Genomic DNA, 57,671 nt, shown 5'->3' with positions numbered 1-57,671 from the left:
CAAAGTCAGTAACAGCGTCGCAGTTATTGATGATTGAAGTACTTAGATCAGTAGTATGCGCATTAGCAGTGGTAATACCGATAAGTACAGATACCGATAGCAATACTGCTTTTTTGAATGAACCGTGAATTTTCATATAAAACCTCTTTTGTAAGTTATTAGGCGTTTAAATTGATTACCTGTGAAAATAATTCGTAGTAGCTAGATATTAGGAACGAGCAACTATGTTTCATTCATATAGATTAGCAAATGAAGACTGACAATCTGATTACGAGTACATGACATTTTTGTCAGTTACAAAACGTTTTTGTCATCTATATTGATTAGGATGTCAAATAATCATAATCGTATTGAGGGGTTACTATGAAAATACTACTGGTAGAAGATGAGTTGAAACTAGGCGAGTATATAAAAAAAGGTTTAACGGAAGCTGGTTTTATTGTTGATCATCACCTAACAGGCCTAGATGGCTATCATGCATTGATGACAGAAAAGTTTAGCGTGATCCTAATGGATGTGATGCTGCCTGATGTTAGTGGATTTGAGCTGGTGCGCAATTACCGAGCAGCGGGTAAGCAAACACCTGTGCTCTTTCTAACGGCAAAAGATGACTTAAGCGATAAGATAAAAGGGATTGAGATTGGAGGCGATGATTATTTGACTAAACCTTTTGCGTTTGCAGAATTGATCGTCAGAATAAAGAGTCTGTTACGACGCGCCAATCAAGCCGATTATCAAAGTACGATCCTGCAAATAGCAGATCTCAAGATGGATATTGCCAAGCGCACGGTACATAGAGGCGGCAAGCCTATTAAGCTCACGGCAAAAGAGTTTTCCTTACTACAGTTTTTATTAGAGCGCCGAGGTGAAGTGCTACCACGTACCGTGATCGCCTCCCAAGTATGGGATGTGAATTTTGATAACGATACCAATGTGATTGATGTGGCGATCAGACGTCTTCGTATAAAAATAGACGATGGTCATGAGGCAAAGCTCATTCATACTGTGCGCGGCATGGGCTATCGCTTAGAGGCGCTGGCTACTGAGGTCCAAATTGATGCGGACGGAGACGATTCTAAATAGCATGAACCATACACTCAGAAACCGGCGCTGGTCACTGCTATGGCGAACGATTTCCTTATTGACAGTCTTCGTTATTATCTCTCAGGTCATCATCTATGCATGGGTGCAGCGCTCTGTGAGTGGACACTTTGAGCAAATGGACTCAGAGATTATCACCCATGCGGCTTTTAACCTGCGCAAACGCATGATTGATGTTAACGATCACATAGAACCATTCACAGTGTCAAAGTCCCAATCACTCATTAATGACAATCACTTGCATTCCTCTTGGCTAGATTATGATTTAAAAACCTTAGTAGCAGATAAAAAAGGCAAATTATTATCCAGTGACCCTAGTAATTTCATTCATAATTTACCGCCCGATTTTAGCTTGTTATCACTATGGCAGGATCATCACGAGCAGCAGTTTATGATCAAGATAAATAATAGGCATTACCGAGCAATTATTATTCCAAATCAAGAGGTTTTGGCGTTTATTGCATTACCTATCGATGTGCATCATCAATATCTTATCCAGTTTAATCGCCAGCTGAGCTTGATACTCACAGCCATCACCTTGTTGTTGGTTTCAGTAGCGGCATTAAGTGTGTATTGGGGGTTTGCGCCTTTGTCCACTATCGTACAAAAAATGAAAGGCATAAACATCCAAAGGTTAGACGAAAGAGTTGCGGTTGACGATATGCCGTTAGAACTGAGGCCACTAGCAGAATCTTACAATTCAATGATGGTCAAGCTTGAAAGTAACTTTGAGTCTTTGTCTCGGTTTTCAGACAATATTGCCCATGAGCTACGTACGCCAATAGCGACGCTGAGTACACAAACGCAGGTCATGTTAACTAAGCCAAGAGAAGGCGACGAATATATCGAGCAGCTACATCATCAGCATGATACGTTAGAGCAGTTATCCGCCATGATTAACAATATGCTGCTACTGGCAAAAACCCAAAAAGGATTAAGTGACTCGCAAATCAGTCACGTGGATACAGACAGCTTAATCACAAAGCTCGTTGATTACTATGAAATGATTGCAGAAGATCGAGGGATAACTTTTGAGAAATCAGGTAAGTTCGAAAGAGTATTAGGTGATGAAGGCTTATTGCAACGGCTGTTTGCCAACCTGATGTCAAATGCGATTTATTATGCAGCTAGTGATAGTACTATCATGATATCCGCTACCGTCTTCACCTCAACCACCTCACTTAATGTAGCAGAAGACGAGGTTCGACCCTCAAAGCAGCCATGGTTGAGACTAACGATAACCAATCGTTTAGACAAACCGTTAGATCAGAGTCAAGCCGATAAATTATTCGAGCGATTTTATCGTCATGATAAAACTAGCCATAAGTATGCAGGTACAGGGTTGGGATTATCTATCGTGCAGGCTATCGCTAATGCACATAAAGGTACGGTTGGTATCACTATCAAAGATGAGTATTTTTTTGAGGTTACTGTAAGATTATTGATGGCTTAACAAGGTAAATCAAAAGAAGATAAACTCAAAACGTTGTTGTCAAAAACTCAATATCGGAGTATTTGCAAGTGTAGTCCAGAACCGTTTCTTCAATGCATTCGAAAAATCGTTAAGATCTAAACTACGGCTGAAATGCCTGACTGTTTTTTCGAAATTATAGCACCCCATTTCTACAGTAATTTATTCCGATATTACTTTGATGAGTTAATAATTCGCTTAATCAGTAATTTCTGAAAAATTTAAGTATAAAATACGTACATTAAAACCATAAAAAATGATTGAATTCTATACTTAACTAGTGACCAAAATTGATATTCATGTTGCTATAAACTCCTTTAAAAGACGCTAAACGTCACACCGATAAATCCTTTACACCCCTTTATTTGTATAGTATGGTAGGTTGTTATACATTAATATAACTTAATGAAATATGGTGGTTCTAGCCTCCGAAGCCGAGGGTCGTGGGTTCGATTCCCGCCGAGCGCACCAATCACCGTATTTACCCATTTCCTAGTATTACCCCAATGACTCACTTATACCCAAATCTATTTGTGTATTTTGCCGTGTTTCTATCATTCTAAACTTCCGTTAATATTGATCTATTTCATATCTTGCAAATTGGCCGTCAGTTGTGCGCGACTAGGTACACGGTGATAATTAATCACAGGTACGCTGCCAAGACGTCGCTGGCCTATGGCAACCTTCTTATCCATCGTAATCATCGCAACTTTCTGATCTTGCTGGCTGAGCAATAAATGATTTGCCTTGCGAGTGACTCGATAATTAGGGAAATACTGTTTTAACAAAGCTGACGTCTTTTGTAGACCATCATTAGCAGTGGTTTTAGTCTGTTTTGATTGCCCGCTACAAGATGTCTCGCCTGCTTTGACGCTACGCGACTTTGCCAATAACCACAAGGCTGCGATCACAACGAACAATATGACAAGCCACCAAATTCCGTCTATCATGAGAAAAAATATCCATTATTAGCAAGGGTTGGCTCATGTTAGCAGAATTATCACCAGCGTTAATAGCAGAAGTACAGGATGCAGCCAAACTATTGGTATCAAAACAGCGCATTTGTATTTTGACGGGTGCTGGCATCTCAGCAGAAAGCGGCATTCCTACTTTTCGGGATAAGCAAACTGGCTTATGGGAAAACTATAAGGCAGAAGATTTAGCCACACCAGAGGCATTCTCTCGTGACCCAGCACTGGTCTGGTCATGGTATCAATGGCGCCGAAAATTGGTCGCGGATAAAAAACCCAATCCCGCACACAAGGCCTTGGCACATTGGCAACGACTCGCAAGAGCCAACCATCAGCAACTAACCCTCATCACTCAAAATGTGGATGATTTGCATGAGCAAGCTGGTAGTATTGTGACTCATCTGCATGGCAATCTGGCACTTAATCGTTGCAATCAGTGCCAGACACCTTATAAAAGCACATCAGACAATTTACATAGTAGTGAAGTTTTACATAGCAGTGACGTTGATGCGATTGAGGCTGAGGCATTAATCACTTGTTCGCACTGTGATGGTTATATCAGACCAGATATTGTTTGGTTTGGAGAATCGTTGCCAGCACAAGCATGGCAGACCGCAGAAGAGGCTGCTGCTGATTGTGAGGTGTTTATCAGTATTGGTACATCCAGCCTCGTTTATCCTGCTGCTGGACTGTCACAGTTGGCCAAGCAAAATGGCGCTAAGGTTATCGAGATAAATCCAAATCCAACGCCGAACACCATCATCGATATCATCATAAAAGAAAAAGCAGGGTTGATAATGCCCTTGTTAGTAAAGCAAATCACTAGCTCATAAGTAGAAAGGTATTTGTAGAAGATGACGCTAGATAAGCGATGGGCAGTTTAAAACAGTAGCACTAAAAAAGGCTTAACGGTTTATATCAGCCATTAAGCCTTTTTTATGTTTACTCAATTAAATGCGACTAAGTCAGAAATCAAACGAAGTTCATTGTAGAGCAAGATCAACTTTTGCTAAATAGACTTCTTTTAACTCGTCACTGATAAATGCTGACTTAAACGAGTTTTTTACCAAGGTCACAATATCATCTTCTGACAGTTCAAGATTTTCGTGTAAGTTGATAAAGTTTTGATTCATATAGCCTTTGAAATACGCTGGATCATCAGAGTTGACACTGACATTTAAGCCATAATCCAAAAGCTCTTTGATATTGTGCTCTTTATAAGTTTCGAAAACCTTGAGTTCAATGTTCGAATTCGGACAAACGGTGAGCGGCATTTGCTCGTCTTTTAGACGCTGCATTAACGCGGCACTTTTTATAGATTGCACACCATGATCAATTCTGTGAATACTCAATAGATCCAATGCTTCATAGATGTACGAAAAATCGGCTTCTTCGCCTGCATGAGCGACCAATTTAAAGCCTGCTTCTTTTGCCTTCTTGAACACTTCTTTAAATTTTGAAGGTGGATTGCCAAGCTCTGAAGAGTCCAGACCTACACCGATAATATCGTCTTGATATTTGAGTGCCGCATCCAACGTTTCAAATGCATCTTCTTGTGATAAGTGTCTTAAAAAACACATGATAATACAAGACGTGATGCCATATTTGGCTTTGGCATCCTGTAACGCTTCTTTAATGCCTGTAATGACTGCATCAAAAGGAACGCCTCTGGCGGTATGCGTTTGTGGATCAAAAAATATCTCAGTATGGATGATATTGTTTTCGACACACTTCAAGATATATTCCCACGTTAAGTCATAAAAATCGTCTTTTGTGAGAAGGACATTAGCACCCGCATAGTAGATATCTAAAAAGGTCTGTAGATTGGTAAAATTATAGGCGTTGCGTACATCTTCTATATCTTTATAAGGAATGTCTACTTGGTTCTTTTTGGCCAACCTAAACATCAGCTCAGGCTCTAGAGAACCTTCTATATGTAAATGCAGCTCAGCTTTTGGTAGTTTCTTTATTAAATCAATCATAGTGTTCCAGTACTGGTTTTGTATTAAGGCCTATTGATAGAAAAATTAGATACGCGCAATTTGCATATCCACTTCATCTATCAATAGAAGCGCCATTATATTTGAATTTACGTCAAAACCCTATAAACTAAAATCAACCATACCAATCTATATATCTCATCAATGAGAGAATGGACTAAGTTGACAGACAGTACCGTCACCTTTAACACCAATTACTTCAAAAACACCACTGTGTTGGACAACTCATTGCCTGATGGATTGTCTTCTAATTGATAATACTGACGAAGCACCTGCCCCACCTCATCTAGCAATTCGGCCACGCTCTCTTCTGTTTTTTTGTTGGCAATACCTGATACTGCCTTTTCGCACATCGCATGCCAAACGGTGGGACTGACGTGAGCACTAATACCGCGATCCGCCACGATTTCTAACTGGTGCTCGCAAATATTGACATAGACCAAAACACCTGTGTTTTCTTCGGTATCCCAAACCCGATACTCACTGAATAAATCAATCGCTCGTTCACGACAATTTATATAATACGCATCTTGAATGGGTAGATGATTTTCTACAATTAGAAAAACCTCACCACGATGCCCTTGTTCAGCGCTTTCTACTCTTTTTGTCAGACGTGCTCTTGCGTCCGCTGTCAGCCATTTACTATGTAATAAAGGGACAAACAATACCTGACGCCACCAGCGAGCCAAACTGGAAGTTGAAGCGTTGCTTTCTACCATTATATTATTTCCTCAAATACGTCATTACTGACGGTTGTTTAGTGAATCAATTACCAAGAACCGCCAGCACCGCCGCCGCCAAAGCCACCGCCACCACCGCCGAAGCCGCCGCCACCGAAACCACCACCGCCAAAGCCGCCACCACTGCCACCGCCCATACCAGGTAGGAAAATCATGCCGCCGCCTCTGCGCCCCCCTTTACCACCGCCGCCTTTACCGCCACCGCCTCGCGAAATCAAAAACATCCATATAAATATCGCCATGATTAACGTCATGAAAAAGCCGCCACCTAGCGCTAACGAGCCTGCAAAAAAGCCACCTGCGGTCAAGATAGAGCCAAACACACGACCCAATATTTTGGTAATAAAGCTACCAAATATCATCGCCATGATAAATAGGAAAATCGGTGCTGGTACCTCATCTGAGCTTTGTTGTGTGCTTCGTTCAGCGGCTTGAGTGTCAGCACGAGCTAATACTTCAGGATCAGCAGTCAGGCGTGTTTTGAGTGCATCTATACCTGCCAAAATACCGCCGCCATAGTTGTTTTGCTTAAACAACGGGGTGATGTCTTCACGAATGATACGATTGACGGCCGCATCCGGTAGCACACCCTCTAATCCATAACCTGTTAAAACATACATATCACGGTCATTAACAGCCACGACCATCAATAAACCATCGTCTATATCTTTATCACCCAATTGCCATTTTTCGGCTACTTGAAGCGCATAATCAAAAATGGGTGTGCCGTTGGTGGTAGGTACAATGACCACAGCAGCCTGAGCCAAACCTTGCTGATAGATACCGCGAAGCTGCGCTTCTAGGCGCTGTTTTTCTTGTGGGTTTAGGATATTGGCCTGATCGACGACCGGCTCGTTTAGTATTAGCTTATCTGAATCGATACTGGGTGCACTTGATGTTACATCCGGTCGGCTGGGGCCTGATGTAGATACCTCACTGTCAGCCGCATCATTGTTACTTGCATTAGGGTTAATGGCATCATTACCCAGCACTGCATCGTTAATGGCCTCATTGGACTCACCTGCCTTGGCAATAGCAACCAAATCCTCGACACTACGATCTTGCATCGTTGAGGGGTTATCGGTAGCGGCCACACTGGTTCCAACATCGGCATTAGGCGCAGCATAAAGTACTGACGCACCAGTCATGCTGAGTGTAAACAATAATGTTGATAAGATTGCTTTTGAATTATTCATCTAATCTATACCACCTCAAGTGACATCTATACTAAATTAATAGGCATCCACGTCCATCAACACCTTTAAAACACATTTGACCTGTCATTAAACAAATAGAGCGGCAACGACCGCTCTACTGTTGTATTGCTTTGGTTGACCCTAATCCTACTCTGCTGTCGCAGCATCGTCGCCACCAAAATCGACACTTGGCGCGGTTGAAATCGCCTCTTCGTTAGCGACACTAAAGTTTGGCTTAGGTTGCATGCCAAAGACTTTTGCGGTCACGTTGGTTGGGAATTGGCGAACCGTTGTATTGTAGCCCTGCACTTCTTGAATATAGCGATTGCGTGCGACGGCGATACGGTTTTCGGTGCCCTCTAGCTGGGCTTGTAAATCTTGAAACAAAGCATCTGATTTTAGTTCAGGATAACGCTCAGATACAGCCATCAAACGCGATAATGCTCCTGTCATCTGCTCTTGCGCAGCAGCATAACGCTCCATTGCTTCTGGATCGTTGAGTACTTCAGGCGTTACGGTAATACCGCCAGCCCGTGAGCGAGCTTCTGCCACTTGCGTGAAGACCTCTTGCTCTTGTGTCGCATATTGCTGTACAACTTTTACCAAGTTTGGTACCAAATCAGAGCGACGTTGATATTGGTTGACCACCTCTGACCATGACGCTGTCACTTGCTCGTCTTGCGCTTGAAGATTGTTATACCCACAGCCGCTCAAACCGACAGTAGAAGTTGTCAATAGTGCTGCTAACAATACTGGTTTCATAATAGATTTACGCGTCATCGTTGTTTCTCCTAATAATCATAAATAACAAATAGCTGGTAACACGTTTTCTAATAGTTCTTTCATTTTTTTAATGCCAGTCTAGTGAACCATATATATACTATATATGTCATAGGCTGGCACTTTCTTGTAGACAAACTATCGATAGGTAGATAGGTACAACCTAATCAATATGTGTCATTTGTACCTGTAAGTCTCACTGCCTATCGAATATCACATTAATAATGGCGTTATCGTGATGGTTTTACAATTGACCGTTACCAAAACACAACCCCAATTGTAAGCTGTTATGGCTTTTATATAACTTTTTTTACAAGTCAAGTATCAGAAACCGTTATATGAGGATATACAGTCACTAATCGGCAATGCTAAGCGTACAGACACTTCCCATATTTTATGACCAAATTCAACTCACTAAATTCAAATATATCTATCTCTCCATAAAGAAAATTCTAGTAATTAGGATAAAAATATGGCAAATTGCAGTTACGTAGCCGTACGGTTTGAATACATTTGGTAGTGGACTTATATTTTGATACGTATTAGAGAGTTGGTAATTGAGGTATAAAATCCTTATTGAGCCATGAAATATCTTTTAGTACGTTCAATACGCCCTATCAGTAATGTATCCAGCTGACACGGCTCATAGCAAATTGAACACCATCATGATGATGAGTGTTCAATTATATAAACGCCTATTTTATCCGCTGCTCTACTTATCACGAATCTTATTCATCACGTCATAATAAGATACAAGAGTAATTAATGTAGCAAAAGCGTTTTACATGCAGCTGGTACTAATATTACGAATGATAAGTGCTATGCAAATAGGTATTGTTGCTAGCAAGCCAAGTGGATAAATACGGACAACTACAGTCCATTCTTATTGGCTAAACACGTATGAGACTTAACTATATATAAGTCAATGTAGCTAATTTAACTGCTTAACTTAAATAAGTAAGTTAACCAGTTAGCTTACTCCTAGAGCATACAGAGCCACTTTGAGACAGTACTAGGGATATAAATATGGAAGGTTTAGTTAACTTAGTAAACGGAATTATCTGGAGCCCCGCGCTGATCTATCTGTGTTTAGGCGCAGGCTTGTTTTATTCCATTATGACGCGCTTCGTACAAGTACGTCTATTCGGTGAAATGATCAAGCTACTATTTACTGGTAAATCCAGTACTGATGGTATTTCATCATTTCAGGCACTTGCCGTCTCTCTTGCAGGGCGTGTGGGTATGGGTAACATCGCTGGGGTAGCAGCTGCTATCGGCTTCGGTGGTCCAGGTGCGGTATTTTGGATGTGGGTTGTTGCCTTCTTAGGGGCATCTACTGCTTATGTTGAATCAACACTCGCACAGATTTATAAAGAAAAAGACGTTGTCACTGGCGAGTATCGCGGTGGCCCTGCTTACTACTTTGAGCGTGCTCTTGGTCAAAAGTGGTACGGCATCCTCTTCGCAATCGCTTCTATTCTATCCTGTGGTATGTTCTTACCTGGTGTACAGGCAAACGGTGTTATCAGCGCATTCGCACAGGTAATGGGCGAAGGTACTGTCATGAACGTGGCAGGCTTAGAAGTCGGCTCTATGCGTTTGGTAGGCTTAGCCATCATCCTAGTCATCCTAGGTGTCATCATCTTCGGTGGTATTAAGCGTATTGCAACCTTCACTGAATTTGCTGTTCCATTTATGGCAATCGGTTATATTGCCTTAGCTTTAATCATCATGTTCAGCAACTTCAGCTTGATTCCAGATGTATTTGGTTTGATCATCAGCGATGCATTCACGGCACAAGCAGGTTTTGGTGCTGCAATCGGTTGGGGTGTCAAACGTGGTATTTACTCTAACGAAGCAGGTCAAGGTACAGGTCCTCATGCTGCAGCCGCTGCTGAAGTTCAGCATCCATCACAGCAGGGTCTAGTACAAGCATTCTCAGTATATGTTGATACATTACTGGTTTGTTCTGCGACTGCATTCATGATTTTGTCTACTGGCATGTACAACATTCAAGGTACATTACCAGATGGTCAATTCATCGTACAGAACGTTGCTGCTACTACTGAAATCAACGCCCCTGCCTTTACGCAAATGGCAATGGAATCTGTATACGGTTCGTTTGGTAATGTCTTTATCGCCATCGCTGTATTCTTCTTTGCCTTTACGACAATTTTGGCTTACTACTACATTGCTGAAGTCAACGTGGCTTACTTGACACGCTTTCTTGGGCGCGGCGCTCATAAAACTGGTGTATTCTTAGTTAAAGTGCTTATCATGGTCATGGTGGCTTACGGTGGCCTAAACTCAGCTGGTTACATCTGGGCGATTGGTGATATCGGTGTTGGCCTCATGGCTTGGCTAAACATTGTGGGTATTTTGGTCATCTTCTTTGTGGCTCGCCCGACCCTAACTATGCTTAAAGACTACGAAGCACAACTTAAAGCTGGTGTTGAGGACTATACTTTTGATCCAGCCAAGTTCGGTATCAAAAACGCACCTTACTGGGAAGAGCGTCATCTAAAACAGCAACAAAGAATGGCAGCTGATCCACTACGTAAAGATATTCGATAGTCGTCTTTATCATAGTCATCAGTTAAATAGTATACAAAAAGGCCCGAGACGATTGTCTCGGGCCTTTTTGTATAACTCGGGCGTTTTTATATAAGTAGAATTTAGGAGTCATATTTGTCTTAAGTAGAGTTAGGTAAAATATATCAAGACATGACGCTAAATCCTCTTTATAGATTACTCTTCTACAAATAGTTAGTACCTGAGCACAAAAAAGCCTAGCTCAATGGCTAGGCTTCTTCACTACGGAAATATCTTATAAAAAAGGCTTCCAACAGTAGATTATTCAGGCATTAATACTGCATCGATAGTATGTACAACACCATTGGTTGCCATAATGTCAGTACCTGTGATGTTTGCTGTACCACCAGTTGCATCAGTGATCACGTTAGCATCGCTGATAGAAATCGTTGCACCATTAGCAGTTTCGATGTCTGTACCGTAAGGGATATCAGCTGCTTTTACTTCCATCGGTACTACGTGGTAAGGCAATACTTTTTTCAGTAGTTCGGTGTTAGCCAATAACTCTTCTTTAGTCACACCTAACTTCTCTAATACTGGAGCAAAAGCGTCGTCAGTTGGTGCAAATACAGTGTATTTGGTATCTTCCATTAGCATAGTATCAAGACCAGCGGCTTTAAGCGCTGCTGTCAAGATGGTTAAATTTTCATTACCAGCTGCTACTTCAGCGATGGTCTGTGTTGCCATGCCATCCGTTTCTGCCATTGGATCAGCCATCGGCTCTGCTTCAGCTTCTGGAGCCGTTCCTACCGCTGGCTCTGCTACTACTTCTTCAGTAGTCGTATCAGCTTCTACAGGATCAGTAGCGGCTTCTTTATCATTACAAGCGGCCAGTGACATAGCGGCTGTAACAACTGCGATCGATAATAAATTCTTCTTTAACATAGGTATTTCCTTATAAATAAATAATGGGTTAAATCGTTTGTTAAACAAACCATTCTGCTCAATATGTGCATATAACAGCAGATGACTTATGGACTTGTGCATAGCAAGTAAAACCTGTCACACAGTTCGAGGACATCGATACTGTTATTCCAATGACTATGATTCTAACTGATTCATTTTAAATTGCTGCATACTTAGGTAGCGAGACTGTATCAATCACGTGTACAAAACAAGGAATTATTTGAATAATAGCTAATATAATAGTAAAGGAGCTATTTCCTAAATGACTCACTCGCCTTCTTGCCTTGTTACAACAGAGCATACGGTTACGCATACAAGAGGAATCGGTCACCAGAGTTTTCTTTTCTATATATTTGAGTCAAAAAAAGCGTTAAGTCCGATAAAGATGTCAAAAACTTCACGCCTATGGTCTGAAGTTTTATTAGAGTAAATCAATAGTAGTAACTATTTAGGAGAGCTTTTTAAAAGAACTTTAGATGATATCTAAAACGACACCTATCTTCTGATTAAATAGTTAGTAAATTTATGAGTGATGAAAGCTAGTATTGATACCAGCTTCATCTTATAGAAAGGACATATAACGTACATCAAGTGATGCTTGTTCAAACACGACTTATTTGTGCCCTACTTATCATTTAGGCATTAATACTCTGTCAATCACGTGAATCACACCGTTGTTGGCAGGAATGTCTGTCTTAACAATATTGGTCGTACGACCCATCTCATCCATCAGCTTACCTTGATTGGTAACCATCAATGTGTCTTTGCTCAATGTCATGACGTTACCTGGCTTCACGTCTTTCTTATACATTGCCATATCGCCACTGATTACATGGTAGCCTAAAACTTTGGTCAATAATGGTTTGTTTGCGAACAACTGTGCTTTGGTCATACCTGTTTCTTTTAACGCTTGCATAAAGGCTTCATTGGTTGGCGCGAACACTGTGTAGTGAGCGTTTGGATTGGCTAGAGCACCTGTTAGACCAGCGGCCTGAATGGCTTCTACTAGTACTGAAAAATCAGGATTGCTTTGAGCAACTTGTACGACGTTCATTTTTGCCATAGATTGGCTGTGCATTGGCGGTTTCATATCAGCGCTTTTGTTTGGCATCATGTTGTTACAAGCGCTTAGGCCTGCAATTGAGAGTGCCAAAGTACCAAGAGTAGCGATTTTAGTAAGTTTCATAACATGTTCCTTAATGATTCAATTATTTGTTAACCACAAAATTATTGTCTTACAGATCAGATCTTCTTTTCGTAATGCTAACCACTAAGCAAACATTCATGATAAATATTGACATTAAGTCAATGAAATCATGCACATTTACTAGTAAGTATTGCTTACGAAAAACAAATCCTTCTGAAATTAAATTAACATATAAAAAATATTTATAAACTCGAATTTACGCTACTTTTTGTAGTTGTGGTGTAAGTTGCGTCTGTCTTTCATAAGAGAGCGTTTGCTTTGATTTACAAGAGCTACACGTTATGTAATCTTGAATCGAAATGAGAGTCATTTTCACGCTTTTCTTTATAAAATTGCCTGTGGTGCTGCTTCTCGTTACCAATACTTTTTTTACTTTTTTACTGCCAAACAGGAATAAGTACTGTTCCGCTTACCATATGATTTTCATGCTAAAATAATACGGATTTGCCCGATATTTTTATAAAAATTGCATTCTGTTTGTTATTCCTTCCTTTTATAACATTGACGATATAAGCAGCGCTCCTATGACTCAAATGACGACTCAAACGATGACCCCGCAACATTCTTCTGAAACAGAGACCACTTCTAGCTCGTCACACTCTACGGATGGTTTTATTCTAACGCCGCCTGCGGTGTTTCCTTATAAAGCGCAACAACTGACTGTACGTGACCGTATCACTGCACAAATGGCATCAAGGATTTTGATGTTGGACGGGGCAATGGGTACGCACATTCAGAACTATAAGCTGGAAGAATCTGATTATCGTGGTGAGCGCTTTGCAGATATCAGTCAAGATGTGAGAGGCAATAACGATTTATTGGTGCTCACGCAGCCGCATATGATCAAAGAAATTCATATGGATCATTTGGCAGCGGGCGCAGACATTATCGAGACCAATAGCTTCAATGGTACGCGCTTGTCCATGGCGGACTATGACATGGAATACTTGGTGCCTGAGCTGAATAAAGCAGCAGCCAAGCTTGCGCGCGCGGCAGCCGATGAATTCACTGCTAAGACGCCTGAAAAGCCACGTTTTGTCGCTGGGGTCATTGGCCCCACGTCACGGACATGTTCACTCTCGCCTGATGTCAATGATCCTGCATTTCGTAACATCACCTTTGATGAATTGGTGCTCAATTACCGTGAAGCCACACTGGCATTGATGGAAGGCGGTGTCGATCTGATCTTGATTGAGACAATCTTTGATACGCTAAACGCCAAAGCCGCGATATTTGCAGTGACTGGCGTGTTTGAAGATATTGGTTTTGAATTGCCGATTATGATTTCAGGGACGATTACTGATGCGTCAGGTCGGACATTATCCGGTCAAACAGCGGAAGCGTTTTATAACTCGATTCGCCATGCAAAGCCTTTATCGGTTGGCTTTAACTGCGCGCTTGGTGCTGATGCGCTGCGTCCGCATATTCAGACGTTGTCCAATATTGCCAATACCTATGTGTCTGCGCATCCAAACGCAGGTCTGCCCAATGAGTTTGGGGAATATGATGAAACAGCCGAAGAAACCGCTGCCCTACTCGAAGGTTTTGCCAAAGCGGGTATTCTAAATATCGTGGGCGGCTGCTGTGGTACAACACCTGAGCACATCCGCCAAATCGCCAAGATGGTGGCAAACTACGCGCCGCGTGCTATTCCTGAAATACCGCCCGCCTGCCGCTTGTCTGGACTTGAGCCTTTTACCATTACGCCTGAAAGTTTGTTTGTCAACGTGGGTGAGCGTACCAACGTCACAGGCTCTAAAAAGTTCTTGCGCTTGATTAAAACCGAAGCCTATACCGAAGCACTCGATGTCGCACGCGATCAGGTCGAGGGTGGTGCGCAAATCGTCGATATCAATATGGACGAAGGTATGCTGGACTCCAAGCAAGCGATGATACATTTTGTCAACTTGGTGTCTGGTGAGCCTGATATCAGCCGCGTACCATTGATGATTGACTCGTCGAAATGGGACATCATTGAAGAAGGGCTAAAACGTACGCAGGGTAAATCTGTCGTCAACTCTATCTCATTGAAAGAAGGTCATGCTGAGTTCGTCGAGCGTGCCAAGTTATGTATGCGTTATGGTGCAGCTGTGATTGTCATGGCCTTCGATGAAGATGGTCAAGCCGATACGTACGAGCGTAAAATTCAGATTTGCCAGCGAAGCTACGATGTCTTGGTCAACGAAGTGGGCTTCCCGTCCGAAGACATTATCTTTGACCCAAATATCTTTGCGGTGGCAACGGGTATTCCTGAGCACAACAACTACGGCGCGGATTTCATCAATGCCACGCGCTGGATCACTGAAAACCTACCAAATGCCATGGTATCGGGCGGCGTCTCTAACGTCTCATTTAGTTTCCGTGGTAATCCCATCCGTGAAGCGATCAACTCTGTGTTTTTGTTCCATGCGATCAAAAACGGTCTAACGATGGGTATCGTCAACCCTTCTATGCTTGAGTTGTACGACGACATCCCTCTTGAGGCGCGCAATGCCATCGAAGATGTGATGCTCAACCGCAATCAAGGTGAGACGGGACAAGACGCCACCGAGCGACTCATGAGCGCTGCTGAAAACTACCAAGACGGCGGTAAGAAAAAAGACAGTACCGTCGATATGAGCTGGCGGGAAGGCACCGTAGAAGAGCGTATCGCTCATGCGCTGGTTAAAGGCATCACGACCTTTATCGAAGCGGATACCAAAGAAGCGTGGGAGAAATATCCCAAACCGCTAGAGGTCATCGAAGGGCCATTGATGGATGGTATGAACATCGTCGGCGATCTATTTGGCGCGGGTAAAATGTTCTTACCACAAGTGGTTAAATCTGCTCGCGTGATGAAGCAGTCGGTCGCATGGCTCAACCCGTATATCGAAGCGGAAAAAGTCGAAGGTGAGGTAAAAGGTAAAATCCTCATGGCAACCGTTAAAGGCGACGTCCATGATATCGGCAAAAACATCGTCGGTGTGGTACTCGGCTGTAACGGTTATGACATCGTCGATCTGGGCGTGATGGTACCTTGTGAGACCATCCTTGATACTGCTATTAAAGAGAAAGTAGACATCATCGGTCTATCAGGTCTGATTACCCCAAGTCTTGATGAGATGGTCTATGTCGCCAAGCAAATGCAAGAGCGTGGCATGAACTTACCACTGATGATTGGCGGTGCTACCACCTCAAAAGCGCATACGGCAGTCAAAGTCGAGCCAAAATATCAAAACGATGGCGTCATCTATGTGGCGGATGCCTCGCGCTCCGTGGGTGTGGTCACCAAGCTGCTTTCAAAAGAACACCGCCAAGCGCTGATCGATGAGACGCGCGAAGAGTATGTCAAAGTGCGTGAGCGTCTCGCCAAACGCCAACCAAAAGCCGCTAAGATTACGTATGCCGAATCGGTCAAGATTGGCTTTAAGTATGACTGGGAAAACTACGTCCCGCCTGTACCTAATAAGTTGGGACAAGTGATATTTGACGATTACCCCATCAATAACCTACTGCCTTATATCGACTGGACGCCTTTCTTTATCTCTTGGGGTCTAACGGGCAAGTATCCCAAAATCTTGCAAGATGACGTGGTTGGCGAAGCAGCGCGCGATTTGTTTGGTAATGCCGAAGACTTGCTACACAAAATGATTGCGGAAAAATCAATCGTCGCAAAAGGCGTATTCAAACTCATGCCAGCTCGCCGTACTGGCGCGGATACTGTCACCGTTTATGACAATGACCCGCAACAAAACGGTCAGCCGACCCATCAGTTTGAGCACTTACGTCAGCAAAGTGACAAAGCCAGTGGTAAGGCAAACCTAAGCTTGGCGGACTATATCTCACCGTCTGATGCTTACACGGATTATTTGGGCGGCTTTACCGTCTCCATCGTTGGCACAGAGGCGCTTGCGGAAAAGTACAAAGCAGCGGGCGACGACTATAATGCCATTATGGTACAAGCCTTATCTGATCGATTAGCAGAAGCCTTTGCCGAGCATCTGCATGAGCTGATTCGTAAAGACTATTGGGGCTATCAACCAACCGAGTCCCTCACCAATGATGAGATGATTAAAGAAAAATACGTCGGTATCCGTCCAGCACCCGGCTACCCTGCCTGCCCTGAGCACACCGAAAAAGGCAAACTGTTTGACTGGCTCGGTACAGTAGAGGCAATCGGCACGACCTTGACCGAAAGCTATGCAATGTGGCCTGCGTCCTCCGTCAGCGGATTCTATTACTCGCATCCTGATAGTGAGTACTTCAACGTCGGCAAAATAAGCCGCGATCAGTTAGAGAGCTATGCGGAGCGTAAAGACTGGGACATAAAAACGGCTGAGAAATGGTTAAATCCGAATTTGTAGATTTTTAAAAATTGGTTAATACCTAAACATTCTATAGTTATCTCCTGGCTTACTCATTTATGATGGGTAAGCCTTTTTTATTGCGCCTTCTTCTATCCGCTCTCAGCAAACTTATCGCTGCACGTATCACAAAATACTTTTATCATTTACTGCCAATAACCGTGCTAAATTATTGCCTACTTCATTTTTTCTTATTTTGAGACAGGCTATGAATCAGATTGCATTACTTTCTAGTTGGATTGGCAAAACATTTGCAATCTGGGCATTGGTCAGTGCCGTTTTAGGATTCGTTTTTCCTGAATTTTTTGCTTCATTGGCGTTTTTGATTGTGCCAATTCTTGGCATCATTATGTTTGGCATGGGCATGACACTTAGAACGGAAGACTTCCTAGAGATTGTCAAACGTCCCAAACCTGTATTAGTAGGACTATTAGCACAGTTCACGCTGATGCCTCTGATTGCTTATTTGTTGACTATGATTTTTAATCTCGACCCTTTAATCGCGGTCGGTGTCATCTTGGTAGGCTGTTGCCCTGGCGGTACGTCTAGTAATGTAATTACGTTTTTGGCCAAAGGGGATGTGGCACTGAGTGTAGCGATTACCTCTATCTCTACTCTACTTGCACCCTTCTTAACGCCTATTTTATTAAACGTGTTTGCCGGTCAGCTGATCGATATCGACTTGGCCAGTATGATGGTGACCATTACCAAGATCGTCATCTTGCCTATCTTATTGGGTGTCGTCTTTCACAAGTTTTTGGGTAGCAAGATCGCGTTCGTCACCGAGGTATTGCCAATGGTGTCGGTATTGGGTATCTCAATTATCATCGCAGCTGTAGTCGCGGTGTCTAAAGCAACCATCCTAGATAGCGGTGCCATCGTCTTTATCGTCGTTGCTCTACACAATATGTTGGGATATACCTTGGGCTATGTGATCGCGCGCTTGTCTGGATTTACGGAGAGACAGCGCCGCGCCATCATGGTGGAAGTGGGCATGCAAAACTCTGGTCTGGGCGCTGCCCTTGCCGCGACTTATTTCAATCCTGTCGCTGCCTTACCGAGTGCGATCTTTAGTGTCTGGCATAACTTTAGCGGTGCGTTGGTTGCAAATATCTTTGCGAAGAGAGATGCTAGGTAGGGGTTTATAGGTTTTGGGTTAGTCGAGTCCAGAGCTTTAAAATTAGTTGTACACAAGAGCCGAAACAATCGGCTCTTAGAAAAACAAAGTTACGTTCTGTTGATGTAATATATATGGGTATCACTACTGTGCTGTGTACTAGTTACAAAAAGGGTAAAACGAGGAGCAATGATAATCAATACAAGCATGGACACAATGAATAAAAAATCGTACATCTTAAAATAGATCACGATACCTATAAATGTGGTGATAAAAACAACTGTCAGTATATCTGCATAATGAATGGTTTCTTTTCGATGCAACCAAGCACCTTTGTCTATCTTTTCAAAATGATCTGTCAATATGGACTCTATCATTACACCAACACTATACAATATGTATATGTTCTCACTAAAATTAGTTGACTGGTACAAAGAAAACTTAGAACCATCTTTCATCTTTATAATAATTTTTACAACTTCAATTTTGGCTCTGTAATTAGTAGTTTTATAACATTTGAATTTTCTTATATCCAATACTGGTATATTGTGAATTTTATTGTCTATCTTTAATTCAATTTGTTTTCCTTTTAATTTGATATTGCCTTGTCGCAACCAGTTAACACCTCTAAAAATCATACTCGGATTTATTAATAGGGCGACTGATAATATAGCAACAACAAACACAGCAATTACTATAAATATTTCATATCCTTCAACAGCATGCATTAAATAACTTGCAACAGGTATACTAAAAACCATTAGAAAAGCTGCTATTATTTGAGTGAATCTAAGCAGTCCCAATCGAACACAAGTGAATTCTTTCTCTACTACCCAATTGTCTTCAAACTGTTGACTATGATGAGCGCTACTAAAGATCTGTATTTTATTTTTAGCATATTTTGCATAGTTTTTCACAGGCCGTTTTTTGTTCTTACTTCGTTTAACTACATCTTTTTTCATTATAAATATTAAACTTTAGTTTGCACTATTAACCATTCTAGCATCGAAATAAACAATTATTCTACTTTATCTCATGTATTTATTAAATCTTTGCCAATACCTATCACAACAATAAATTACCTGCTCCCAATCTTTCTCTCGCTTCTTGCGTCAAATAAAGGGGCGCTAACAAATGAAGTAGCATTCAAAATATATCTTTTTTTACTTATAAAATAAAACGTTAAATAAAGCTTCAATACTCTCGTAACGAATAAACTGTCCCTTATTAATAGTGCGAATATTAGGCCGTTTAGCTTTTATGCCATCCGCATTTGCTTTAGTATGTTTTGCGACCTTAACATTTTCTAGTCCAGTTAACGGCTTTCCAGCCTCAGGACCAAAAAAATAAAAATAGCACAGCTCCAACGTATGCTCATCAAATACTATCCAGATCACACAACCCGAAGGTTTGCTCGCCAATCGAATATTGACCTTCTGACTTGATGTTGTTCCACCTAGTTTTGAAGTTTTTAGTTGAATATGACGAATAACATTACTATTTTCGAGGACAACGTCGCAGCCTGCATTATCGACTTCAGGTTTCATGACTTCCAATTGGCAATCATCTTTTAGCCAAGATAGCTTTAACATCTCACCAATAAATAAGTGTTCAATAAGCTTTTCTCGAAAGCTTGAGTGCTCAAAATGCTTACTCATAATTTACCTTAATGTTTTGGACTACCTCAATCTGATTTACCTTTCGTCCGACGACACCGCTCCGAACAGTAAATCACCTGCTCCCAGTCCTTTTCCCACTTTTTGCGCCACGTAAATGGGCGCTGGCAGACGGGGCAGGTTTTTTGCGGTAAGTTTACTTTTTTATGTGCCATTGTTTGCTCCCATCTACTTTTGACTATTTGCGTTACGGTGAAATCTTACTTTTGATGCTCGACACCCTCATACTTCTTAATTCGACGGCATTGGTCTGAGCAGTAGACCATGCTCTCCCAGTTTTTATCCAGCTTTTTAGTCCAACTAAACTCACGCTCACAGACGGGGCAGAGTTTTTTTCGAACATTCTTTTTTTTGTGCGCCATAGCTTTCTCATTGGTTTGTTTACGACATCAGTCATGTGGCACTATAGCCTACTACGTATCATTGCTATTATTCACAGTTACTAGTCATAATCGTCAAATATTTTATTTAGGCGATTGAGACTGTTGACGATCAGCTTACCAGATTGATCAGTACTGCTATCAATCGCTAGCTTCTCATCCATGCGCATCGTCAGTGGTGCCAGCGCTTGCTTGAGCGCATTTGCCATCAGTGTGGTCTGCTCATGGATATCAGGCGCATTGCTCTCTACAGCTTTGCTGTCACCATTCTTAATCAGGTTTTCGGCTAAGCTACGAGACAAACTATCCGCCATATTGTGTGCCAGTTGCTCCACGGCATCGACCAGCTGCACCATCAGCTGTTTTTGCATCTCTTGGTTTTGTTTGAGATACTCGCCTTCTGCTTTATGATCGTGCTTATAAAGCTGTGTCAGCTGAGTCATGCTTTTTTCAAAGCCATTATCAATGCTGTCGCTGACGACTTTGGCATTATTAATAAAGCTATCAGCGAGGATTTTTTGGGCTTCGAGTTGTGCCTCTATCTGCACTTGCTGTCCTGCTTCTCGTAAGCGGGCGATTTGTTCAGGGTCATTTTGGCTTAAGTATTTATCAAACTGACTGCTAATCGTATTGAAGCCATTTGCTAAGTCCACCAACTGCGCGACGATGCGCGCGCCAGTATCGCCATCTTCGCCGCCCATGGCTTTATTGCGTAAGAAGTCGGTTTTGATTTGCGCCCAGCGTTCTGATTCTTCTTGTGTTAAAGTGCTGCGCATCTCACCAAGCTTAAGCAGATTGCTCTCAGCGCCTTGGGTCAATAGCTGCGACTCGCCTAGATAGTGGTCGTCTATCAGCTGGTTTAGCTCATTCTCATTCATGATTGCCGAGAGCTTCTCAGTCATCTTGTTCATATTACGATAACTGCCTTGCAGCTTAAATATCGGCTCAACACGATATTTATCATCTTGCGAGGCGGAGGCAATATAAGCTTGGTTGACGTCCAAAATGACTTCTTGCACCCGAAACATATGACGCAAGATAGCGATAATCTCATTAATCTCTGAGCTGCTATACGGATAGGTCAGATCACTGCTTTGCGCTTGCGCGAGGTTGGCGTTGTCCGTTTTTGCCATTTTAATCAGGCGATGCACATCGCTTAAGTCGCGGTTTGCCAGTGGTGCGAGGACACTATTAGAGGTTAGGGAGTTTTCGATATAACTAAGGGCAAAGATGTCTTCCATACCGCTCATGATGTCGCCTAAGTTGTAGATATCGGCACGGTTGGCGAGCATATCAGGGACTTTAAAGGCTTCGCCGCTCTCAGTATACGGGTTGCCCGCCATGACCACGCAGAACTTTTTGCCGCGCATGTCATAGGTCTTGGTTTTGCCTTGCCAGACACCATCGATACGGCGCGTACCGTCACCGAGTGAGATAAATTTTTGTAAAAATTCGGCATGGGTATGTTGAATGTCATCAAGATAGAGCATGACGTTGTTGCCCATCTCAAAAGCTAAGTTTATTTTATTCAGCTCCTCACGCGCGGTGGCATTGGGCGCTTTTTCGGGGTCTAACGAGGTGACATCATGTCCAAGTGACGGACAGTTAATCTTCATAAAGATCAGGCCAAGACGATTGGCCACGTACTCCATCAAGGTCGTCTTACCATACCCAGGTGGCGATATCATCATGAGAATACCCATTAAATCAGTCCGCTTGTTATCGCCGACCGTGCCCATTTGCTTGGCAAGGTTGTCGCCGATAAGCGGCAAATAGCTCTCATTAATCAGGCGGTTACGCACAAATGAGGACAATGGACGCGGCATAAACTCGTCCAGTCGTAAGGATTCTTTTGCGTCATGCAAGATTTCTGAACGCATGGCAAGGTAACGCTTATACGCCGGAATCACTTGGGTATCATGATGGTGCAAGCGATTTACAAAATCATCGACCGCAAAGCGTAACGTCTGCTGATGAATACGTGTATGCTCGCCCAGCAGATTGTTTACTTGTACCTCAAGCGATACTTTACCAGTGCTGCGCTCAAAGCTTTGTACTTGATTGAGCGGATTGTTCAAACTAGTGAGCGGTGGCGATGAGGAAAAAGATAAATTGGATGGAGCGCCAGTTGTCCCTTTGCTACTGCTTTTATCAAAGCTGACACCAGAATCCATAAGGCGCTGTACTAACGCTTCACGCTGCGTATCGCTTAATTGTGTCAGTAAGATTGCAATGGCTTCAGGCACATAATGGCGACCACTCTCTAATTGCTGTTTGCGTAAAGCGCTTTTTGCGTCCCTCTCAGCGCGCTGATCTTCACTGAGCGGATTGTTGTCACTTTCTGTCTCATCCGTTTGCCCATCGACTGCGTCGTTGTCGTGGTAGGTTTTATCCAGTAACGCATAAAACCAAGTTGCCAGCAACTCGTAAGCGGACTTGGGCTGAAAACCAAGTTTACTAATGGCGGATTGTAATTGTTCAAAGCTGGCGCTATGTTGTAAGTTGCCTGAAGCGTTATTCAATGTTTTGGTTAATTGCTCACACAACTGCTCGGCCTGTTGACTGGTTTGCCAGTTGAAGGGTTTATGTAGACCCACTTCTGACGCCGCTGCTTGTCCCATCACGCTCACTAAATACTCACAAGCCAGCTGAACATGGCTTTGCTGAAAGATACTCGCATCATTGCCCTGCTTCGCTTCTAACGCCGACTGATTGTCTTGATAAGCAGTGACAAAACCTCGCATGATGTGAGTCATGTCTTCAACCAGCAGTGCTTTGGCAGTATCGCTACCTAAGGTACGGCGCAGCTGCTCAGCCGTAACCGCCCTATCCGTCCAGTTACGCGCATGCGTCAGCACCGATTCAGAGAGCCAAGCATCATAACCGAACTGACGCAGCACTTCTAAGCCCAGCGCTTGCACTATATTTAATTGCCAATAGAACAGTTGTGCCAATGCTCGCACTTGCGGCGTATAAATCAATAAACCCGCTTCTCGCAGCGTTGGCAATATTTGCATCAGCAGCAGCGTGGCATCATGGTCATGGATGCCTTTGTCATAACCGAGTTGATAACGCGGGGTGGCATAGGATTTGACCAATTTAGCCAGCGCGCTGTCGTTATCAATATTGCCGTCAATATTGAGCGTATTTGCCGTTTCATCATACGCACGATATAGCCATGCTTCAGTCAAATTGTCTCGGCTGTTTTTGGCGCTCTCGATAATGCTATACGCCAGATATTCAGCGCGGTATACCTTGTCAGACTCGGAAGCAATATTTATCTCCCAATATGGACGCAAGGCATTTAACTCAGCGTTGTCGAGCACCTCATAATAATCTGTACCCGTGAGATGCAAATTGAGCACGCGCTTGCCATCTGATTGCTGGCGACTGAGCAAGGTTAAATCTAACGGTTGGGTATTGACCGAAAAGCGGTGTTTGCCCAGCTTGATAATTTGACCGCCATCTTCAAACAAATCCGACTTGTCTTTTAGACTCTTATAGCTCTCGATTTGAATGGCTTTTAAACGCGCATCGATGTCATCCGCTTTGACGCTAAAGCCCATGGATTGTAGCTCTTTTGCCATATGACGTACTTTTTGTACCAACCCATCTGAGGCAAAGTAAGTATTGAGCGCGTCCTCTTCTGTAAATCCTGTCACGCCTGTACTTTGTGTGCGCTTTTTGATGCTTTCTAACATCCGCAGCGCGCCGTCACCTAAGTTTTGAGCTTTACGGTTGCGCGCATCGAGCAATTGTTGCTTATGATTTTCAAAGGTTTCATAAATCTCTTCGCGCTTACTGATGATATCTGCTAAAAACTGATCGCCATTACTGGTCTCTGGGTCAGCAAACTGGCTTTCTAACTCCTCTAGCTGTACGAGCAACTTCGCCATTTGCTCATCTGATTTTTCAGGTGTATTGGCAATGGATAAGGCATTGGCAATCGATTGACCAAACAGCTTGAATTGTGCACCAAATTGCGCAACCGCTTCTACCGATCCCAAGTTTTTGCGTTTATGATTGAGTTTGGCTTTGCTTTGGTTGAGGCTGGCATAAATGGTCGATATGTCATCGATAATTTGTGTGCGTACCGTGGCATCCGCAACGTCCAATGTGCCAAGCAATTCCGTCAGTAGATCCAATCCTTGCGCCGTTTCATCGATTTTATCTAAGACAGGTTTTAGCTCGGCATTGGTTTCCGCCGTATTCAAGCGTTCGCTGACATCTATTAACACGGCTTCATAACTTGATAGCGCTTTTTCACCACTTAAAAATAGTACGGTCTTTTCGGCAAGCTCGCTCTCTGCTTCTTCTAACTGTGTTTGCAGTGCTTGCAACTTATCACTGTCTAAATAGCGCAATTCTTCTAAGCTCACTAAGCGACCTTTTTGTCGTCTGAGCGCTGACAGCTGATCGACATAGTCGCTTGCTGACTCAAACGTCGTGACCCGTATCTGCCGTAATATCTCGTTTTGCTGGGATTCGGCATCCGCGAGCGCCATCTGGGTTTGCTTTTGAATGCTTTTTACCTTGGCAAACTCATCAATAACCAGCTCGGCCGTCGCTGTCACTTCTTTAATACTACTGGCGACGTCTTTGAGCTCAAGCTCAGACAGCCAGTAATAGCTATCAAACAATCTACTGGTATTGTCCGCCAGTTCTTCGTAGAGCTTTTGCGACACGCTTTGATTGTCAATGAGACGTGTGATGCTATAGAGATCAGAGATGCCGCGTACCAACTCTTTGTTGCCGATTTTGCCATAAAAACTGGTGCTTTCAGGCAACTCACTGATGTACTCAGGTGAGGCGTAAGGGGTATGCCATATCTGCATCGGGTGAATGCGCGATGGCTCACTTTGGGCGCTAAACAACACCAAACGCCCACTGTCTGCCAATGCCATACCATTACAATAGATTGGGTTGGCTAACTGTTTTTTGATGAGGTTATAAGGAAACAACCCAGTGACACCTAGATCTCTGTCATAAAACAAGAACAGAACATCTTCACCATTTGGTGCGACAATCCTACGTTTAAATTTTAAATCTTTGGCGCCTGCACTATTGGTATCAAACAACTTATACTCGCCTGTCTGCAGATAATAGCCGCCAGGAAAAATAATGCCGTGATCTTCGGGCAGTTGGACGCATGATTGACCAATGGCATCCAAACGCAGCACGGCTTCAGTCAAAGTGTTATAAACAAAATAACGATAACTGTCCTCACGGTACGGCAATATCTTGAGCAGTATCAGACTACCGACTTTGGCATACGCAATCTCGGCATCGGTGAGCGATTGGGTGCGATCATTGACAGGCTCGCTATAGATGCCCTGCCCTGACTGCGTATTGTCCTCAATTTTAATAGTCAAATCACCGCCGACGGTTTCTACAAATATCGTGTCCAAGATATTCATATGTGGATACTTACCATTGATCATCTGATCACGCGTGGTTTGTATCCAATCAAAATCATACGCAGGCGGCAGCTCAATGTCGCGCTCGCCTCTATTGTCGACATAAGCAACTTGGGCAGACTCTGGCGTGCCTTGGCTAAAATCCAGCGCAAAGCGAAAGACGCGTATGTCGGTGATACGCTCACCAATCTGAAACGCCAATAGCAGCTTGCTGTCTTTGACGATCAGCTGAATCAGGCGCGTTTGCTTGTAATATCGATACAGCTCATTAAAATCTTGAACAAAAGCATCTTGATCTAAAAAGGTGTTTTTTAAATCGACTTCTTCAAGTCGATATTCTGGATCATTGCTATTGGCATTGGTTTCTTTAGCGTTATTTTCTACATCATTATTTACTATGTCGTGGCTTTCTATATGGCTATTTTCTGCATTACCTCTAGCATCACCTTCACTACCCATTTTTTCGGTAGGCTCTATCAATCGATACAGCGACAACACATCTTGAATGTTACTCGCCCGCTTTAGCCCCATAAACACATTATAGCCAAACAGCAGATAGTCACCGACTTGCACCATGTCTTGCGCCACACAGTTGTATTCGGTACGAATCCGCGTGCGGGCAATAACTTGCATCTGCGTACTGCCAAATTCCGTCAGACGCGCTTGATTCAACTTGGCCGTTTGCTGCTCTAGGCGACTGCCTTGCTCCGTTAGACGTTTTTTGATTAGCTCATAGGCATTGCCTGATGCCACTGCCTGATCGGTTTGCTCAGCTTGATTGTCGGTGGTTTTGCTAGCCGAATCGGTTGGTTTTTGCGTATCCGCCATCGTTGCTCGTCCGTGTTTATTTTTAGCAATAAAGAAAATAAGATAAAACTTGAAAAAGAAGCTAATCTAAAAAAACAGTCATGACAGCGAGTTTTTTTAGATTAGCCAATTTATTAATCTTGCGATGACCATAGTCGATTCATTTTGAAACCGTTACTCTCTCACTGAGTTGGTTGCTTCTGGTATCAATTTTCCGCAGCCTCTGTTTAGCAGTAAGCAAGGAAAATTTATACCAGAAGCATATAGCTATTCACATATCGATCTTATTTCAAACCGACCGTATCGATCATACTATTAATAAGTTGCCTAACGCACTTTGCCATCTAAGCGGCAACGTGCTTATTTATGTAGCTAGCCTACATCAAGAGTGTTATGAGGCGACTGGAATGAATTTTTTGCAGCCTCTGCATTAGCAGCACGCGAAGAAAATCCATACCAGTCGCGCCGCGTTTAAGCAGGCTTGTCATCATTTGACTGATTGGCTTTCATGACTTGATTGGCCATCATGGTATTGATCAGACCGCTTAAGGTGTCTGACTTACCCGCTAAGCCATCAATGGCTTTACCAATCGACAGTGACTTGGCAAAGTTATCAAAGAAGTGCGCTTCGCCGCCCACAATATCGATTTTGGCTTTTTGAAGTGCCACAGCTAAGACTTCTGCGTTTTCTTTGGCAATCTCTTTACCAGCCTCAATGGATGCAATCGCTTCTTGCAGCGCTGTCTCAAGACCCATACGGAACTCTTCGTGTTCGCGTGCCTCTTTGCTCATGCTGCCCATGGCATTGAATTTTTCGACCAAACCATCTGCTTCGGCTTGGAAATGTGCGCGAGTAACTTCGGCTTTTGCCAGACCAACGTCGCGTTCGGCTTTGGCATTTGACTCACCACGCGCGGCGATAACTTCAGCATTTGCCATACCGATATCACGCTCTGCCTTGGCATTGGATTCGCCGCGAGCTGCGATAACTTCGGCATCAGCCATGCCTTTTTCACGCTGTGATTGTGCCTCAGCTTGACCCGTTGCTTTGATAATATTGGCTTTGGCAATGCCTTCTTTTTCTAGAGAAGAGGCTTTGGCTTCTTGAATGGCGGCTTCAGCAAAACCATGAGCAGACTCTTCTGCTTTGATACCTTCTGCCATTCTGATTTTTGCTTCTGCATCTTTAGCAGACGCTTCTAGATTGGCATTGGCAAGCGTGGTGATCTCAACGGCTTTGTGCTTGGCAGAGAGCTCCTCTGCTTCCGCTTTTTTCACCTGACGCACTTTGAGTTCTTCAGCATCTGCTTCGGCTGCCAGTACGCGAGTTTGCTTAGAGCGCTCCGCTTCACTGACTTCACGCACTTCTTTAATGCGTTCTTCTTCTTGCGCGACGGTTTTGTCCACCGCGATACGCTCACGAATAACGTTTGCGATTTCTTTTTTCTCAAGCTCAATCGCACGCTCGGCTTCGATACGTTGCAAGTCGACTTCACGCTCACGCGAGACGATTTCTAAATCACGAGCACGCGTGACTTTCTCTTCTTCAATAACCACGGCACGTAGGCGGTTTTGCTCAGCGACTTCAATTTCACGCTGTTGGTTTTCACGTTGAATCGCCAAATCTTGTTCAACCATAATAATAGCGGTTTCAGATTTTTTGCGCTCTTCTTCTTCAATTTTGCGTGTCTCAGCGGTTTCGCGTGCAATCACTGATGAGATTTCACGCTTCTGTTTGGCTTCGGCATCGGCTTGCTGACGCTCCAACTCCAGCATAGCTTCAACGGTTTCGACGTTTTTCTTTTTGACGGCCAGCTCTTCATCACGCTCAAGCTCATTGGTGATGACGTTTTGAAAGGCGGTCAGCTGAGTGATCTTTTTGATACCTTCCGCATCTAAGATATTGCTTGAGTCCAACGAGACTTTTGGCGTCTGTTCTAAATAGTCAATTGCCACATCTTCTAGGACATAACCGTTTAGATCGTTACCAATCTCTTGAACGATACTATCGCGGAACTGACTGCGGTTTTCGAACAGTTTGACAAAATCAATTTGCTTACCTACTGTCTTTAGGGCTTCTGAGAACTTGGCATTGAACAGCTCATTGACTGCAACCTTATCAGAGGCTCTATCTACACCAACAGATTTAGCAACTTTGAGCACGTCCTCTTCGGTTTCATTGACACGCAGATAAAACGCCACCGTGATGTCCGCGCGCATGTTATCAGCACAAATCAAACCTTCTTTGCCGCGTCTGTCCACTTCTAGGGTGATCAGCGATATTTTCATCAGCTCTTTTTTGTTAATGACGGGCCAGACAAAGCCGCCATCAAAGCGTACGCCGATTTTATTCACGCCGTTGATGATTAACGCAGTACCCTGCTCAACCTTGATATAAAACGCTTTGAGCATGAGTAGCGTTGCCATGATAAAAACAAACGCCAGTATCACGACGACACCGACGATGATGAGTATGTCCATATTCATTCCTTTAATGAAAACATTCCAAGCAAATGTAAAACGGTTGATACCCTGCCTAAAGACAGATTACGGGTCTTATATCTTTTATAAGTATGTATTACGAGATTGCTGTCCATTCTCTATTGATTGCTAACTGCTGTCACTCGATAAGTGTTGGTGTTATCCAGATACTCTACCAACATCACTCTATCGCCTTTTTTGAGTGGATTGTCATCGACATCCGCACGTATTTTGAGTATCAAACCTGCCCCGCCGTCATTGAGCGCGGCTTCGCCATGTTTGCTTGTGACGGTCAATGTCCGCACTATCGCGATTTTACCTACATGACTAGAGGCATTGCGTTTAGGGATATTGGCGATGTTTTTGCGTATGGGTGAGATGATGAGGCCGGTTAGCCACATGGAGACGACTAAGACAAAAATAAGAGCACCTGTACCAAATACATAATACAAAAGCCCTGAGTCAAAATGTTGATGCAAAAAACTGGTGTATAGGTAACTGAGTAGCCAACCGATCAAGCTGATCAACGAAAGTATGATAATGAAAGGCACGCCATAAAGACCGAACTTGAGCATGATGCCTGTAAAAAACCCTGTTGAAGTTAGGTTGGAGGCATCTGCACCTGATTCGCCAATGTCTACGGTGTCCATATCCGCCATACCAAGTAAAGACACCAACCAATACAAAGTCACGAACATCACAAGTCCTGTAAATACAACCGTGGGGTACAAACTGATTTTAGTGACAAAGACTAAAAAAGACTCGTGCATCGTTGCTCCTTCGTTTGATTCCCTAACTCTATAAAAAATCGCCTTCCTGTGCTAGGTTTTGACAAATTCAGTATACGACCAAGAACCTGTTAAAATTTAGGCTATAGAATCAACTTATGTTTCTTTATCTTCAATTATATATACATTCCATTACATAATACATAGATTTTGCCATTAACGACCCCAAACGGGTGAACGCAATATACCGCCAGCTTGACTGCTGATCGCATAGCTTGTACGACCAGACAAGGAATGAATGACCAAGCTGCCACCGCTTTGCCCGTCTACTTGCCCGCCTAAATTTGAGTTGCGCGTTGGATAGACAGCATATTGCCCAGAAGGTGACAGGCGCGCTGGCTCATCAAATCCTGTCTCTGCCAAATCAAGCACTTGACCTGTGACAAGCGTCATGACCGCAGCCTTGCGACCATTCAGATATGCCATGCGCCGACCATCTGCGCTTAGTTGCGGACTGGCAGCATAACCTCCTGTCGGTATCAGTGTTGCATTACCAGTGGCAAAGGTATAACGATAAATGCTCGGCCTGCCCGCACGGATTTTGTCGCTAGTATAAACAAAGCTTTTACCATCAGCAGCGTAGCTTGGCTGAACCTCAGTACTGGGCAAGGTGGTGAGCTGTTTGGTACTGCCATCGCTTAAACGCCGCTTATAAATATCGGCGTTGCCGCCAACGGTTGAGCTATAGAGTAGCTTTTGTCCATCCGGTGAAAACGACGCTGATAGATTGCTGCCTTCACTATCCACGACCAATTGTTTATTGTTGCTTTTACGCTCATAAATATAAATCTTTGGATGCTCGCGCGGTGCTTGTTTGCTATAAGCCAGCTGTTGACCATCCGCTGACCATGCAGGCGCATAGATATAGCCAGTTAACTGATCAATCAATTGCCGATCGCTGCCATCAGGACGGATGGTATAAAGGGTGGATATCTTGGCAGCGCCTACGCCTTGCTCTTCCACATAAGCAATATGTCCTTGACGGTCGATGGCAGGCATCGCCGCTGTAAGTGGGTTACTAGCAGTATTCATCGTGGTATTAGACACACTCATGTTCGGTAGCGTCTGACAACCCGTTATGATGCTGAGCGTACCTATCGCGATCGAGGTGCTAATAAGAGTTTTAGCCGGTTGTGACACAAAGCGTTTCAACATAAGATAAAGTCCAATAGAGCTTTAATGAGTGCATAATAAGCGTTTTTAGAGACCAACTTTATCTCTAGTGTAGCGCACATTGGACTTTGGTTTTACACAAAAAAATGCCCCACTTAATATAGTAGTGAGGCATCGTGACAATCAAATCTGATTTTGAAAAACAGCGCACTTAGTTCAATAAGCTGTGCCGACATAAGCCATACCGACACAAGTTTTATTGACTGAGCTGTGTTGAATAAGTTACTTAGCGACGGCTTTGAAATAAGCAACTTGGCTGTCATTTTTGATGGTTAAGATAGGCGTATTATTCACATTCTTATTAAGGCTGTATTTACCTTGCACAGTGGCCAATGTCGCGGTGTCAAAACTCGCTTGTGGCTCAGGGCACGCCATCATGGTACTGATACCATTGGTGATCTGTACATTGCCATTTACCACACTGTACTGCGCGCCCATATTATTGCAGGTATTTTTAAATGTCACACGCTCGCTGCCGTTGTCTTCAAAGAAGCTCAATGTTAGCGGTTTCGCTGGATTGATAAACAGCTGACTGACTTTTTCACCATTCATACGTTTGGCATCAACAAGTTGCCAGTTGTACGCTTGTAGCGCCTCAGAAGTAATCGACTGAGTAACGGGCGCTGTTACGCTCGGAGTCGTTTGACAGCCAGCAGCAAGTGTACCAACAGCAAGCGTCGCTGCCATCATTATTTTAGTCATGTTTTTCATATAAACTCCTATATAGGTTACTAAGCATAATTAGTATAAAAAGCATTTGCATAAAAAACAGATATGCCCTTTATCCTAACCATGAGCTTTATTATCATTGGTTTATTGTTTTATTCATGTATCTAAACAATTGAGCTATTATGCATAGTTGCTACTCAGTTGTCTTTATAGATTGAGTGCGCGATTGCCCTATTATTTGTTCTTCTTTATAGTATTTTTGCTACTAGGCATTGCTAGACATGCCATTAGCTGCTAACACTTTCGCATTATTCGTTAAACATTTAATTAGAGCTGGCAGCTTTTTGTTGTTGCAGCGCCGCATAGCCTGTCAACCGTTTACGTTCACTCTCATCAAACAATTGCTGTTCAATCTGCTCAATTTGAGTTTGCACATTGTCTGAATTTTGGCTCAACAGCAGCTGTTTTTGGGTTTGATATTGAGTAAAACGTTGATCGAAGCTTGCATCTTCTTGATCCACTTGCGCTAACCGTGCAGCGGCTGGTGCGCCTACCAACTCACGACGCATTTTATATATCTCTTCTGCCGTCGCGCCTTTTGCTTTCATCTGTTCTGTCCGAGTGATTAAGGCACTGATATTGGCTTGTTGCTCAATATTGGTTTTGGTAACATTGTCTGGCATACGGCTGATATAGTCCTGCCTTGCCACTTCTTTTTGGGCATCAGATAGCTGCTCGTTTTGATTGATTCGAATCATCTCAACACTATAGTTGTCATATACTTCTTCTGCGCCAAAAAATGCGCTGATGGTTGGCTTATCAAAATGCTGTTGACGAAGCTTTGCAACATTTTGCTTGCGCTGCGCCACTATATTTAAATCCAGCTCACCACTTTGCGTCGCTTGCAGTTGTAGATTGCCATAGCGCTTCTCTATCTCTGGCAGTGCTTTGAGATACGCCACATATTGATCGAATACACTAATGGTTTGACTAGCAGCAGGCTCTGGTGTGTGATTGCGAATATACCCTTTTACGCGCTCATGAATCACACTTTCGTCTTCTTCCCCAAACGCGGATAAAAAGTAATCGAACAGACGCCGTAAGCCCTCGGTCACAACCAGCTGTTTATTCTCGTCAATGATGATTTCACCATCGACCGTCGTGCCTTGCAACGAGCGCGGTAGATTCTCTAGCCCCGTGATAAATGGCGTATTGCCCTGCGTAGGACTGGTAGTCGTACCTTGGTCAGAACTGACTAGATTCGATTCGCTATCAGTAATTGGACGGCCTGTTGTGGTGGAAGCCAATTGGGTAGAAGCAACGCTGCTACTGTTTGGTTTAAACCATAAAATAATCGCCACGGTTAAGAGGATGACCACGACAATCATCACGACAGTTAAAAAAGGCGAGCGGCCATTATTTGACATAGCAAAGGTATCTTAGTAGCAAAAATAGGTTGATCTGACGATTGGCCACTTTGATAAACAAAAACAGCATCAATATAATTAAAGCCTAATTGATGCTATTTCTGTCTATCATTCTAAATAACTCTTATAGACTGGCGTTTTTCAGACGATTTACTTGAGTGCGATAGATAGATTTTGGTTCAGACTCGCCCCATGCGGTCAGACCCAGCACTTGGTCGGCTGAATCTAAGTGATTCATTTTATAATTGTCACGAATCACATAACCAAGCCTGCTTGAGCAAGCAGATACCAATCCATCGTTAGACTCGCCTGCAAATGGTACGCCTGTTGCGGCTAACAGGTAATCGCTTGGGTCAACGGCACTGGTTAGCTGCCCAACCCCACTGAATGAATAATAGCTGATACCACCTACTTTGGTGCTACTAGGCTGTCCACAGTATGAGGTTGGCATCGCTGCTGGGAATTTTGCGTTAAAGGTGGCAGCCCCACTCGTGGATAAAGCAACCAGTGCCTTCCAGCCATCTTGCTGTTGTATTTGCTTGTAACTTATGCCCGAACCGATATCCGTAAAGCCACCAATTAAATTGAATACGCCTGATACTAATTGCGTGGTGACGTTTGATGGCTCTCCAGTAGTGTTGTTTGGTTCAAGCGTTTTTTTGACAAAATCTGCGGTTTTTGAGCCTTGCTCTGGACTTGAGACGGCCGTCACTGAGGCGACGTATTTTGGCGCAACGCCAGCGACATAGCGAATGTCGATACCGCCCTGACTGTGCCCAAATAAATTGACTTTGGGTTTGCCTGAGATGGCAGTGATGGTTTTGACTTGTTGCAGCAATTGCTCACCGCGGATTTCACTGTTGTTGACGGCTGACGTTTTGGTGGTATATACCTCTGAGCCACCTTTTATCAACTCACCAGGAATTCCATTAAAATAATCGATGACGCCAAATAGTGTCGTAAAACCACCAAGACCGTGAGCCATGACGACGGGATATTGCGTCTTGGTATAGCTGGATGTGAAATATTGGCTATCAACCAACTTGCAACCGTTGGCATTGGCACAATTATAGTACTGACCCGCTGCTTGGGCAGAATTGGTCTGTACGATTATCATAAAGATACCCGCACCAATCGTACCAAGTGTGGGTAAAAAAAGGCTTGGCATGTCTGCCGAAGGTAAGTAATCTTTGAGTCTCATAACAACATCCTTGTTATCGTTAAGGTGAGGCTGTTTTCAGTCCTTTTATTCTTGCATCCTGCAAAAAAGTACTGAAAACCTTTGCTAATCCATTTAGCAACCAAAATTACATTACGACTATATTTAGCAACATTCAATGAGTTTTTTTGAATTTAGGCCGTATTTTAGTGACTTTATAGTCATCTCCATAGAGTCAGGAATGCGGCGACTTGTCAGGCAAATAACAACTTAATTAACGAATAGATGGTCAATGCGCGCAAAACAGCACTAACCACATTTATGCTATAATGCACCATACCAATCTCATAACTATAAGTAAGACGATGATGACTAAAAAATCCCTTATTCAATCCGCTGATGCCATAGAAAAAATGCGTGTGGCTGGTAAACTTGCCAGTGATGTCCTTGTGATGCTTGATGAGCATGTCAAGGTTGGCGTTAGTACCGAAGCACTTAACCAAATCGCTCATGATTATATCGTTAATGTGCAAAAGGCCATTCCTGCGCCGCTCAATTATAATGGCTTTCCAAAATCGATTTGTACTTCTGTTAACCATGTGGTCTGTCATGGCATTCCTGCCGAAAACAAACTGCTCAAAGATGGCGATATCATCAATATCGATGTGACCGTCATCAAAGACGGTTATTATGGCGATACCTCAAAAATGTGGATCGTTGGCAACGGCTCTATCATGGCGCAGCGCATTTGCAAAGTGGCACAAGACGCCCTATATGCTGGCATGAGTGTCGTCAAAAATGGCGCGCGCTTAGGCGATGTTGGTGCTGCCATTCAAGAAGTGGTCGAGCCTGAACGCTTCAGTATCGTTCGCGAATTCTGCGGACATGGTATCAGCAATGAGTTTCACCATGAGCCCCAAGTCATGCACTATGGCAAAAAAGGCACGGGTTTTGAGCTAAAAACGGGTATGACCTTCACCATTGAGCCAATGATCAACCAAGGCACTTGGCAGACGAAAATCTTACCCGATGAATGGACAGCGATCACTAAAGATCGTAAGTTGTCTGCTCAATGGGAGCACACGATGGTTGTGACCGACAATGGCTGTGAGGTATTTACCACGCGACCTGAAGAAGATTTGAGCTTTTTGACCCAGTAATATAAAAAAGATCGCCTAGGCGGTCTTTTTTTTGGCGCATAATTAGGGCATATTGAGTAAGGTGTTGTTAAAGCTTATCTTTATACTTTTGCGCATATGATTTGTGTGGCATCTGTTTTACGATGCCTAATCGCTCTTTGTTTTTAATGACATGCTCTTAACGACTTAATTTTAACGATTTATTTTCAACCTCTTAATTGGATACCTCTCATGCTGAATTGTGATGTTGCTACTATTGATCTAACGCCCTTGCCTTTGCTATTGAATAATACAGCGGCCAACACATCACTATTGGCAGACACGCATGACACCGAACAGCTGCTTATTGATATTCCAAAATGGTTAAGCCAAATCAATGACGACATCAGCCGTGCTCTTGAGCGTGGTGTCAATATTCGTCAGTTGGTAGCGGCACGTGCTTGCGCGATTGATCGCCTGCTCACTGCCCTATTTACTTGGTTTGAGCTTGATAAGACGGATTTGGCACTGTTTGCCACAGGCGGCTACGGTCGCGGTGAGCTGTCGCTGTATTCAGATATCGATATTTTGCTGCTGTATCCAGATGAGATGAGTCCAGATACCAACCAAAAAATAGATCGCTTAGTGGCGCTACTGTGGGATATCGGGTTAGAGCCTGCTCTCTCTGTACGTAGTGTCAATGATGCTTTAGAAGCCGCGCTTGATCATACCATTGCTAGCGCTCAGCTAGAGGCTCGGTTATTGATTGGGAATGAGGCATTGCAACAGACGCCCATTCAGATTGTCAACAAACAGTGGTCGCCGCGTGACTTTTATGATGTCAAGGTTGCTGAGGCAAGAGAGCGTTATTTACAGCACAATGCCACAGAATACAACCTTGAGCCAAATATCAAAACAGCACCAGGCGGCTTACGCGACATCCATCTGGTCGGCTGGGTGACCAAACGCTATTTTCGCGTCAGTAAGCTTTATGACTTGGTGCAACAGAACTTTTTGACAGAAAAAGAGTTTGATGAGTTGAGCTTTGCAGAGGGTTATTTATGGCAAATACGTCATTATCTGCATGTCTTGACAGGTCGTAATGAAAATAAGCTACTGTTTGATTATCAGCGCGAGATTGCTCAGTTGATGGGTTATGAGACTCAACCAGATGATGAGCCAAACGCGGCGGTTGAACGTTTTATGCGAGATTATTACCGCTGCGCTATGAAAATATCGACATTGTCTGAGATGTTGACCAACCATTATTATGAGACAATCATAGAATCGCATCTACCAGATGCCGAGCGACCAAAAAAGCAGCCTATTAACGCGCACTTTAATCAAATTGGCGACCAGATCGCCATGTCACATCATAGGGTTTTTGCTCAGCATCCTGAAGCGATTTTGGAGATGTTTTTATTGATGGGTCAGCACGGTATCAAAAACGTGCGTACTCATACCTTACGTGCGCTTAAAATCGCTGCGCGCGGTATCGATCAGGTGTACCGCGACAACCCTGTACATCAGGCATTATTTTTGGCCAATCTAAAAGAGCAGAACTATCTATTTCATCGTTTGCGTACCATGAATCGCTGTGGGGTTTTGGGCAGTTATATTCCGGCTTTTGCTCAAGTGACAGGTCTGATGCAATATGATCTGTTTCATCGTTACACAGTCGATGCACATACGCTATTTTTGATTCGAATTTTACACCGCTTCACCGACCCGCGCTTTTATGAAGACTTTCCCTTGGTCAGCTCAATATTCCAACGAATCGAGCGCAAAGAAATTTTGGTATTGGCAGCGATGTTCCATGACATTGCCAAAGGTCGCGGTGGCAATCACAGTGAGCTGGGTGAAACGGAGTCTATTGAGTTTTGCCTGGCGCACGGTATGAGTTTGGCAGATGCCAACTTGGTCGGTTGGCTGACTCGTTATCATTTATTAATGTCGATGACTGCCCAGAAAAAAGACATCTCAGACCCTGAAGTGGTCACTATTTTTGCAAATTTGGTTGGCAATGTCACCCATCTCAATCATCTTTACGTGCTGACCGTTGCCGATATGAATGCGACCAACCCACAGTTATGGAATAGCTGGCGGGCAACCCTTATGAAGCAGCTCTATTCTCAGACTCGGCGCATTTTGCGGGCTGATATAGATGCGCCGACCAACCGTCAAGACATGATTAGTGCTACGCGTAAGCAAACCTTAGAGATGCTGGACAATGTCAAAAATCAGCATATGAATCGCGACGAAGTCTTGCGACTATGGGACGATTTGGGCGATGAGTACTTTTTGCGAGAGATTGCCGAAGATATTTTATGGCATACCGAAGCTATCTTGAACCACCCGCCTATCGGTCTTGCCTCTAACGCAGATAGCCCGCCTTTGGTCGTATTACGCGAGCATCGAGAGCTGGCACTTGATGCGGTGCAGGTCTTCGTTTATACGCAAGATCAGATGAATCTATTTGCCGTCACGATGGCCGTATTCGATCAGATGAATCTGGATGTATTGGATGCTCGTATCATTACCGCTACCCGCGACTTTGCCTTAGATTCGTATGTACTCCTTGATCCTAGCGGCACGCTGTTGGTTGATGAGGACAGTCAGCAGGAGCTAAAACAACGCCTGATCGATGCCTTTAAAGATCCTACTGTGCTTAAGCTGACGAACAAGCGCATGCCTCGTCAGCTCAAACACTTTGAAGTGACAACGGTAATTAATTTTGAGTTTAATGAAGCATCAGATCAACACATCATGAGCTTAGAGACGCTGGATCAGCCCGGGTTATTGGCACGAGTGGGACAGGTGTTTTTACAACAAAAAATCGAGGTACATGCCGCCCGTATTACTACATTGGGCGAGCGTGCAGAGGATATGTTTTATATCAGTGACCAAAATGATGAACCCTTATCTACTGATAGGCTCGATGCCTTAAAGTCAGCACTAATCGCAAGTCTAAGTACACAAAAAGACACTGTGACTTGATACAATAAATCGATACCTCTATGAATTGATATGTTGGTTTATAGAGGTATTTGATTGATAAAGGTATTGCTGAATAACCGGACTCGTCGATAAAGGAAGGATTAAACGGTCACAAACGTAACTTGAAGAAGGAAAACTGTCTTAAATCATGCTTTTGTATATCATTTCGCTGGCATGATCATCCAGCTCATCATCAGCAAGATCTGGCGGCAATATATTTGCATCTAACTGCTGCTGAGTCAGTAGTAGTCGCCCAGTATCAACTTCTTTTTGTAGTAAGCGATGCAGACTGGTCAGATGAAACTGCCCCTCAAAATAATCGTATAACTGCTTTAAAGAAATTGGCGCATTAGCATGTACATCTGGAAACAAACTGTCTTTTGCTAAGATAACCATTTCATTGAATGCTTCTTCACTCACCATTTCATCTTTGTCGATTTTACGCTGTAGTTTATTGGCCGTTCGCCCTTTAGCCATCAACATAAAAACGAAAATAACGGTTTGTAAGACAAACAAAGCAATGTATTGCCATAAAGGTAGCACTATATCGAGTAAATTACTTATTAACATTAGTATCATAGCAACGACCACATAACCAACCAATTGCCATAGTAACCACATCATCAAACTGTTTTCGCTGTACCAAACCATTTTTCTTTCTTTACGAGTCAGCAACTGCTGTCGAGCCTGCCACCAATACTGTTCTCGCTGTTTCAATAATTCATACAATCGAGTATGATGCTGATGACTACCTACATTATCATGATTGATATGTTCAGCGTCTATATCTTCAGTTTTTGAAACACTAGGCATATCAAATTATCCTTATAATATTTTATCATGAAGACTGATAGCGTTTTTTGTACTCATGACCGTTAGTCATTGATAATTTTTATTTAACGGTTTTGAATCCGACTACATTTTTGAGTGTTCGATGAGCGATAATTATTCGGCATCCAACAAACAGTCTTACCATGAAAAAAAGAAAAAATAAGAGAATTGCCACACTGCTAGAATGTAACTTTTCTTTATAACTTTATTATTAATTGTCTATTATAGTTATCCTAATTATGAATCACAACTTGACCCACCTACATCCTTATCCCTTCGCGAAGATGGCAAAACTGCTTGCAGATAGCGCGCCAGCCCTTACCTACAGTGAAATCAAGCTGGGAATTGGCGAACCCAAACACGAGCCACCTGCCTTTGTGCTGGACGTACTACGAGAAAACTTGGACAAAATAAGTCATTATCCAACCACTAACGGTCTGTTTGAGCTGCGTCAAACCATCGCTCACTGGCTCGAAAAGCGATTTTTCTTAACGCATGTGGATCCTGATACGCAAATATTGCCAGTGATGGGTACGCGTGAAGCAATCTTTAGTATTGTGCAAGCAGTGGTTGACCACACTGCAGATGACGCAGCCAATCCTGGACTACCCCCCTCTCATCAACCACCTACCATCGTAATGCCAAATCCTTTTTATCAAATTTATGAAGGTGCAGCGATACTTGCGCAAGCAACGCCCTACTTTGTGCCTTGCACACGTGATAATGACTTTAAAGGCAATTATCGCGCAGTGCCAAGAGACGTTTGGGCACGGACGCAGCTCTTGTTTGTCTGTAGTCCCAATAATCCGACCGGCTCAGTCATGACGATGGAAGATTGGGAATACCTGATTCGCTTGTCTGATCAGTATGGTTTTGTCATTGCAAGTGATGAGTGTTATAGCGAGTTGTATTTTGATAAAGCGCCGATTGGTTTGTTGCAAGCATGCGCGGCCCTTGGCCGTCATGATTTTAAAAACTGTGTTGTGTTCCACTCTTTATCTAAACGCTCAAACTTGCCTGGTCTACGCTCAGGGTTTGTGGCAGGTGATGCCAAAATTTTGCAGGCGTATTTACAATATCGCACCTATCAAGGCTGCGCGATGCCGATACCGCATCAGCTCGCCTCTATCGCAGCTTGGCAAGACGAGAAGCATGTGGCTCATAACCGCCAGTTGTATCAAGAAAAATTTGCACTGTGGATGTCTGAGCTTGGTGAGCTGCTAGAACTGCGTATGCCTGAGGCAGGGTTTTATTTTTGGATAAAAGCGCCTGAGCAATTCGAAGGGGATGACAAGGTATTTGTAAAAGCGTTATATGAGCAAGCCAACATCCATGCCTTAGCAGGCAGATACTTATCTCGCGAAATCAATGGTCACAATCCAGGAAAAGGTTATGTACGGATTGCTTTGGTCGCTAGTGTCGATGAGAGTCGTGAAGCGATTGGTCGCATTCGTCAGCTGCTTGGCGCATAATCGAGAATAATAGATATCCTAATAATGCTATCGTAAATACTCTCACCGATATGCCATCAAGGATGATGCCATGCCCCATCTTGATTTTACTCAGCCACCATTTGACGTCTTAAGTTTGGCTGAACGACAAAGCATTAGAAAGCACACCCAAATTCGCTACCTTGCCAAAGGCGAAAGCCTACCTGTCGAAGAATTAACGTATCTGTATGTGGTCATCAAAGGACAAATAGAGCAATTACTTGATGGTGAGTTTGTCGCCTCCTACTTGGGCAGTAACCATGCTGATGATTACAATAACAACGATTGGTTCGACAGTCGGCGCTTGCCTGAATCTGTCGTAACGCCCCGCGTGCAAGATGGCAAAGCAAGTAATGCTACGATTGAAGCGGCACAAACCTATCAGTATCGAGCCTCTGAGGATACCTTGCTGCTGCAAGTCACTGGCGAAGCAATCGATAAAATTAGCGCCCAAAATCATTTGGTACGTCAGTTATTATCAGACAAGCTGCCTGAACGCTTAAAAGCCTTACAGCAGCGACGCCAGAATAAGACTTTTGCCCTCTCTCACAATAACAACCAACAAGAAGTACAGCAGATCATGTTGCAACCTGTGACGGATGTGACTCTGTTACCCGTCCACATCGTCGAGGCTCGTAGCAGCTTATTCGAGGCCGCCCGCATCATGACAACAGCAGGACTCAAACACGTATTGGTGCGACCCATCAATCATTCAAATCATGACGTCTCTTTGTCACACGGTCCCAATCATTTATTGGGCATTTTAACGGACACGGATATTTGCCGCGCGGTGAGTGAGCAGCAAGATCCTAATACAACGCCATGCCAGCGTTATGCCAATTTTAACTTGCGCACCATCAACGCAGGCGATGAGATTGGCGATGCCCTACTGACCATGACACGCTACCGTATCCATAGACTGCCGGTCCTTGATACCAACCGTGAGGTGATAGGCATACTCGGACAAAGCGATATGCTCGCTCATATCAGCCACCATTCACAACTGATTAGTATTCAAATTGAACAAGCAGAAGACTTATCAAGCTTACATACCGCTGTTGAGCTGATCGGTCGCTATATTCGTGCTCAGCATCAAAACGGCGTCAAAATCGGCAATATCAGCCGCATGGTACAGACGCTAAACGCGCAAGTATTTACCAAACTTTGGCAATTAATCGTGCCTGATGATGTCGTCGCAAATACCTGTCTTATTGTCATGGGTTCAGAAGGTCGCGGTGAGCAAATCATGCGTACCGATCAAGACAACGCGCTTATCATACGCGATGGCTACATGCATCCTGATTTGGCTCAGTTTGCCGCTACCTTTAATACACATTTGGCCAGTCTCGGCTATCCACTATGTGATGGCAATATCATGATGACCAATCCGATGTGGCGACAACCGCTTAAGTCGTTTAACACACAGATTGGCTCATGGTTGAAAAATACCGATCCCATGCATGGCATCTATCTGTCCGCCATACTCGATGGTGAATACGTCTGCGGTGACGAATCCCTCCTCACTCAGGTACGGCAACATTTACAAGTTGCGCATCGCCAGTCAGACCCTATGTTTGTACGTCAGTTCGCCCGCGCCGCCTTACAGTTTGGTGATGTCAATCAATGGTGGCAAAAATTTGTACCATTACTAGCAGGCAAATCAGCCTCATCAGACATCGATCTAAAAAAAGCTGGCATCTTTCCATTGGTTCATGGCATACGTACGCTCGCCTTAGAAAACGATATCTTAGACGTTCCAAGTACCAAAAACCGCCTCAAAGCGCTGGTGCAAGTACAAGCTTTGAATCAAGAACGCGCCGACACTTTGTTAGAAGCGTTAGAGTTTTTTATGGCGCAGCGCTTATCTGTTGCGCTCTCAACCGATGATAGACAGGCGCGTCAAGTGAACCCAATGACGCTAACCGCGCTTGAGCGTGACTTACTAAAAGAGTGTTTGGCTGTGGTCAAAAGCTTCAAAAACCAACTACGTCAGCACTATCAATTAGAGATATCATGACTGCAGAAGTATCATAAAGGGGTGCGTGACGGATATGAATTGGCTAAAGCAGTTATCTGGCACTTGGCAAAAAAACCAGCTACAACGTCCAGAGTTGGTATCTATGTTTGCCAAACCTCATGCCAAACAGTGGGTCGCCATTGACTGTGAAATGACGGGGCTGAACCCAAAAAAGCATCACTTGTTATCTATCGCCGCCATTCATATCAATGACAATACGATTGATACTGGCAACGGTATGCACCTGGTATGTAGACCGCCTGTGATGCCAGACCGAGATACGATTGTGATTCATGGCTTGCGCACTGCTGATGTTGAGCATGGGATGAGCTATGATGAGATGCTGGCGCTTTTACTACCCTTTATAGACAATCGACCGATTGTTGGATTCTGTACGCAGTTAGACATCGGGTTTTTAAACCCTGTGGTCAAACGCTATATGGGTACGACATTACCGAATCAAATCATTGATGTGCGTCAGTTATACAGTCGGCGTATGGGCGACCGTACACAAGGCATTCCCCATCAGTCACAGCGTCTAACCAATATTTTGGCGCATTATGGAATTCCTGAAATGGGCACACATGATGCTTATAACGATGCCATCATGACAGCGATGGCGTTTTTGCACCTACGCTCACAGTCATAATATACCCTAAAAGAGACACTCAAACCCTGCCCTACATCTACGCGAAAACGATAACTCATGTTACCATAGGCTGTTTTTTCACCTAACGATAGATGCTCATGTTACCTACTTTTAAGCGCTGCTGCACCCCTCATCATAATGCCAATACTGATACCAACCTCGATTATAATACTGATAACAAACCAAAGTTTTTTAACAAACGTTTGAGTCCGTTTTTGCAAGCAGGCAAACGCTTGTCTTTACTTGCGCTTTTAGCCACTGCAACGCCAGTATTTGCACAAGCGGCGCTGCCTGAGGCCATACAAGCGGCTTTGGCACGTGCAGATTTGTCCGCTTCTGATATGAGCATTGTCATCACGCCAGTCGGTGATAAAAACGCCAGTCATCTGCCGTCTCCCATTCAGGTCGTCGATAGTGTAAGCGCGACAAGCACAATAGACCCTATTACTGATTCTAAAGCAGATAGTCCAAAAAGTACTCAAAACCCTATTAAAGAGGGTAAAAAGAATCTTCAAAACTCGACTGAGTATCACAGTGCTCTGACGACTATTGAGAAACGCACAATTAAGAAGTATGAACAAAAAATACATGCTTATACCGATGACCCCTACATTTATCAAAGCCTAGAGAGTATTCCTACCCCATTATCCGATAGCTATTCCTCTCATAGTCATCTCTTAAACAGCAATCAAACCACTCCCAATGATGACAGTCATGATTCAAAAAATAATCGGGATAAAATAGCGACATCGTCTATCAACATCTCGTTTTCTCCTTTATTGAGTTATCAACCTGATATCGCCCGTACCCCTGCCAGCACCATGAAGCTTGTGCCTAGCTTTATCGCTTTGGATACGCTTGGTGCTGATTTTGTTTGGCACACGCGTGTTTATCATACGGGTGTGATTGTCAACGATCGGTTATACGGCGACTTGATCATTCAAGGGAGTGGCGATCCAAAAATGACTCATGAGCGTTTGCAACAGTTATTGTATCAAGTACAGGCAGCAGGCATTCGCCATATCGATGGTGACATGATTGTCGATAGTGCCATTTTTCATAATGTGACCAAAGATCCAGCCGCCTTTGATAACGACCCACTGCGACCTTATAATGCCAGTCCTGATGGTTTTTTGGTCAACTTTAGCACCATCGGTATCAAGAGCTATCCGGTAGACAATGGCAAAGCGGCTTTGGTGTATACACCGCAATTAGCAAACTATCAAATGCCAAGCACCATAGACACACGCTCAGCAGCCTGTGGTCAAGCGCGCTACAGCCTTGCACCGCAGTGGCAACCCAATCGATTGGCGCTCAATGCGGCTTTGCCAAACAGCTGCCAAGAACACGCCTTTTATATTGCTTATCCCGATGCCAAAGAGTTTGCGGCACGTGTCATTGCGGCAAAATGGCAGGCACTGGGCAATACGCTGAGTGGCGATGTCATCTCACAAGAAACGCCTTATGATGCAAGCAAAAAATCAACACCCGCAAAGGGACTAGCCGCGTGGCCGATATCGCCGCTACCTATTGTAAGCTACGCGTCACTAAATCTGGCCCAGCAAATTTATGACATCAACCATTTTTCAAATAATGTCATGGCTGAACAAGTGGCACTATCGATAGGCGCCTATCATCATGACAATAATGCTAAAGTAGCTACAAATAAAACGGATATTCGTAAAAATGTGAATGAGCAAGGGACAATCAGTAGTTCTCTTGACGACAAAAGCGATCGTTTGAAAAACAAAACTGTGAAAAATAGCAGCTTACATAACACCAGTTTATATCAATTTGGCAATCCAACGACGGACTATTCGACCGCGTTACAGACGATCAATCAATGGTGGCAGAGCAATCTAGACACACCCCCACCGTATTTAACCAACGGTTCAGGACTCTGCCGCGAGTGTACGATTACTGCCGCTAATTTAAGCGAGTTACTGGCGTATGCATATAATCGTCCAAACTTCGATAGTTACGTTAACTCTTTAGGCGTGGCTGGTGTGAGTGGCACCATCGTGGCGCATAGTGATAGATTGCCTGATTCGAAAGCTATTGGACGCGCATGGATAAAAACAGGCACATTGAACAACGTGACGTCGATGGCAGGATACGTCAAAGGCCTATCAGGACAGGATTATGTCATTGTAGGACTGATCAACAGTGAGCAAGCACTAAATGCCTATAATGCTCGAACGGTATTGGATGTGGTACTTGACTGGACGGCGCAGCATTAATCTAAACAGCAAAGGCGCAAATCTTAGAAAGCATGCGCAAAGGTGTGAGACCGTCTCTAAAGTGGTCTTTGCGCATTTTTATTTTATCATTAGTGCCTCGCTATTTTATTGACTCACTATATTACTTATATTTTCTTGTTTTTACCTTGATAAAGGTCAGCTTATGTCACGCAAGACTACCACGCTCAACAAATCTACCTCGCATTCAGGTCACAATGGATCGCTCAACACTCATCAATTGGCACGACCTAAACTGGCTCGATATATTGGGTTTTTCGCGATTGGTTATGTGCTTGCCAGCGCAGTATTTATGATGATCCAAACCAAAGTGGCGCTGAACTCAACATTGGTCACAGTAATCTCTATCATTGTTGGCGCTTATATTGCGGTGCATAAGTTTACCAAACAGCAGCAACGCGCTTTGAATAGAGGTGAGAGTAATCGCTTAGTATTTGGCGGAATAGCAGTTGTTTGGGTACTGACGGTGATTTACTTCTTGGGGATTTGGTTTTGGTTGTTTGACGCAGTGAGCCGCGAAGTATTGTTTGAGATGACCACACAACAGCCCCTACCGCTGCTGTCCTCACTGATGCTGATATTGGTAATGACATTGGTCAGCGCTCGCATCAGTATTTGGGTAATGAATCGTTTGCTTGATCCCAAACGTAAGACCATATGAGTTTAATAACGCGCGACTTGAACCTTATAAAACCACAATGACTGACTACAAATTTTTTCCTTTTGAGGCTTAGAATTCGTTAGGCTAACAGTATCAATTGGTGAGCTTCATCAGTTACTTTCTTTTATGAATCGATGCTTAGCGGCACACGGTTTTATTCTTACCATAGGAGTGCGCTTAATGGACATGCTTTTTTTTGACAATATAGACAAACTTGGGCGCATCGTACTGACGACCACCATGATTTACGTCTTAATCGTGCTAGTGACGAAAGTTTCAGGAAAACGTTCTACCTCTCAGCTCAATAATTTTGATTGGGTTGTGACCGTCATGATTGGCTCATTAGGTGCCAGTACCATTTTGCTCAAAAACATTCCTTTTATTGAAGGGGCCTCTTCTATTTTGGTGCTCTATCTATTGCAGTTTTTGGTCACCAAATATGCCTCTATCTCACCGCAATTTAGCAGTTTTATTTTGTCCGAGCCGCGTATTGTTTTTTATCAAGGGCAGTTTTTACCAGATGCTATGCGTGATGAACGATTGACCCGGCAGGAGATAGAATGTGCAATGCGCTCTGATGGAATAAATAGCTTCGATGAAGTTGAAGCCATTGTATTTGAATCGGATGCAAAGCTTACCATTATTCCAAAGCCAAGCCCGAGTGACCCTCACCACCAAAAGACAGAACAGACTGTTTCAGAAACGATTTCACCTTTGATGTGATAATAGATCAAAAAAGAAAATGTATTGGCCGCAACCAATTGTAAAAAACCTTGTGATATTTATTTAATTATTGACGTGGTATGGACTATGAAAGTAAGAATTTTGAGCGTCGGCAACAAAATGCCTAACTGGGTGCAAACAGGTTTTGATGAATACCATAAACGTATTCAACCCATGCTCAGTACAGACATCATCGAAATCGCGGCCGCCAAGCGAGCAAAAAACCCCTCAGATGCCAATTTAGCACAGTATCGTGAACAAGAGGGTCAAGCCATTTTGGCAGCTCATAATGCCACTGGGCGCGAACAATTATGGGTATTGGACGTCAAAGGTAAAATGCTTTCGACAGAAGGCTTGGCCGATAAACTATCAGATGCGATGCAACAAGGGGATGATATTGCTTTGGTCATTGGCGGTGCAGATGGTGTCTCGCCTGAAGTACTGGCAAAAGCTGACGTAAAATGGTCGTTGTCCGCGCTGACATTGCCACATCCTCTCGTACGAGTTGTCTTGATGGAGCAGTTGTATCGAGCGATGAGTATCAATAACAACCATCCCTATCATCGTGGTAATTAAGCAAAGTACAGTTCGCGATAAATTATCTGAAAATAACCATGAAAAAACAGATTGAAAAACTGGCATGCGCCCTAATAACTGGAACATGAAATATCCAAAACGCGCAATACCTAAAGCCTCTCATTCCACTTCACAACGTGGCGATCATCATGGGCACACGTTGCAGCCCATCACGTCTGCCGATGCTTGGGAAGACACGTCTGCTATAGTCTCTAAGGCAGCCAACTTGGCTAAACTGCCAGCCTTGTTTATCTCGCATGGCGCACCCACGCTTGCGATTGAACAATCTGCCACAACCAGTGCATTGGCACGTATCGGGCAAAACTTACCCAAGCCACGTGCCATCGTTATTATGTCCGCACATTGGCAGTCAGCCAAGCTTGAGATCAGTAGCAACCCTCAACCGAAAACGTGGCATGATTTTTCAGGCTTTGCGCCTGAGCTATATGAGCTACAGTATCCTGCTGCTGGTCAGCCAGCGCTTGCTGAATCGCTCGCGCATCAGCTTACTGCGCGCGGTATTAGGTGCAGCATCAATCCGATGCGTGCTTGTGACCATGGTGTTTGGGCCCCGCTTATCCATATGTATCCACAAGCAGACATACCAATCGTACAGATATCTTTACCACAGCACTACGACAGTGTTGCTTGCTATCAGCTGGGCGCACAGCTTGAACGTCTGCGCGAAGAGCAGATACTTATTATCGGTTCAGGGAGCATCACGCACAACTTGCAAGCCCTGCGTTGGCAAGCGGACAGTATTGATAAGGCGGCAAAAGACTTTAAAGATTGGCTATTACAGCACATTAAGACAGACATTCCTACTGCGCTAGATTGGCAACAGTACCCCAATTATAAGCATGTTCACCCAAGTGATGAGCATTTGCTACCACTGTTCTTTGCTTTAGGTGCGGGTCAACGTGTCTCTGTCGTGCATCAAAGTATGGCACATCATAGTTTGGGGATGGATATTTATCGCTTCGATTAATTAATAGCTATTTAATCAAAGCGTACAAATCTACTTCTTAAAGGCAGGTTTGGTAAATAAACCAGCACGTTCCATCTCACCTGCCAGACTCAATAGTGTCGCTTCATCATTCATACGTCCAATGAGCTGCATACCAATTGGCAAACCTTTTTTACTCATACCGACGGGCACTGACATGGCTGGCAATCCTGTGACGTTACCCAGCAAGGTAAAGCCCATTTTGCCTAGTACAGGAGCACTTAGTTTTTCAATCATGCCTGATTTGAAGGCATGTTTCCCCATATTGAAACCTTTATTCAGTATTTCAGCACTACGCATCATCATCTCATTCATACGACTTGGTGGCAGCACGCCATGTTTGACAGCAGGCGTGGGTACTGTCGGGGATAAAATCATGTCATAAGTGTCCAATAACAGGCCTGTTTGATACTGACTGTGGTGCCAACCGTGCTTGGCATGAACCAAATCAGCTGCTGATAACGAACGTCCTAGCAGCGCCATATTATAGGTTTGTGGCTCTAGGTTTTTGATATGGGCAGCGCCAAACTCCCGCTCGATATTGTCAATCGTAAAGGCAGTATGCGCACAGACCACAACGATAAAATCATGCCAAAACTGCTCTATATTAATATTTGGCTCACAAGGTATCACTTGATGCCCCATAGACTCTAGTTGCTTGGCCGTTTGCTCAAGTACAGCGAGCACCTCTTTGTCCACCACGGTATTGGCAATCAATGGCTGCTGCTGCAAAGCGATTTTTAATGGCCTTGGCGCACGCATTGCTGCCTGTAAAAACGTCCCATCTGGCGGCGCAATCACGTAAGGTGCACCGATTTCTGCGCCATTCGTAGCATCGAGCATCGCGGCGCTGTCACGTACCGAACGTGTAATCACGTGATCAGCAACTGCGCCTTCCCAACCTTCACCATATCTCGGTCCCATTGGATTACGCCCACGACTGGGTTTGAGTCCAAACACACCGCACCAAGCAGCTGGAAAACGTATCGAACCACCACCGTCACCAGCGCCCGCCATCGGTACAATACCGCTTGCGACTGCTGCTGCACTGCCGCCCGATGATCCACCAGTGCTATAGCCTTTCTTAAAAGGGTTATGAGTAGCACCATGCGCTTTTGGCTCAGTCGTGATAATCAAACCAAACTCAGGCGTATTGGTCTTACCAAAGGTATTAACGCCCGTGGCTTTCATCCGTTTGACGATTTCGCTGTCGTTTTCTGAGAGGATATTGACGCTGCGACTGCCCATCGTAATCGGTTCATCAGCGAAGCTAAATGACAAATCTTTTAACAGATAAGGCACGCCAGTAAATACGCCTTTCGGCAATCCTGCTTGCGCGGCATTGTAAGCGCGCTCATCAAAACGGTGAACAATGGCATTCAGCTTAGGATTGAGCTTATTGGCCTGATAAACGGCCGCGTCCAGCAACTCTTTTGCACTGACCTCACCTGAGTTAACCAATGCCGCTAAGGCTAATCCATCATACTGAGTGTATTCTTTGAACATAACTGACCGTCCTTGGAGAGTAATTAAAATGAGATTGACAGATTGACTAAAGTTGTTGCCTATTTATCTTATAACCACTGTCAGTTTAGTATAAAAAATGGCACCTTATAGTCGATAAACAAACTGATTGGTCATTTGGAGATTGGATTGAGCTCATAGTTTTGTAAATAAACCCAGTTTTGATAAATCAAAGCATGACTGATCATAGACATTGGTTTTAGATCCTCAATTTGTGAAAATATGATTAAGCGTATTTCATAAAAAGACGAGCCACTTTTGTGACTCGTCTTTTTGCTATAGTGAGTTTTAGTATAAAATTGATACCAGTTCCGCGTTGCAATATAAAGGTTCTGTTTTATTTGGAATCGACTGTATCTACTGCAACCTAAACGCTACATCAGCAGTTCACGCTTGCCGCTTTTACCCATTGAGCTGACCAATCCGGCTTCCTCCATAGAGTCCACAATACGCGCTGCACGGTTATAGCCAATGCTAAATTTACGCTGGATACTAGATGCAGAGACTTTACGCGTTTCCATAATAAAGGCCACCGCATCGTTATACAGTCCATCATCTTCGCCAGAAGCATTGTTTGCGCTACCACCACCGTTACCACCTGGGCTAGATAATTCAAAGTTACCTGCCATGTTGTCAATATAGTCCGGTGCGCCGCGCTCACGCCACGCATCACAGACACGGTTGACCTCTTCGTCACTGACATAAGCGCCATGCACACGGTCGGGCTCAATCTGCCCAGGCCCTAAGAACAGCATATCGCCATTGCCTAGCATATCCTCAGCGCCACCACTGTCCAAAATCGTCCGTGAGTCGACCTTTGAGTTGACACGTAGGGCAGCACGTACGGGAATATTGGCTTTGATCAAACCAGTGATCACATCTACCGATGGGCGCTGAGTGGCAAGCATCAAATGAATACCCGCTGCTCGGGATTTCTGCGCTAAGCGTGTAATCAATTCTTCTGCCTGCTTACCGACCTGCATAATCATGTCAGCAAACTCATCCGCGACAATGACAATCATGGGCAAGGTTTTTAGCTTTGGTGCTTGGCTGATGCTGACACTGTCATTGGGCCGCCACAAAGGATCAAGCATAGGATTGCCCGCTTTTTCCGCTGCGATGACTTTTTTATTAAACTCATTGAGCTTACGAACCTTGAGCAAACTCATCAACTGGTAACGGCGCTCCATCTCCGCCACGCACCATGAGAGACTACTGGCCGCCTCGGTCATATCAGTGACGACTGGTGTCAGTAGATGCGGGATATCATTGTAGTTAGCAAGCTCTAACTGCTTTGGATCAATCAAGATAAGACGCAGCTCATTGGGCGTGTATTTGAGTAGCATCGACAACAACATGGAGTTGACCAATACCGATTTACCCGAACCAGTCGTACCTGCAACCAACATGTGCGGTGCCCGTGCAAGATCGGTAATAATTGGATTGCCACCAATGTCTTTACCCATCGCCATACTGATTTGCGCTTTGGGGTCTTTGAACTTCTCGGTATTGAGTAGCTCAATCAAACGCACCATTTCACGCTGTTTGTTAGGTACTTCGATACCAATATAAGGCTTGCCAGGAATCACCTCAACCACACGCAAAGACGCCATCGATAATGAACGCGCCAAGTCACGTGAAATACCCGTAACCTTGCTGGCTTTAATACCGGGGGCCAGCTCAACTTCAAAGCGCGTCACGACAGGACCGGGGATAGCATTAACCACCGACGCTTTTACATTAAATTCTTGTAACTTGATCTCTAACAGCTCAGAGAGCTGCTCAAGCTCAGCTATGGTATAGCTAGGCTTACGATCTGGATCTGGCTTATCAAGAATAGACATCTCTGGAATAGGCGTAAGGCTGCTGCGATATTGTGCCGTCTGCATCGAGCGTGACTTTCGACTAAAGGCATCATCATCGCTAATATGCGGCATGATTGATGTATCAGTGTCTTCATCTTCTGGCATCATATCAGTGATATGGTTGCTGCTATCCCCTTCTGGTACGGCAAAACTCATCGTCGGTTTGACTGGCTGCGTGTTTTTCGCAGCATTAGCAACATCAATCGTGTCTACTGTTGGCGCTGCTGTTGGATTGGTAGGCGGTGTATTGGTTGGTGTCATATCTATCGCTTCTGACACGGCGGCTACGCTGTCTAATACTGGCGAAGCAACTGCTAATGCCGCCACCTCGGTTGACGTATCACTGTTTGATAACTCAGCCTGACTGCTAGACAGAGGCTCATTGGGCTGAACGGTTTCCGTTTGCATAGCAGGTTCTAAAACATCAGCATGCTCTGCTAGCCATGCATCTGCTAAGGTATCCACGGCTATTGTAGTATCTTCTGATGTTGATAATACAGCGTCAGTACTGGCTGTTTCGTTATAAAGTTGCTCCTCGACAGAAGGCTGAATGATCTTTGTTTTAGGTCTCGCAGTGGTTGGTTCTACAGACGGCTCTGCCTCTATTGTAGAAGTAGATGCTGGCGTAGATTCCGCTATCACTTCTAAATCTGTTGGCTCGTTTTTAACGAATTCATTTTTTAACGATTCACTTTTTATAGGCTCAGGGCTCATATCATCAGAAATCAGAGCAGCAGTATCAGAATGACTCATGCTATTGGCACTGTAGGCCATCTGCTCACTCGCCAACAAATCATCGACCGTATTGGCATCATTCCATGCAAAGCTTGGTTCAACTTTACGGACAGGCGCTATGACAGGATTTGATGATGAATGTGTTTGATTATCTATACTCTCAGTCGTACCATTTTTTAGTGGTTCAGTCTCTAAAGGATCAGGTTTTTCATGACCAGATAAGGCAGTCTGGGTTGCTGTTGTGGCTTGTGTCGCTGCGGCCATAGAGGCTCTGACACTATCAGAAAGCCCAGACTTCACCAAAAAGTCTGATAAGACGTTGCTAAATCGACCGCTTTTATCGGTCGCCTGCTCAGAAGATTGCAAGGCCAAGGGCAACTGCTCATAAGCTGGCGCTTCTTGATCTGGATTCGCCCCTGTGGTGACTTTGCCCTTCGTGTTTAATACTTCTCTGTTTTGAGTGACTGCTACGGTCTCTTGTGTGCTTTCTTTTTTTACGCCTGAACCAAACCAAGACAGGGCGGTGATTTTCTGATAAATCGTCAGCCAATGAATGTTAAAGGCAAAGGTCGCGGTGAGGACGACAAACACCATCAAGAAAACCACACTCCCCCACTGCGTTAAGAGCTGTGCTAAGCGTACCTGCAACTCAAGACCAATAATTCCACCCGCCACTCCTTCAAGTGCTGTCGCGGTAGGATTGGTGAATTGTTGCACTAAGGCCACGAGTTGAGCAAATAAGGCACTGGCACTTAATAATAAGAAGACATAAGCGACCAAACGCATCAGCCAAAACGTAGGCTTGTTGTCCCACCAAATAAGGATAGACTCATAAATCAAAAATGCCAGCAGCCACCATGCACCAAAACCAAAGAAGCTGTAGAGCAAGTCGGACAACCACGCACCTGTCTCACCGCCCATATTATTAATTGTGGTCATATCACTACTGATGTGTGACCAACTCGGATCGTTACCCGTATACGTCATCAAAATGACGAACAGATAAACGGCCAGTATTAACCCAAGGAGGGTAAATATTCCTTTTTTCAAATACTCAATAAGCGGTGCTGATATCACGTAAGATCTGCCTTGTTATTAATACTAAATGGTCGCCGCATGACTAAGCCTAATCATGCTGACATAAAGTGCTGACATAAATATACCTAGCAACAGGGTTAAGAGCCATTATTGATCCCGACAATGGTGAATAACGATGGTCTTTTTACTCTAACTGTACTTGGCATAACTTCTTATAATAACAAATAGATAGGTATGGTGGCGACAGTCTTCTAAAGAAAGCAGGCAAGAAAGTCAGTCAATCTGCGATTTATGCATAAAACCGTACAATTAGTACAAACAGCTGATAGGATAACGCTAACAATTTTGCGTAAACTCTATAAAATAACCATTATTTATTAAGGCCAAACGTCAAGGCAAACATGCTTTGATTATAGTGATGCCTGTGTTTGTTTTAGCAAACTTGCACTTTTGGGTCTATGCCCTTATGTTATTATCACATTGCAATTAAACAAACCAAAACAGTCTCATTTTTTGAAATTTTTTATAACATTTATCATTCTTATTTTAATTCGTATATTTAGCAAGGAACAAACTCATGGCAACTGACAATACAGCCCCACGTCACGAAAAGCTTATTATTCTAGGGTCAGGCCCTGCTGGTTACGCCGCTGCAGTGTATGCAGCACGTGCCAACCTCAAACCTGTGATGGTCACAGGCTTAGAAGTGGGTGGACAATTAACCACCACTACAGAAGTCGATAACTGGCCAGGTGATGCTCATGATTTAACGGGCCCTGCATTAATGGAGCGCATGAAAGCTCATGCCGAGCGTTTTGGTACTGAGTTGGTCTATGATCATGTTAATGAAGTCGACCTAAATGTACGTCCTTTTGAATTGGTCGGTAATAATGGCACTTACACTTGTGATGCTTTGATTATCTCAACAGGCGCGTCTGCTCAATACTTGGGCATAGAGTCAGAAACCAAGTTTAGAGGTTTGGGTGTATCAGCTTGTGCCACTTGCGATGGTTTTTTCTATAAAGATCAAAAAGTCGCTGTGATTGGCGGTGGTAACACTGCTGTAGAAGAGGCTTTATACCTGTCTAATATCGCGTCTGAAGTGACGCTCGTGCATCGCCGTGATAGCTTACGTTCTGAAAAAATTCTACAAGACAAATTATTTGAAAAAGCCAAAAATGGCAATATCAAAATCGAGTGGAATCATCAAGTCAAAGAAGTCGTTGGTGATGATATGGGCGTGAATGGTGTCATCATTGAGTCTATGATTGATGGCAGCACCAAACAGCTAAATACCATGGGTATGTTTGTGGCGATTGGTCATAAGCCTAATACAGATTTGTTTAAAGATCAGCTCGATATGAAAGACGGCTATCTTGTAGTCAAAAGTGGCCTAAATGGTAACGCCACGCAAACCAGTATTGAAGGCGTGTTTGCTGCTGGCGATGTTGCAGACCATGTGTATCGTCAAGCCATTACTTCTGCAGGCACAGGCTGTATGGCAGCGCTGGATGCTGAGAAGTACCTGGACGCTATTGGTGAAACGATGGCAACTGACCACACCTATGCATCGACATTGACCGCTGATCAAGAATCCTAAATGGGCAATATCACTCTACCAAACGATCAAAACATCACGCCTGAGACCTTAAAAAGTCTTGGGCGTTATGACTTCCCTGATCCTACCTCTATCGATCCTGAAGGGGTTGGTCTTGTTGCTGTGGGCGGCGATTTGGCATCTGACACGCTGATTTCTGCTTACGCGCAGGGACTGTTTCCTTGGTTTAATGAAGACGAGCCCATCGCTTGGTGGTGTCCTGAACCAAGATGTGTGGTGGTGCCCTCCGACTACCAACCAAGCAAGTCTTTACGCAAACAAGCAAGACGCGAACGTTGGCAGTTGACCTTGAATCAGGCATTTGATGATGTCATCCGTGCCTGTAGCTTACCGCGTAGTGATGGGCTTCCTGAAGGTGAGCACACTTGGATCCATGAAGAGATGATTGAAGCCTATACCAATCTTCATGCGCAAGGCTTTGCCCATAGCATTGAGGTATGGAATGATCAAGGACAGCTTATAGGTGGACTTTATGGCTTAAAGCTTGGCGGCATATATTTTGGCGAGTCCATGTTCCATTGTGCATCCAACGCCTCCAAGCTGGCTTTTTGGGGATTAATGCGGCTATGCGAACAAAGTCAGGTCGCTCTTGTTGACTGTCAGTTACCGAATGATCATCTGATGAGTTTGGGTGCCACTACCGTACCTCGAGCTGAGTTTCTTACTCAGTTAGATACTTTAATAAGGGCCGGCTCGGTCAAATGGCAAAAAGACGCTTATATACCACTAGCCGTCTCATTACTTGATACACCAACCCCTTGGCAGCGTAAATTGAGTTAATTGTTCCTACTGTCTTATTCCCACTCATAGCTTCCAACGAGAGTATTATGTCCCCTGACAATTCCTTTTTATTGATTGGTGCTCTAGCAACAAAAGCCAATACAACTAAAGATACTGTGCGCCACTATGATCAACTAGGCTTACTAAAATCTCGCAAACGTCAAGCAGGCTCACGTCTATATACTGAGTTCCATCCAGAATGCGTGGAACGTATTGAACTGATCAAAAGCGCACAGGCTATTGGTTTTACCCTGACTGAAATCAAAGACAGTCTTAATGATTATTACGACGGTCAGCTCGATATCGATCTGCAGCTGATGCTTACTCAGCAAAAATTGGCACAAGTACGAAAGCAACAGGCCAACATCAGTGTGATGGTAGAATTGCTCAGCGAGCGTGTCGAGGTACTAGAGTATATGAAAGCAGATCATGGCTCCAAAATTGACGTTGAAACGTGCAAAAAAAAATACATGAACAATGATCAAAATCATACTGATTCATTGACCAACTCTTCTTCTAATTTTGAGTAACGCATTGGCATTTATCTACTCGCTACTTCTACGTATACGTATCCACTCGTTGCAAGATCAACGCATCGATAGCCGCTTTATCTTTTAGTTGATAGTAGCCTTTACGCCTATGAATCACTACAAACTGTTGCTGCTCATACAAAGCGATCGCTGGAATATTATCCGCCCGTACTTCGAGCAAAAGGTTTTCTACTTGGCGTTGCATCAATTCACGATTTAACTTGTCAAACAGTTGTGACGCAATGCCTTGACGTTGATAATTGGGATGCGTGCCAATACGCAAAATCTCAGCTTGCTCAAAAACAACTTGATATAGGCAATAGCTGATGACTGTTTTATCGAGGGCAGTACTTGACTGTTTATCATAAACGATCAGCATATCGATACTGTCCTGCTCAAGCAAAGTAATCAGTGTCTGATACGTCCATGCATCATGCGGCTGAACCACCGCTTCTATATCAGCTACTGCTTGAATGGTCTGCTGATAGTCGACTGCATGTACTGATACATTCTCTATGACAACCACAGTTTCTCCTTTTATTTTGATAATGTTTAGTCTACTACAGACTCTATGTAAAATAGGCATTGTTCATGTAGACAGATATTATTTCTATAGTCAATCCACTATAAAATATATACAGTGCTGCCAACGTCATATTTTCTTGCTTGCGGTGCCTTCGCAGACAAAGGCGACAAAAATATATCGTTGGCAGTCCAGAATCATTGTTGTAACTTTTTTATTTGGGGTTAGCTATATTATGAAGTCACTTTTTCATATCCAAAAAAAAGCCACCCTCAAAAAGAGGGTGGCTTTTTTATAACTAACTCAAACGCTCATTGCTGAGACTTAAGTC

General features: G+C 43.8%; 42 protein-coding genes (1 of these 42 running past the window's edge). 19 read left to right on the top strand and 23 right to left on the bottom strand.

Translation table 11 applies throughout. The features are described 5' to 3' along the window. Positions 1 to 136, bottom strand: the 5' portion of a protein-coding gene (locus tag FW759_RS11205; RefSeq protein WP_339727245.1) for a hypothetical protein. Its footprint begins 149 nt before the window's first position; 136 of the gene's 285 nt are visible here — the first part of the coding sequence; its start codon is at positions 134 to 136; its stop codon lies off the left edge, out of view. Between the two features lie 227 nt (positions 137 to 363). Here FW759_RS11205 and FW759_RS11200 point away from each other — a divergent pair, with 227 nt between their 5' ends. Next, positions 364 to 1,083 (top strand): heavy metal response regulator transcription factor, encoded by a 720-nt coding sequence (locus tag FW759_RS11200; RefSeq protein WP_446443044.1) that lies wholly within the window; start codon positions 364 to 366, stop codon positions 1,081 to 1,083. 1 nt (position 1,084) lies between these two features. Further along, positions 1,085 to 2,554: an ATP-binding protein gene (locus FW759_RS11195; RefSeq protein WP_356639141.1), complete on the top strand. Its 1,470-nt coding sequence runs from the start codon at positions 1,085 to 1,087 to the stop codon at positions 2,552 to 2,554. A gap of 599 nt (positions 2,555 to 3,153) precedes the next feature. Here FW759_RS11195 and FW759_RS11190 read toward each other — a convergent pair. Next, positions 3,154 to 3,522 (bottom strand): hypothetical protein, encoded by a 369-nt coding sequence (locus FW759_RS11190; RefSeq protein WP_446443043.1) that lies wholly within the window; start codon positions 3,520 to 3,522, stop codon positions 3,154 to 3,156. Between the two features lie 35 nt (positions 3,523 to 3,557). On the opposite strand from FW759_RS11190, the gene FW759_RS11185 reads away from it, so the two are divergent. After that, a complete protein-coding gene (locus tag FW759_RS11185) occupies positions 3,558 to 4,376 on the top strand; it encodes an NAD-dependent deacylase (protein WP_446443042.1) in 819 nt (272 codons plus the stop codon). Between the two features lie 150 nt (positions 4,377 to 4,526). On the opposite strand, the gene FW759_RS11180 is transcribed toward FW759_RS11185, so the two are convergent. The 4 genes from FW759_RS11180 to FW759_RS11165 form a co-directional block, all read right to left on the bottom strand. Then, entirely contained in the window at positions 4,527 to 5,525 is a 999-nt protein-coding gene (locus FW759_RS11180) for an adenosine deaminase (protein WP_443530911.1), read from the bottom strand. A gap of 212 nt (positions 5,526 to 5,737) precedes the next feature. Then, positions 5,738 to 6,262 (bottom strand): TPM domain-containing protein, encoded by a 525-nt coding sequence (locus FW759_RS11175; protein ID WP_062843897.1) that lies wholly within the window; start codon positions 6,260 to 6,262, stop codon positions 5,738 to 5,740. 50 nt (positions 6,263 to 6,312) lie between these two features. Beyond that, complete coding sequence (locus FW759_RS11170) at positions 6,313 to 7,479, bottom strand: TPM domain-containing protein (protein ID WP_443530910.1); 1,167 nt, start codon at positions 7,477 to 7,479, stop codon at positions 6,313 to 6,315. A 147-nt stretch (positions 7,480 to 7,626) separates the two neighbouring features. Beyond that, a complete protein-coding gene (locus tag FW759_RS11165) occupies positions 7,627 to 8,259 on the bottom strand; it encodes a LemA family protein (protein WP_095569020.1) in 633 nt (210 codons plus the stop codon). Between the two features lie 1,026 nt (positions 8,260 to 9,285). Here FW759_RS11165 and FW759_RS11160 point away from each other — a divergent pair. Next, a complete protein-coding gene (locus FW759_RS11160; protein WP_446443041.1) occupies positions 9,286 to 10,833 on the top strand; it encodes an alanine/glycine:cation symporter family protein in 1,548 nt (515 codons plus the stop codon). 279 nt (positions 10,834 to 11,112) lie between these two features. Here the strand turns inward: FW759_RS11160 and FW759_RS11155 are convergent, their stop codons facing one another. Further along, entirely contained in the window at positions 11,113 to 11,736 is a 624-nt protein-coding gene (locus FW759_RS11155; RefSeq protein WP_062843893.1) for a fasciclin domain-containing protein, read from the bottom strand. A gap of 652 nt (positions 11,737 to 12,388) precedes the next feature. Further along, positions 12,389 to 12,943: a fasciclin domain-containing protein gene (locus tag FW759_RS11150; protein ID WP_443566451.1), complete on the bottom strand. Its 555-nt coding sequence runs from the start codon at positions 12,941 to 12,943 to the stop codon at positions 12,389 to 12,391. A 569-nt stretch (positions 12,944 to 13,512) separates the two neighbouring features. Here FW759_RS11150 and metH point away from each other — a divergent pair. Continuing rightward, the gene (metH, locus tag FW759_RS11145; protein ID WP_446443094.1) at positions 13,513 to 17,307 is read left to right on the top strand and encodes a methionine synthase; all 3,795 of its coding nucleotides are present in this window, start codon (positions 13,513 to 13,515) and stop codon (positions 17,305 to 17,307) included. Positions 17,308 to 17,515: 208 nt separating this feature from the next. Then, positions 17,516 to 18,445, top strand: a complete 930-nt coding sequence (locus FW759_RS11140) for a bile acid:sodium symporter family protein (RefSeq protein WP_443571787.1) — start codon at positions 17,516 to 17,518, stop codon at positions 18,443 to 18,445. A gap of 89 nt (positions 18,446 to 18,534) precedes the next feature. On the opposite strand, the gene FW759_RS11135 is transcribed toward FW759_RS11140, so the two are convergent. The 11 genes from FW759_RS11135 to FW759_RS11085 all read right to left on the bottom strand — a co-directional run bounded on the left by FW759_RS11135 (position 18,535) and on the right by FW759_RS11085 (position 34,443). Then, on the bottom strand, positions 18,535 to 19,386 hold the full coding sequence (locus FW759_RS11135) for a hypothetical protein (RefSeq protein WP_446443040.1): 852 nt from the start codon (positions 19,384 to 19,386) through the stop codon (positions 18,535 to 18,537). A gap of 201 nt (positions 19,387 to 19,587) precedes the next feature. After that, the gene (locus tag FW759_RS11130; RefSeq protein ID WP_446443039.1) at positions 19,588 to 20,082 is read right to left on the bottom strand and encodes a hypothetical protein; all 495 of its coding nucleotides are present in this window, start codon (positions 20,080 to 20,082) and stop codon (positions 19,588 to 19,590) included. Between the two features lie 26 nt (positions 20,083 to 20,108). Continuing rightward, entirely contained in the window at positions 20,109 to 20,255 is a 147-nt protein-coding gene (locus FW759_RS11125; protein WP_084387234.1) for a DUF2256 domain-containing protein, read from the bottom strand. 45 nt (positions 20,256 to 20,300) lie between these two features. Then, positions 20,301 to 20,462: a DUF2256 domain-containing protein gene (locus FW759_RS11120; protein WP_075106903.1), complete on the bottom strand. Its 162-nt coding sequence runs from the start codon at positions 20,460 to 20,462 to the stop codon at positions 20,301 to 20,303. Positions 20,463 to 20,542: 80 nt separating this feature from the next. Next, the gene (locus tag FW759_RS11115) at positions 20,543 to 26,725 is read right to left on the bottom strand and encodes a DNA repair ATPase (RefSeq protein ID WP_446443038.1); all 6,183 of its coding nucleotides are present in this window, start codon (positions 26,723 to 26,725) and stop codon (positions 20,543 to 20,545) included. A 450-nt stretch (positions 26,726 to 27,175) separates the two neighbouring features. After that, positions 27,176 to 29,185, bottom strand: a complete 2,010-nt coding sequence (locus FW759_RS11110) for a flotillin family protein (protein ID WP_446443037.1) — start codon at positions 29,183 to 29,185, stop codon at positions 27,176 to 27,178. Positions 29,186 to 29,304: 119 nt separating this feature from the next. Then, entirely contained in the window at positions 29,305 to 29,955 is a 651-nt protein-coding gene (locus tag FW759_RS11105; RefSeq protein ID WP_446443036.1) for a hypothetical protein, read from the bottom strand. 174 nt (positions 29,956 to 30,129) lie between these two features. Continuing rightward, positions 30,130 to 31,128 carry a Xaa-Pro aminopeptidase gene (locus tag FW759_RS11100; RefSeq protein ID WP_446443035.1) on the bottom strand — a complete coding sequence of 333 codons (999 nt, stop codon included), beginning with the start codon at positions 31,126 to 31,128 and terminating at the stop codon, positions 30,130 to 30,132. A gap of 240 nt (positions 31,129 to 31,368) precedes the next feature. After that, positions 31,369 to 31,857: an META domain-containing protein gene (locus FW759_RS11095; protein WP_062843884.1), complete on the bottom strand. Its 489-nt coding sequence runs from the start codon at positions 31,855 to 31,857 to the stop codon at positions 31,369 to 31,371. 281 nt (positions 31,858 to 32,138) lie between these two features. After that, the gene (locus FW759_RS11090) at positions 32,139 to 33,242 is read right to left on the bottom strand and encodes a lipase secretion chaperone (protein ID WP_446443034.1); all 1,104 of its coding nucleotides are present in this window, start codon (positions 33,240 to 33,242) and stop codon (positions 32,139 to 32,141) included. A 124-nt stretch (positions 33,243 to 33,366) separates the two neighbouring features. Next, complete coding sequence (locus tag FW759_RS11085; protein WP_446443033.1) at positions 33,367 to 34,443, bottom strand: esterase/lipase family protein; 1,077 nt, start codon at positions 34,441 to 34,443, stop codon at positions 33,367 to 33,369. Between the two features lie 326 nt (positions 34,444 to 34,769). Between FW759_RS11085 and map the strand changes: the two genes are divergently transcribed. Then, positions 34,770 to 35,561 carry a type I methionyl aminopeptidase gene (gene map, locus FW759_RS11080; RefSeq protein ID WP_416231965.1) on the top strand — a complete coding sequence of 264 codons (792 nt, stop codon included), beginning with the start codon at positions 34,770 to 34,772 and terminating at the stop codon, positions 35,559 to 35,561. A gap of 210 nt (positions 35,562 to 35,771) precedes the next feature. Then, positions 35,772 to 38,516, top strand: coding sequence for a [protein-PII] uridylyltransferase (glnD, locus tag FW759_RS11075; protein WP_446443032.1), 2,745 nt, complete (start codon positions 35,772 to 35,774; stop codon positions 38,514 to 38,516). 141 nt (positions 38,517 to 38,657) lie between these two features. Here the strand turns inward: glnD and FW759_RS11070 are convergent, their stop codons facing one another. After that, a complete protein-coding gene (locus tag FW759_RS11070) occupies positions 38,658 to 39,329 on the bottom strand; it encodes a hypothetical protein (protein WP_446443031.1) in 672 nt (223 codons plus the stop codon). Between the two features lie 257 nt (positions 39,330 to 39,586). Between FW759_RS11070 and dapC the strand changes: the two genes are divergently transcribed. The 8 genes from dapC to FW759_RS11030 all read left to right on the top strand — a co-directional run bounded on the left by dapC (position 39,587) and on the right by FW759_RS11030 (position 48,709). Beyond that, complete coding sequence (dapC, locus tag FW759_RS11065) at positions 39,587 to 40,819, top strand: succinyldiaminopimelate transaminase (RefSeq protein ID WP_446443030.1); 1,233 nt, start codon at positions 39,587 to 39,589, stop codon at positions 40,817 to 40,819. A 70-nt stretch (positions 40,820 to 40,889) separates the two neighbouring features. Further along, positions 40,890 to 42,854, top strand: coding sequence for a DUF294 nucleotidyltransferase-like domain-containing protein (locus tag FW759_RS11060; protein WP_443571777.1), 1,965 nt, complete (start codon positions 40,890 to 40,892; stop codon positions 42,852 to 42,854). 34 nt (positions 42,855 to 42,888) lie between these two features. Then, positions 42,889 to 43,503 (top strand): 3'-5' exonuclease, encoded by a 615-nt coding sequence (locus FW759_RS11055; protein WP_443571776.1) that lies wholly within the window; start codon positions 42,889 to 42,891, stop codon positions 43,501 to 43,503. Positions 43,504 to 43,601: 98 nt separating this feature from the next. Beyond that, complete coding sequence (locus tag FW759_RS11050) at positions 43,602 to 45,743, top strand: D-alanyl-D-alanine carboxypeptidase/D-alanyl-D-alanine-endopeptidase (RefSeq protein ID WP_446443029.1); 2,142 nt, start codon at positions 43,602 to 43,604, stop codon at positions 45,741 to 45,743. Positions 45,744 to 45,906: 163 nt separating this feature from the next. Then, on the top strand, positions 45,907 to 46,422 hold the full coding sequence (locus tag FW759_RS11045) for an ABZJ_00895 family protein (protein WP_131400874.1): 516 nt from the start codon (positions 45,907 to 45,909) through the stop codon (positions 46,420 to 46,422). 180 nt (positions 46,423 to 46,602) lie between these two features. After that, complete coding sequence (locus tag FW759_RS11040; protein WP_131400873.1) at positions 46,603 to 47,145, top strand: YetF domain-containing protein; 543 nt, start codon at positions 46,603 to 46,605, stop codon at positions 47,143 to 47,145. An 87-nt stretch (positions 47,146 to 47,232) separates the two neighbouring features. After that, complete coding sequence (gene rlmH, locus FW759_RS11035) at positions 47,233 to 47,721, top strand: 23S rRNA (pseudouridine(1915)-N(3))-methyltransferase RlmH (protein WP_443505669.1); 489 nt, start codon at positions 47,233 to 47,235, stop codon at positions 47,719 to 47,721. Between the two features lie 64 nt (positions 47,722 to 47,785). Continuing rightward, entirely contained in the window at positions 47,786 to 48,709 is a 924-nt protein-coding gene (locus FW759_RS11030) for a DODA-type extradiol aromatic ring-opening family dioxygenase (RefSeq protein WP_443571773.1), read from the top strand. Positions 48,710 to 48,739: 30 nt separating this feature from the next. Here FW759_RS11030 and FW759_RS11025 read toward each other — a convergent pair whose 3' ends face one another. Together FW759_RS11025 and FW759_RS11020 are read right to left on the bottom strand one after the other, a co-directional pair. Beyond that, complete coding sequence (locus tag FW759_RS11025) at positions 48,740 to 50,233, bottom strand: amidase (RefSeq protein ID WP_446443028.1); 1,494 nt, start codon at positions 50,231 to 50,233, stop codon at positions 48,740 to 48,742. Positions 50,234 to 50,625: 392 nt separating this feature from the next. Continuing rightward, a complete protein-coding gene (locus tag FW759_RS11020; RefSeq protein ID WP_446443027.1) occupies positions 50,626 to 53,928 on the bottom strand; it encodes a DNA translocase FtsK in 3,303 nt (1,100 codons plus the stop codon). 538 nt (positions 53,929 to 54,466) lie between these two features. Here FW759_RS11020 and trxB point away from each other — a divergent pair. Genes trxB through FW759_RS11005 form a run of 3 tightly spaced genes read left to right on the top strand, consistent with a single transcriptional unit; the run spans position 54,467 to position 56,817 of the window. Continuing rightward, positions 54,467 to 55,489, top strand: coding sequence for a thioredoxin-disulfide reductase (gene trxB / locus FW759_RS11015; RefSeq protein WP_446443026.1), 1,023 nt, complete (start codon positions 54,467 to 54,469; stop codon positions 55,487 to 55,489). Continuing rightward, positions 55,490 to 56,287, top strand: coding sequence for a leucyl/phenylalanyl-tRNA--protein transferase (gene aat / locus FW759_RS11010; RefSeq protein ID WP_446443025.1), 798 nt, complete (start codon positions 55,490 to 55,492; stop codon positions 56,285 to 56,287). Positions 56,288 to 56,334: 47 nt separating this feature from the next. Beyond that, positions 56,335 to 56,817, top strand: a complete 483-nt coding sequence (locus tag FW759_RS11005) for a MerR family transcriptional regulator (protein WP_443530895.1) — start codon at positions 56,335 to 56,337, stop codon at positions 56,815 to 56,817. 28 nt (positions 56,818 to 56,845) lie between these two features. Here FW759_RS11005 and rimI read toward each other — a convergent pair whose 3' ends face one another. Beyond that, a complete protein-coding gene (gene rimI / locus FW759_RS11000; RefSeq protein ID WP_446443024.1) occupies positions 56,846 to 57,343 on the bottom strand; it encodes a ribosomal protein S18-alanine N-acetyltransferase in 498 nt (165 codons plus the stop codon). Positions 57,344 to 57,671: the final 328 nt, after the last annotated feature.

The sequence above is a fragment of the Psychrobacter sp. 1176_08 genome (assembly GCF_052850615.1).
The sequence above is the reverse complement of the archived record's forward strand: the minus strand, read 5'-3'. Positions and strand labels throughout refer to the sequence as shown.

Excerpts from the sequence above, each read along its gene's own strand:
- FW759_RS11165 (WP_095569020.1), bottom strand. The coding sequence starts at position 8,259 with ATGACGCGTAAATCTATTATGAAACCAGTATTGTTAGCAGCACTATTG.
- FW759_RS11050 (WP_446443029.1), top strand. The coding sequence starts at position 43,602 with ATGTTACCTACTTTTAAGCGCTGCTGCACCCCTCATCATAATGCCAAT.
- FW759_RS11025 (WP_446443028.1), bottom strand. The coding sequence starts at position 50,233 with ATGTTCAAAGAATACACTCAGTATGATGGATTAGCCTTAGCGGCATTG.
- FW759_RS11055 (WP_443571776.1), top strand. The coding sequence starts at position 42,889 with ATGAATTGGCTAAAGCAGTTATCTGGCACTTGGCAAAAAAACCAGCTA.
- FW759_RS11110 (WP_446443037.1), bottom strand. The coding sequence starts at position 29,185 with ATGGACATACTCATCATCGTCGGTGTCGTCGTGATACTGGCGTTTGTT.
- FW759_RS11170 (WP_443530910.1), bottom strand. The coding sequence starts at position 7,479 with ATGAATAATTCAAAAGCAATCTTATCAACATTATTGTTTACACTCAGC.
- FW759_RS11130 (WP_446443039.1), bottom strand. The coding sequence starts at position 20,082 with ATGAGTAAGCATTTTGAGCACTCAAGCTTTCGAGAAAAGCTTATTGAA.
- FW759_RS11150 (WP_443566451.1), bottom strand. The coding sequence starts at position 12,943 with ATGAAACTTACTAAAATCGCTACTCTTGGTACTTTGGCACTCTCAATT.
- metH (WP_446443094.1), top strand. The coding sequence starts at position 13,513 with ATGACCCCGCAACATTCTTCTGAAACAGAGACCACTTCTAGCTCGTCA.
- FW759_RS11045 (WP_131400874.1), top strand. The coding sequence starts at position 45,907 with ATGTCACGCAAGACTACCACGCTCAACAAATCTACCTCGCATTCAGGT.
- FW759_RS11180 (WP_443530911.1), bottom strand. The coding sequence starts at position 5,525 with ATGATTGATTTAATAAAGAAACTACCAAAAGCTGAGCTGCATTTACAT.
- FW759_RS11175 (WP_062843897.1), bottom strand. The coding sequence starts at position 6,262 with ATGGTAGAAAGCAACGCTTCAACTTCCAGTTTGGCTCGCTGGTGGCGT.
- FW759_RS11155 (WP_062843893.1), bottom strand. The coding sequence starts at position 11,736 with ATGTTAAAGAAGAATTTATTATCGATCGCAGTTGTTACAGCCGCTATG.
- map (WP_416231965.1), top strand. The coding sequence starts at position 34,770 with ATGACTAAAAAATCCCTTATTCAATCCGCTGATGCCATAGAAAAAATG.
- FW759_RS11185 (WP_446443042.1), top strand. The coding sequence starts at position 3,558 with ATGTTAGCAGAATTATCACCAGCGTTAATAGCAGAAGTACAGGATGCA.
- aat (WP_446443025.1), top strand. The coding sequence starts at position 55,490 with ATGGGCAATATCACTCTACCAAACGATCAAAACATCACGCCTGAGACC.
- FW759_RS11140 (WP_443571787.1), top strand. The coding sequence starts at position 17,516 with ATGAATCAGATTGCATTACTTTCTAGTTGGATTGGCAAAACATTTGCA.
- FW759_RS11090 (WP_446443034.1), bottom strand. The coding sequence starts at position 33,242 with ATGTCAAATAATGGCCGCTCGCCTTTTTTAACTGTCGTGATGATTGTC.
- FW759_RS11060 (WP_443571777.1), top strand. The coding sequence starts at position 40,890 with ATGCCCCATCTTGATTTTACTCAGCCACCATTTGACGTCTTAAGTTTG.
- FW759_RS11100 (WP_446443035.1), bottom strand. The coding sequence starts at position 31,128 with ATGTTGAAACGCTTTGTGTCACAACCGGCTAAAACTCTTATTAGCACC.
- FW759_RS11160 (WP_446443041.1), top strand. The coding sequence starts at position 9,286 with ATGGAAGGTTTAGTTAACTTAGTAAACGGAATTATCTGGAGCCCCGCG.
- FW759_RS11195 (WP_356639141.1), top strand. The coding sequence starts at position 1,085 with ATGAACCATACACTCAGAAACCGGCGCTGGTCACTGCTATGGCGAACG.
- FW759_RS11030 (WP_443571773.1), top strand. The coding sequence starts at position 47,786 with ATGCGCCCTAATAACTGGAACATGAAATATCCAAAACGCGCAATACCT.
- FW759_RS11105 (WP_446443036.1), bottom strand. The coding sequence starts at position 29,955 with ATGCACGAGTCTTTTTTAGTCTTTGTCACTAAAATCAGTTTGTACCCC.
- FW759_RS11085 (WP_446443033.1), bottom strand. The coding sequence starts at position 34,443 with ATGAGACTCAAAGATTACTTACCTTCGGCAGACATGCCAAGCCTTTTT.
- trxB (WP_446443026.1), top strand. The coding sequence starts at position 54,467 with ATGGCAACTGACAATACAGCCCCACGTCACGAAAAGCTTATTATTCTA.
- FW759_RS11070 (WP_446443031.1), bottom strand. The coding sequence starts at position 39,329 with ATGCCTAGTGTTTCAAAAACTGAAGATATAGACGCTGAACATATCAAT.
- FW759_RS11190 (WP_446443043.1), bottom strand. The coding sequence starts at position 3,522 with ATGATAGACGGAATTTGGTGGCTTGTCATATTGTTCGTTGTGATCGCA.
- FW759_RS11095 (WP_062843884.1), bottom strand. The coding sequence starts at position 31,857 with ATGAAAAACATGACTAAAATAATGATGGCAGCGACGCTTGCTGTTGGT.
- FW759_RS11040 (WP_131400873.1), top strand. The coding sequence starts at position 46,603 with ATGGACATGCTTTTTTTTGACAATATAGACAAACTTGGGCGCATCGTA.
- FW759_RS11005 (WP_443530895.1), top strand. The coding sequence starts at position 56,335 with ATGTCCCCTGACAATTCCTTTTTATTGATTGGTGCTCTAGCAACAAAA.
- dapC (WP_446443030.1), top strand. The coding sequence starts at position 39,587 with ATGAATCACAACTTGACCCACCTACATCCTTATCCCTTCGCGAAGATG.
- FW759_RS11115 (WP_446443038.1), bottom strand. The coding sequence starts at position 26,725 with ATGGCGGATACGCAAAAACCAACCGATTCGGCTAGCAAAACCACCGAC.
- FW759_RS11125 (WP_084387234.1), bottom strand. The coding sequence starts at position 20,255 with ATGGCACATAAAAAAGTAAACTTACCGCAAAAAACCTGCCCCGTCTGC.
- glnD (WP_446443032.1), top strand. The coding sequence starts at position 35,772 with ATGCTGAATTGTGATGTTGCTACTATTGATCTAACGCCCTTGCCTTTG.
- FW759_RS11120 (WP_075106903.1), bottom strand. The coding sequence starts at position 20,462 with ATGGCGCACAAAAAAAAGAATGTTCGAAAAAAACTCTGCCCCGTCTGT.
- rlmH (WP_443505669.1), top strand. The coding sequence starts at position 47,233 with ATGAAAGTAAGAATTTTGAGCGTCGGCAACAAAATGCCTAACTGGGTG.
- FW759_RS11200 (WP_446443044.1), top strand. The coding sequence starts at position 364 with ATGAAAATACTACTGGTAGAAGATGAGTTGAAACTAGGCGAGTATATA.
- FW759_RS11135 (WP_446443040.1), bottom strand. The coding sequence starts at position 19,386 with ATGAAAAAAGATGTAGTTAAACGAAGTAAGAACAAAAAACGGCCTGTG.